The sequence below is a fragment of the Roseovarius sp. ZX-A-9 genome, assembly GCF_028369135.1.
GTDB lineage: Bacteria > Pseudomonadota > Alphaproteobacteria > Rhodobacterales > Rhodobacteraceae > Roseovarius.
Genome location: NZ_JAPWHW010000003.1, coordinates 1 through 55843 on the forward strand (window position 1 = coordinate 1; position 55843 = coordinate 55843).

The following is a 55843-nucleotide window of genomic DNA, read 5'->3' on the forward strand; positions in this document are numbered from 1 at the left end:
GCCAGCACGCGCCATAAATGGCGTGGCGCGCGCTGGCTCTCTCTTCGCACAAGAGCCGGGATCAGCATAAGACAAGCATATGACCGTTTGAACAGAGAGACATGACGCAAGCGGCAAGCTTCGATCAGGACACTTTCATCAAGGCGTCGATGCGACACCTCGCGACGCTTGATCACGCACGTCCGGGCCCCGATCAACCCGCAGGGTCCTTTCCCGACGACTGGTTCGATCTGCCGCAATCCGCGCTCGCCGATCTGGGCGCGATGACCTATCTTCTCAGCCTCAGCCGATACCACGCCACGATGGCTCTGCCTGCGGCGACCGCACATCTGGAGGTCGCGCTACGGCTCGGGCAATACCGAATCTTCCGCTCGCGCGGCTATCCGCGTGGCTTCGTGACCTGGGCCGGGCTTTCGGACGGGGCCGAGCGGCGTTTTGCGCTCCGCCACGAACCGTTGATGCCGCGCCACTGGAATAGCGGGCAGTCAAAATGGATGATCGATTTCGTCGCCCCCTTCGGGCACACCCGCGACATTCTAAAGGTTCTGGCCAATACACCGAACGAAACCCGCCTGCGCACCTTGTGGCACAACGCCAAGGGCACGCGCTATCGCATCATCGAATGGACCCGCCCGGCGGCTGACATGCCGATCACCGTGCGGTCCTACGGCGTGGGCCAGTTCGCCCGCCACCTGGACGAAGGCTGACCGATGGGAGCCCCGACAATAGGTGGTCAGACGACCGGCGCCGTGACCGAGAATTCAGGCATCGTGATCTCGGGCGATCTCGACGACGTCGGCTTCGGGACCGGCAACAACGACGATACATGGTCGATTTCCAGCGCCGCCGGCTACGGCACCGCCACCATCAACCCCACGACCGGCACCTGGAGCTATGACCTCGATGACAGCAATCCCGTGGTCCATGCGCTCGACCCCAGCGATACGCTCATCGATACCTTCACCGTGCGCATGCTTGATGCCGATGGCCGTTTCGACACCCAAGACATCACGATTACCATCACGGGCGCGGTCTGCTTCACCAACGGCACGTTGATCGACACCGCACAGGGGCCGCGCCCTGTCGAAAGCCTGCGCATCGGTGATCGCATCCGCACGCTGGATGATGGCCTGCAGCCGCTGCGCTGGATCGGGCGGCTGGATGTGGACGCCGATGCACAGCGCAGCAATGCCCGTCTGCGCCCCGCCCAAATCGCCGCCGGCGCGCTTGGGTCCGGCCTGCCGCGGCGCGACCTGCTCGTATCACGTCAGCACCGGATGCTGGTCTCCGGACCGGCGGCGGCCATGGCTTTTGACAGCGCAGAAGTTCTGATCCCCGCGATCAAGCTGGTGGGGTTGCGCGGCATCACCATTGATCGCACAGCGCGGCCGATCGCCTATTACCACCTGCTGCTTGATGCCCATCACATCGTCTTTGCCGAAGGCGCCCCGTCAGAAAGCCTGCTGCCCGCAGCGCAGGCGATGGAGATGCTGCCCGCCACGGCGCGCGCCGAGGTGGCCGCGATCCTCGCCAGCGATGACAGCGCAATGCGTTACGAACCCGCCCGGACAATCGCACGGGGCGGTGGCCGCTACCGGCGGTTCCGCGACCGCATGCAGCGCGAGGACCTGCCGCTGATCGCGCCCCAGACGGTGCCGGAACCCGCAGCCTGACCGCCCTGCCCCGCCCGACAAGCCATCATGTGAGCAACGCGCACGATGGTTAAAAACTGACATGAAATATGGCGCTGGCCGTGGATAACATCACGGTTTCAGGCAGGTCTACTGTCAGCGCCCCAGCGCCTTTTCCAGCTCTGGACGAAAGCGCTGCTCATAATCGCTGCCCACCAGCGGCCCGATGAATTTATAAAGCACCGTGCCGTCACCACCGATGATGAACGTCTCTGGCGGGGCCGTCACACCCCAATTGATCGCGGCGCGGCCCTTCGGATCAAATCCGATGCCGATAAACGGATCACCCGAATCGTCCAGGTAGCTGTTGGCCTGATCGGCATCGTCCTTGAAGTTGATCCCCGCCACGCGCACGCCCTCTTCGTTCAGTGCGTGCAGATTGGGATGTTCGGCGCGGCAGGGCGGGCACCAACTGGCCCAGAAATTGACCACCGTGACCTCACCATCGCGCAGCATGGCGTCGGTCAGCTCGGCGCGCCCCTCAAGGGCGGTGGTTGGCACCTCCGGCGCAGGCTTGCCGATAAAGACGGACGGCAACGCGTCCGGGTCGCCGCGCTGCATGCCGACGAAAAACAGCGCCGCAAGCCCGGCAAAGAGCAACGGCGGCGCGATCATCAATGGTGAAATCCTAGCCATCTTTGCGGCTCCGTTTCTCGACATCGCTCAGTTGCGCCTTGATCCGCCGTGCCCGCGCAATACTGAGCCACGCCAGCACCGCCAGCAACCCGATGGAAACGACATAAGAGCCGAGCACCGCAAAGGCGTATTTTCCCAGTTCCGGCATCATTCCATCCGCTCCCGCGCCAGCAGCGCGCGCATCCGCCGCGCACGGATCTCGCTCTGGGTCCGCAGCAGGACCAAGGCCACAAACAGCAGGATAAACCCCGCGATGCTCAACAGCAGCGGATGGTAAAACACGTCCGCCACGTTCTCTTCCTTGTCGAGGCTCAGCGAAGCCGGTTGATGCAGCCCCTGGTTCCAGAAATTCACCGCATAACGGCTGAGCACCGCAAAGACCGATCCCACGAGGCACAGCACGCTGGTCAGGTCCGCTGCGGTATCATCGTCCTCGATGGCCTCCCACAGCGCGATATATCCCAGATAGAACAGGAACAGGATCAGGAAGGACGTCAGGCGCGGGTCCCAGACCCACCACGTGCCCCAGATCGGCTGCCCCCAAAGCGCACCGGTCGCCAGCGCGATAACCGTCATCACCGCCCCCACCGGGGCGGCGGCCCGCGCCGCAAGTGCGCTGACATGGTGCCGCCGCACGATCCAGATCAGCGACGCGACCAGCATCATCAGCCAGGCGTTGATCGCCATCAGGGCCGCCGGGACGTGCAGGAAGATGATCTTGACGCTGGCCCCCTGCCGCGCCTCTTCGGGCGTGTACCAGAAGCCCCAGACAAGCCCCGTGACCAGCGTGATCAACGCCAGCCCCGTGACCCACGGTAGCAGCCGGTCAGAAGTTTCGATGAACTTCCTCGGATTGGCGTATTCCCAGAGCGAACGCATGGCCGGGTCTGGTCCTTCCTTGTGTCTCAGCGAAGATTTACCCTTAGTACCGCAGCCGAAGCGAAGGGCAAGAGCGCGATTGTGCCGCAGGTGATCCCTGCCAGCATTATCAACGGTGTGGCATATCCCAGCCCTTCAGCGCCGCGCCGCGCCGCCTCGGCCCCGAAGATCAGCACCGGCACGTAAAGCGGCAGCACCAGCAGGCTCAGCAACAGCCCGCCACGCTTGATCCCCACTGTCAGCGCCGCGCCGAACGTGCCGATCACGCTCAGCGCGGGCGTGCCCAGCAGTAACGACAAGGTGAGCGGCAGATAACCCGATGCGGGCAGGTTCAGCAGCACCCCCAGTACCGGCGCGGCCAATACCAGCGGCAGCCCGGTGGTCAGCCAATGCGCCAGCGCCTTGATGCTCACCAGCCCCTCCATCGGCAAGGGCGCAGTCGCCAGCAGATCCAGCGATCCGTCCTCCCAATCCAGCGCAAGAATTCGGTCCAGCGACAGCAGGCACGCCAGCAACGCCCCCAACCACAGGATGCCCGGCGCGATGCTGGCATGCAGCTCCGGGCGCGGGCCGACCCCGAAGGGCACCAGCGTCACGACGATCAGGAAAAACGCAAGCCCGAGGCCAAAGCCTCCCCCTGCGCGCACCCCGAGCCGCAGATCCCGCATCAGCAGCGCAATCACAGGAACGCCCCGTCAAAATCGGTCAGCGTCTGCGGCTTGGCGCGAAACGGTGTCACGTCCAGCACATCGGCCTCGTCCAGCCCGAGATGAATATGCGTGGCAATCAGCGCCGAACCACCTGCCACCAGATGATCGCGCACAACCCCGGCAAACAGTGCCGTCGCATGCATGTCCAGCGAAACGGTGGGTTCGTCCAGCAACCAGGTTTCGCGCCCCGTCACCAGCAGCCGTGCCAGCCCCAGCCGCCGCTTCTGCCCGGCCGACAACACGCCCGCCGGGCGATCTGCCAGCGGGCCCAGCTCGAACGCCGTCAGCGCGTGCGAAATGCTTCTGCGGCCAAACACCCGCGCCCAGAAAATCAGGTTCTCCGCCACGCTCAGCGTCGGTTTGATCCCGTCCGCGTGACCGGCATAGACGATCGTATCGCGATCCGCCTCGATCCGCCCGCTCACCGGCGCTTGCAGCCCTGCAACCGTGCGCAACAGCGTTGTCTTGCCCGCTCCGTTCGGCCCGCGCAGGATCAGCGCCTCACCCGCATCGAGTGCAAAGCTGACATCCTCCAGAACAGCAATGCCGCCGCGGGCAATGGTCAGATCGTGAACGCTGAGTGTCATGTGACGGGCTTAGTCCATATGTGGCCGTGGCAGAGGGTTCAGACCGGCAACAATGCGGCCGCCACACGCCGCCCTTCGGATAATAGCACATTGAATGTCCGGCAGGCAGCAGGCGAATTCATCGTTTCGACACCAAGCCCCGCCTCTTCCAGCACGGCCCGCAGGGCGGCCGGAATATGCGCGATCTCTGCCCCCGTCCCCAGAAACAGCACGTCGATCTCGTCCAGCAGATCCAGCAGCGGCTGGATGTCGTCCAACCCGCCCCAGCCGCGCGCGCCGGTTTGCGTCACGCAGACGGGACCGTGAAACACCTTGCCGCCCACCCGGAAGAATCCCGGCCCATAGCCGTCGATCGGCGTGGCCTGGGGGAATGAAATCTCGTGCATCTGCATAGCGCTCTCCCGTCACGTTTCAGCATATTGGCGCGCATCGCCGATACGGCGCGCCGTTTCAACTCCAGACCGGCATGCCGCTGACCACCGCCAGCCCGATCACCGTAAAGGCTGCATAACGATAGAGCCGCTCGCGCGTCGGATCAAACAGCGCCTGCCCGATCATCGTGGTAACGAAATAGGGTATCGCCAGCAGCCCCGCCAGCCAGACCAGCTGCCAGCCAGCAAAGCCGCGCAACAGCAGATTGGCAACGATAACCACATCCAGCGCCGCCAGAAACAGGATCGTGTTGGCCCGAACCGACTGCGCCGCCGCTCTGCCTGCAAGGTAAAACAGAATCACCGCCGGGCCGGTCAGCCCGGTCATCCCGCCAATGACACCCGCAACCGCCCCGATGCCCAACAGCCCCGGCAATCTGACCTTGCCCGAGAAGCGCCAGCCCGAAACCAGTGCGATCAGTGTCCCGCCTGCAATTCCTGTCACCACCCAGCGCACGGTCAGCGCATCGAGCCGGTCCATGATGAACAAACCCAGCGGCACCATCGGCAATGCCGCCAGCACCAACAAGCTGACTTCACGCCGGTCGGCCTGCCCCCAGGCGCGCGGCAGCAGGGCCGCGGTACTGGCGAGCCCGGTCAGCGTGATCACCGCCACCACATGGGCCGGCGGCAGGAACAGCCCGGCAACAGGAACAAAGATCAGCGCCGTGCCAAACCCGGTGAACCCGCGCACGATACCCGCCGCCGCAATCGTCGCAACCAGCCACCAGAACCCCGGCAGATCCAGCGCGGCGCTCAGTACGTCAGGCATCCACGTTGGCGAACTGGTTGCCGGTGTTGGCGTCCGGCTTGGACCAGTCGCGCTTGACGCCCAGCCACAGCAGGACCGTCGAAGCCACGAAGACCGAACTGTAGGTCCCCACGATCACGCCCCAGATCATCGCAAAGACAAAGCCCCGGATCACATCCCCGCCCAGAATGTAGAGCGCGACCAGTGCCAACAACGTGGTCACCGAGGTCATGATCGTCCGGCTCAGCGTCTCGTTGATCGACAGGTTCAGCACTTCGCTGAACTCCATCTTCTTGTATTTTCGCAGGTTCTCGCGCACCCGGTCGAACACGACCACCGTATCGTTCAGCGAATAGCCCACGATGGTCAGAAGCGCTGCGATGATCGTCAGGTCAAACTGGATCTGCACCTCGGAAAAGACCCCGATGGTCAGAACCACGTCATGGACAAGCGCAACCACGGCCCCCACGGCGAACTGCCATTCAAAGCGCAGCCAGATATAGATCAGCACCGCGCCGATCGCGAGGATGACGGCAATGGCCGCCGTGGTAATCAGTTCGCCCGACACTTTCGGCCCGACGCTCTCGACAGAGGTGAACTTGATATCGCTCACCGCGCCCTGCAATGCCGCTTCGACCTGCGCGATCACCTCTGGGCTGACCGCTTCCTGCTCATCCTGGGCCTGGATGCGGATCATGGCGACGTTCTCATCGTCACCGAAGGTGGGATCGAACACTTCGGTGATCGTCACATCCCCCAACCCCAGCGGCGTGATGGCGTCGCGGTACTGGCCGATATCAACCGATTGCGTGCTCTCGGTACGAATCGTCGTGCCACCTTTGAAGTCGATCCCGAAATTCAGACCCTGCGTGCCGAACGAACCGATAGCAGCGACGATCAGGACAGCCGACAGCCCCAGCGACAGCTTCCAACGGCGGAAGAAATCCCATTTGGTCTCATCCGGCACCAGCCGCAGCGCACGGCCCTGAAGCACGGTTTTCGGGCGCTTGCGGGCAAACCACATCACCGCGATCAGGCGGGTGACGTAAATCGCGGTAAAGACCGAGGTCAGAATACCCAGACCCAGCGTGATGGCAAAGCCGCGCACCGGGCCAGAACCCATGGCAAAGAGAATCAGCGCCGTGATGAACGTGGTGATGTTGGCATCCGTGATGGCGCTCAGCGCCTTCTCGTAGCCCAGCTCGATCGCCCGCGCCGGGCCCTTGGCGGTCCGCATCTCTTCGCGGATACGCTCGAACACCAGCACATTGGCATCGACGGCCATCCCGATGGTCAGCACGATCCCCGCGATGCCCGGCAATGTCAGCGTCGCACCGATCAGGCTGAGCAGGCCAAAGATCAGGCCGACGTTGATGATCAGGGCAATATTCGCGAAAATCCCGAAAATGCCGTAGCTGAGAAACATGTAAACCAGCACCAGCACAAAGGCGACGATACAGGCCAGTTCCCCGGCTTCGATACTGTCAGCGCCCAATTCCGGGCCGATCGTGCGCTCTTCGAGGAATTCCAGCCCCGCAGGCAATGCGCCCGCGCGCAGCAGAACCGCCAGGTTGGTGCTTTCCTCGACCGAGAAATTGCCGGTGATGATGCCCGATCCGCCGGGGATGTGGCTCTGGATCACTGGCGCGCTGATCACCTCGTCGTCCAGCACGATGGCAAACGGATTGCCGATATTCTCGGCGGTGTAATCGCCAAAGCTGCGCGCGCCCGTCGGGTTGAAGCGGAACGACACCGCAGGCCGCCCGTTCTGGTCGAAATCGGGCTGCGCATCCACCAGGTCCTCGCCGGTCACGACCGGTGCGGCCTCCAGGATGTAGTAAACGCCCTCATCGTCCAGCGACGGCAGCAATTCATTGCCCGGTCCGGGGCGTTCGTCCTTGTTCGAGGTCCGGCTGACCACCGGCTGAAAGGTCAGCTGCGCGGTGGTGCCGATGATTTCCTTCAGCTCTGCCGCGCTGCCGATGCCCGGCACCTGGATCAGGATTCGGTCCGACCCCTGCCGCTGGATCGTCGGCTCGCGCGTGCCAACCTCGTCGATACGCCGCCGGATGATCTCCAGCGCCTGCCGCACGGTGCGTTCGTCGGTGGCGCGTTTTTCCGCCTCGCTCAGGCGCACCACGATGCTGTCGCCGCGTGTCGTAACTTCGATATCGTTGGCCCCTGCCCCGGCCAGCGTCGCCACGGGGCGCGCCAAACTGCGCACCAGCGTTGCGGCCTCGGCGACCTGTTCGGGCCGCTCGTTGAGCCGCACCACCAGTTCGTCACCTTCTGTCGGTTGCAGGCGGATGGTGCCCACACGGTCACGCTCGTCGCGCAACAGGTCGCGCACTTGCGGCCACATGCCTTCGATCCGGGCGCGATAGACCTCTTCGACCTTCACTTCTGCCAGCAGATGCGCGCCGCCGCGCAGATCGAGCCCCAGATTCACCAGCCCAGATGGCATCCAGCTGGGCCAGAGCGCCAGATCGTCGGCCACCTCTGCCGGGTCCACGCCCGCCTCTACAGCAGCAAGGGCATCATTATGAGTCTCGACCCGCGAATAGAAACCATTGGGCAGGGCCAGCAGCAGGCCAAGGGCCACCAGCCCCCAGATGCAGAGACGTTTCCACAGGTCGATCTGGAGCATTGTGATGCCTTTTCAGCGTAACGGACAGGTTTGGGGGAGGAGGATCAGCCCTCGGCTGGCTCGGTCTTGGACAGAACCTGCGCGATGGTGGACTTGATCACCCGAATCTTCACCCCGGTAGCCACTTCGACCTCGATTTCGTCGTCATCCTTGACCTTGGCCACCTTGCCGATGATCCCGCCCTGGGTCACCACCTGATCGCCGCGCCGCAGGGCCTCAACCATGGCCTTGTGGAGCTTCAGTTTCTTCTGCTGAGGCCGGATCAGCAGGAGATACATGATCCCGAAGATCAGGATCAGAGGGACAAATTGCGCCAATGCGTTGCCGCCTTCCATAGGGTGTTCCTTCGTGTACGGCGGGGGCTTCCCGCAATTTTTGGGGAACCTATGGTCCAGCGGGCAGTTTTGCAAGACGCGAAAGGTGTGAGAACGCCCTCGCAGCCAAGCCGGCAGTTGCACATGCCCGACGCCGCACTCTCTCCCGGCACTGCCCGCATCGGCACAACACCGCACGACGCATGAATCACCCGTTCATTCAGGGCGCCAGCAGTCTCCGGGTTACCAAGGGTAGCTTCTGGTACGGACGGTGGGATTCGAACCCACACGGGGACAAGCCCCAACAGATTTTAAGTCTGGTATGTCTACCATTCCATCACGTCCGCATCTGGCGCGACAATAGCCAACGCAGGACGCGTGTAAACCCACGCGGTTACAGTTCCTGCTCCATCGCCTCCAGCACGGGCAGCAGGCTGCGCTCGCCCAGCCATGGGTTCATTTCCAGCGCGGCACGCAGCGCCAGCGCCGCTTCGCCAGTGCGCTGCAACCGCATCAACGTCAGCGCCAGACCGGTCCGCGCCGCCACATGCTGCGGCACAAGGGTGATCGCGCGTTCCAGATCGGGCAGCGCCTCTGCGTATTCCTCGCGCAGGAAATGCGCGAAAGCCCGCTGATTGTACCCTTCGGCATAGTCCGGGCAATAATCCACCAGCGCATGAAACGCCTTGAGCGCACCGGCAAAATCATAGGCTTCGCGCCGCTCCATCCCGGTATCCAGCAATTCCTGCGCATATTGGTCAGGTGCGACGGTCCAGTATTCCCACATCGCGTTCGAGATTTCGCGCCCCGCCTGTTGATCCGGTGCCGCCTGCGCCGCCGCGATCAACGCCTCCAGCGCCTGGCTATTGTCGGGCGCTTCGGGACAAGTATCGGCCAGCACCGGCAGCGCGGTGCCAACGCCCAGGATCAGACTGAGGAGCAAATGTCGCATACCCACAGATAATGGCGCGCCGCGCGCCCGCGTCAAATCACGATTGCCCGGCCCATATCCATCAGGCTGCTTTCCTTGACCGCCTGCATCGCCACATAGGTCGACGTGCCCGCCACAAACGGCAAGGTCGAGATATGTTCCGCGAGCACCCGGCGATAATCCGTCATGCTCTGGGTGCGCACCTTGAGAAGATAATCGAAATTGCCCGCGATCATATGCGCCTGCTCGATCTCGGGCGTGCGCGCCACCGCCGCATTGAACGCCGCCAGCGCCGCCTCGCGGGTATCGGTCAGCCGCACTTCGACGAAACTGACATAATCCAGCCCCAGCAGGATCGGGTCGATCAGCGCGCGATACCCGGTAATCACCCCCGCTTTTTCCAGCCGCCGCAACCGCGCCTGCGTGGGGGATTTCGACAGGCCGATCTCGCGCGCCAGATCGGTGATGCTGATCCGACCGTCCCCCGTCAGAACCCGCAGAATCTCGCGGTCGAACCGGTCCAGAGAAATCTGCTCACTTTGCATCGTTTAGGCTCCATTTTTCAGTCTATTTTCCTTCTAATCCAGATCTATCAGGAAAAACAACTTATGTATCTATGGTAACTAGGTTCAATTCACCTTGGAGTGTCCGAAATGCCAAACCATACTGACCTGCGCCGCGCCATTGATCTGGGCACCTATGCCGACGAGGCTGAAACGATTGAACGGCTGACCGCCACGGCCGCCCTCAGCAAGGAGGATCGCGCCCGCATCAGCGCCCGCGGGGCCAATCTGGTCCGCGATATTCGCGCCGCGTCCGATCCCGGCCTGATGGAAGTGTTTCTGGCCGAATACGGCCTGTCTACGGATGAAGGCATCGCGCTGATGTGTCTGGCCGAGGCGCTGCTGCGCGTGCCCGACGCCGAAACCATCGACGCGCTGATCGAGGACAAGATCGCCCCCAGCGACTGGGGCAAGCATATGGGCCGCTCCACCTCGTCGCTGGTCAACGCCTCGACATGGGCGCTGATGCTGACCGGCAAGGTCCTGAAAGAAGACAAGAAAGGCCCCGTTGCCCATCTGCGCGGCGCGGTCAAACGCCTGGGAGAGCCGGTCATCCGCACCGCCGTCGCCCGCGCGATGAAGGAAATGGGCCGCCAGTTCGTGCTGGGCGAGGACATCCAAGCCGCCATGAAACGCGCCGCCGGGATGGAAAAAAAGGGTTACACCTACTCCTACGACATGCTGGGCGAAGCCGCGCGCACCGACCGCGACGCGACCCGCTATCACCTCAGTTATTCGCGCGCGATTTCCGCCATCGCGCAGGCCTGCACCCATGACGAGATCGCCAAGAACCCCGGCATCTCGGTCAAGCTGTCGGCGCTGCACGCCCGCTACGAGGTCGCCCAGCGCGAACAGGTCATGGACGTGCTGGTGCCACGGCTGCGCTCGCTCGCCCTGCTGGCGAAATCAGCGGGCATGGGTCTCAATATCGACGCCGAAGAGGCCGACCGCCTTGCCCTGTCGCTCGACGTGATCGAAACCGTGCTGAGCGAACCCGCTCTGGCCGGCTGGGACGGGTTCGGCGTCGTCGTGCAGGCTTACGGCCAGCGCGCCGGCGCAGCGCTTGATTTTCTCTATGATTTGGCACAGCGGCACGACCGCAAGATCATGGTGCGGCTGGTCAAGGGCGCCTATTGGGACACCGAGATCAAGCAGGCCCAGGTCGAAGGTATCGACGGTTTCCCGGTCTTCACCAATAAGGCCGCGACCGATGTCAGCTATATCGCCAACGCGCGCAAGCTGCTGTCGATGACCGATCGGATCTATCCGCAATTCGCCACCCATAACGCCCACACCGTTGCCGCCATCCTCGACATGGCAAGCCACCTGCCCGACGCCAAGTCGAAATTCGAATTCCAGCGCCTGCACGGCATGGGCGAGGCGCTGCACAATATCGTGCTGCAGGCCGAAGGCACCCGCTGCCGCATCTACGCGCCCGTAGGCGCCCATCGCGACCTCTTGGCCTATCTGGTGCGCCGCCTGCTGGAAAACGGCGCCAACTCCAGCTTCGTCAACCAGATCGTCGACGAAGACGTGCCACCAGAAGAAGTCGCGCGCGATCCCTTTGAAGTGCTGGCCGAGGCCAAGACCACCCTGCCCACCGGGCCGGAACTGTTCCTGCCCGAGCGCATCAATTCCAAGGGCTTCGACCTCAAGCACCAGCCCACCCTCGACATGATCGAAGCGGCCCGCGCGCCCTTCGCCACACATCAGTGGAAGGCCGTGCCGCTTCTGGCGGGCAAGGCCAAGCCGAACAAGGCGCAGCCCGTGACCAACCCCGCCGATCCTGCCGACAGCCCCGGCACCGTCCGCACCGCCAGCGCCGCCGATATCGAAACCGCGCTGGCCAGTGCCCGGCCGTGGGATGCCAGCCCGGCAGAGCGCAAGGCCGTGCTGAACCGCATCTCCGACCTCTACGAGGAAAAGTTCGGCGAATTATTCGCGATCCTCGCCCGCGAGGCTGGCAAGAGCCAGATGGACGCCGTGGCCGAACTCCGCGAAGCGGTGGATTTCCTACGCTACTACGGGGCCAACGCCCCCACCACCCCGCCGGTGGGTGTCTTTACCTGCATCTCGCCTTGGAACTTCCCGCTGGCCATCTTCACCGGCCAGATCGCGGCGGCACTGGCCGCTGGCAACGCCGTGTTGTCGAAACCGGCCGAGCAGACGCCCATCATGGCGCATTTCGCGATCTCGCTGATGCACGAGGCCGGTGTGCCCAAGACCGCGCTGCAACTGCTGCCCGGCGGTGGCGATGTCGGCGCCGCGCTGACCTCGGATGCGCGTGTCGGTGGCGTGGCCTTTACCGGGTCAACCGCCACGGCGATGAAAATCCGCCGCGTCATGGCCGAGAACCTCGCCCCCGGCGCACCGCTGATCGCGGAAACCGGCGGCATGAACGCGATGATCGTCGACAGCACCGCACTGCCCGAACAGGCCGTGCAGGCCATCGTCGAGAGCGCCTTCCAGTCCGCTGGCCAACGCTGTTCGGCGCTGCGCTGCCTCTATGTGCAGGAAGATATCGCCGAAGACTTCATCAAGATGCTCAAGGGCGCGATGGATACCTTGGTGGTCGGTCTGCCCTGGGATCTCAGCACCGATTGCGGCCCCGTGATCGACGAGACCGCCCGCAAGGGGATCGCCGACCACATCCAGACCGCGCGCGCCGAAGGCCGCCTGATGCACGAGTTGAAAACCCCCAATTCCGGCACCTACATCGCGCCCACGCTGCTGCGCGTGAACAGCATTGCGGACATGAAGCGCGAGATTTTCGGCCCCGTGCTGCACCTCACCACGTTCGGCGCGACCGAACTGGACAAGGTGATCGACGCGATCAACGCCACCGGCTACGGGCTGACCTTCGGCCTGATGACCCGGATCGACGACCGCGTGCAATACGTGACCGAGCGGGTGCAGGCGGGCAACCTCTATGTCAACCGCAACCAGATCGGCGCCATCGTTGGCTCCCAGCCCTTCGGCGGCGAGGGCCTGTCGGGCACCGGGCCCAAGGCAGGCGGGCCAAACTACCTGACCCGCTTTACCGCGCGGCCCGCACCGCAGGCGACGGGCGAATGGTCACGCGCCATGCCCCAGCGCGACGTGCAACAGGCGCTGGACAAGACCAGCACCGCCCCGGAAACCCCGCGCGCCGCACTGGTGCTGCCCGGCCCCACGGGTGAATCGAACCGGCTGACCACGCATCACCGCGCACCGCTGCTGTGCATGGGGCCGGGCGCGGACACCGCCAAGGCACAGGCCAAGGCCGTTACCGATCTGGGCGGGGTCGCGACCATCGCAACCGGTCACGTGGAGCCTGCGACACTGACATCGCTCACGGGCCTGTCTGGTGCAATCTGGTGGGGCGACGCGGAAACCGCCCGCGCTTACGCCCTGGCGCTCAGCGAACGCAGCGGGCCGATCCTGCCGCTGATCACCGGCGCACCCGACACCGGCCACGCGCTGCACGAACGCCATGTCTGCGTCGATACGACTGCCGCAGGCGGCAACGCCGCCCTGCTGGGTGGGGCTGCCTGAGCACCTGCGGGCGCAGGCCAAGCAAGGCGATTTGCAATTGATTCGACTTGCGGTCGAGATGCAAAACGCCCACGACTCTGCACAGGGGGAGCACCTTGATCGCTCCCCCTTTGTCAGACGAACCGCAAAAGGCAGTGCCGCCCCATGTTCCCGATCCGCGACCATAACCCTTCGGGGCGCACGCCCTACGTGACTTACGCGCTGGTCGCGATCAACATTCTGGTTTTCATTTCCTACTGGCCGCTTTTCGATGATCCCCGCGCGCTCAACGCCTTTTTCCGGTCCTGGGCGATGCACCCGGTGGAAATCAGCAATGGCCGGGAATACCACAGCCTCGTCACCTCGATGTTCCTGCATGGCGGCTGGATGCATCTGGCGGGTAACATGCTGTTTCTGTACATTTTCGGCGACAATCTGGAGGACGAGATGGGCCATCTGGGCTATCTCGGATTCTATCTCGCCGCAGGCGTCGCCGCGTCCCTGTCCGAAGTGGTCATGGCCCCGCTGTCGGGCATCCCTACGGTCGGCGCGTCCGGGGCCATCGCCGGGGTGATGGGGGGCTATCTGCTGCTCTTTCCCAAGGCCAAGGTCGATATCCTGATCATCATCGTGTTCATCTTCCGGATCCTGCCGATCCCCGCGTGGATGGTGCTCAGCGCCTGGCTTACGATGCAGATTTTCGGCGGTTTCGGTGCCACGCCGGGCGAAGGTGGCGTGGCCTATTGGGCACATGCGGGCGGCTTTGTCGCCGGGATCATCCTGACCCTGCCGGTGTTTTTCCGCCTGGGCGGCCCGCGCTTCTGGGCACGGACCCACGGACAGCCGCCACATGCCGAGGCACGCTATCAACTGGTCCGCTCGCGCATCCCCAAAGTGAGACGTAGATGACTGACCCGATCAAGGCCACCTGCCATTGCGGTGGCGTCGAATTGCGTGTACGGCTTTCGGACGGGCTGAACACCGCGCGGCGCTGCGATTGCAGCTATTGCGCGCGGCGCGGTGCGGCGGCCGTCACGGCACCCCTAGACGGGGTCGAGGTGGTGAAAGGCGCAGACCTGCTCACCGAATACCGCTGGGGCACGCAGACCGCGCGGCATTTCTTCTGCTCAGTCTGCGGTATCTACACGCATCACCAGCGCCGCTCGAACCCTAATGAATACGGTGTGAACCTCGCCGCGCTTGCCGGGGTGAACCCGCGCGATCTGGGCGATATTCCCTGGACCGATGGCGTCAATCACCCTTCAGATCGCTAACACCTCAAGCCCTCGCTAGTCGGCCCAACCGGGCGCAAGCGCGCTCAGGCGTCCCGGATGACTTTTGCGAACTTGTCAAAGATCGGCCCGTTGGCGCAGATCAGCGCGCCACTTTCCAGCATGTCCTCGCCGGGTGTCAGCGGCTCGATCAGCCCACCCGCTTCGCGCACGATCACGATCCCCGCCGCGATGTCCCAAGGATTCAGGCGTCGCTCCCAGAACCCGTCATAGCGCCCGGCCGCCACATAGGCCATGTCGAGCGCCGCAGCCCCCCAGCGACGCACACCGGCACAGGCCGGCATCAGCCGCGCCAGATCCTGCAACGTCAGCGGCAGGTCACGCCGTCCGCCGAATGGCAGGCCGGTGGCAAAGATGCTCTCGATCATCTTGTCGCGTCCCGACACCCGCAGGCGGCTTTCGTTCATCCAGGCGCCCTCGCCCTTCTCGGCATAGAACAGCTCGTCCTTGGAGGCGTCATAGATCACCCCCGAGACGATCTGCCCCTTATGCTCCAGCGCGATGCTGACCGCCCAATGCGGCAGGCCGTGCAGGAAATTGGTCGTGCCGTCCAGCGGATCGACGATCCAGCGGCGCGTCGGGTCCTTGCCCGGCTCTTCGCCACCCTCTTCGGCGATCCAGCCATAGGTCGGGCGCGCGTTCATCAGTTCGGACTTGATGATCTGCTCGGCATTGATGTCGGCGCGGCTGACGAAATCGCCGGCGCCCTTCATGCTGACCTGCAGGTTTTCGACCTCGCGAAAATCCTTTGCCAAAGCGCGGCCCGCCTTGCGGGCGGCCTTCATCATCACATTCAGATTTGCACTTACTGCCATGACGCGACTCCGCTTGGTTAAGAGCGCGGCTATAGAACGGCCCGCCGTCCCGCGCAAGGAGAACCCGATATTTCGCGGCCTTCTCGCCCGCCACCCGGATCAGGGCCGGCGTTGCAACCGCACTGGTATCTCGCGCGCCAGCCGCAGCAGATGCGCCATGTAGGGCTTTTGCGCGTCGTCGTCCCGGATCGCCGCATAAAGCCGTTTGGTCAGCCCGCCCCTCGTGACCGGCAGCGTCACATAGTCGCCATGGGTACGCTGCTCGCGCACCACCCAATCAGGCAGCACCGCAACACCGCGATTCGAAGCCACCAGCAACAGGATCACCGCCGTCAGTTCCACCTGCCGGATCGCCGCAGGCTCCACCTTGGCCGGGGTCAGCAATTCGGTGAACACGTCCAGCCGCGAGCGATCCACCGGGTAGGTGATCAAGGTCTCGCCGCGAAAATCCTCGGCCTCCACGAAAGCCTTTTGCGCCAGCGGATGCGCCGAGGAGGCCAGAAAGACCGGCTCGTAATCAAACAGCGGCTTGAAACTGATCCCCGGCAGGGTTTCGGGATCGGACGATACCACCAGGTCGACCTCTTCCTTTTGCAGCGCGGGCAGCGCGTCAAAGGCCAGCCCCGGCCGAATATCCACATCCACATCGCCCCAATTCCGACGAAACTGCTCCAGCACCGGAAACAGCCATTCAAAGCAGGCATGGCACTCGATGGCGATATGCATCCGCCCCGCGCTGCCGTCGCGCACTCCGCTGAACTCGGCTTCCAGCGCCTCGATCTCGGGCAGGACTTTCTCGGCCAGGCGCAACAAGCGATGCCCCGCCGCCGACAGTTTCATCGGCTTCGAGCGCCGCACGAAGAGCTGCACCCCCGCCTGATCCTCCAACCCCTTGATCTGATGGCTCAGCGCCGACTGGGTCATGTGCAGCAACTCTGCCGCACGCGCCAACCCGCCCGCCTGATGGATCGCCCGGATCGTGCGCAGATGGCGGAACTCGATATGCATTACTCGGTCATCCTCATAATCTTTGTGAATATTATGAATTTGCCTCTAGTACACTTTGAGCGGACAAGGAGACAAGCCTTCACCATAGGATTTGCCCCATGACCGCCCCATCCGTCTCTTTTGAATTCTTTCCACCCAAGTCGCTCGAGGCATCGTTCCGCCTGTGGGACACGGTTCAGACCCTGGCACCGCTGGCCCCGCGTTTCGTGTCGGTCACCTACGGCGCGGGGGGCACCACCCGCGCGCTGACCCGCGACGCCGTGGGCACACTGCACCAGTCGTCCGGCCTCAACGTTGCCGCGCACCTGACCTGCGTCGATGCCACAAAGGCCGAGACGATGGCGATTGCCGATGACTTCGCCGCCGCCGGCGTGCGAGAGATCGTGGCCCTGCGCGGCGACCCGCCCAAGGGTGCCGCCAATTTCGAGCCCCACCCCGAAGGTTTCGCCGACAGCTGCGCGCTGATCGAGGCACTGGCCAGCCGTGGCGATTTCAAGATCCGCGTCGGCGCCTATCCCGAACCGCACCCCGAAGCGACCAGCGATCAGGCCGACGTTGACTGGCTCAAGCGCAAGTTCGACGCCGGCGCAGACGAGGCCATCACGCAGTTCTTCTTCGAGGCAGACACGTTCCTGCGCTTCCGCGACCGCTGCGCCAAGGCGGGTATCACCAAACCCATCCTGCCCGGCATCCTGCCGATCGAGAACTGGCAATCCACCCGCCGCTTCGCCACCGCCTGCGGCGCCAGCATCCCCGGTTGGCTCGACAGCGCCTTCAGCACCGCCGAGCGTGACGACCGCTGCGAATTGCTGGCCACGGCCGTCGCGACAGAGCTGTGCAGCAAGCTGATCGACGAAGGCGTCGAGCACCTGCATTTCTACACGCTCAACCGTCCCGAACTGACGCGCGACATCTGCCACGCCCTCGGCGTCACCCCACGGGTGGACCTGCGCCACGTTGCATGATTTCGGCCCGGAATAGCGCCACCCGAGAGCTTTCGGGGGCTGGCTCCCGGCCCGCCCCTGTGCCAAAAACGCCGGATGACCAGTACGCCCCATATTGCCCATTCGCTTGACGAACTGCCCGATTTCGACGCCCTGCTGTCGCGCTCTGGCCTTGAATTCATGCAAGACATCCTTGCCGGAACGCTCTCTGGCCCACCCATCGGCGCAACGCTCGGCTTTGCCCTCAGCAGCGTGGAAAAAGGGCGCGTCAGCTTCGAGGGCGCTGCGCAATTTGCCGCCACGAACCCGATGCGCGGCGTGCATGGCGGCTGGTACGGGGCGCTTCTGGACAGTTGCATGAGCTGCGCGGTGATGACCTGCGTGCCGCGCGGCCATTTCTACACGACGCTGGAATACAAGGTGAACCTGACCCGCGCCCTGCCGTTGGACACGCCTGTGATCGCCGAAGGCGTGGTCAGCCACGCGGGCCGCTCCACCGCCGTTGCCAGCGGAGAAATACGCGGCCGCGACGATGGCCGCCTCTATGCCACCGGCTCGACCACCTGCATGATCATGCAAGCCACCTGACCGCCTGCCCCACTCAGTGCGATGGCACCGCTGCGGCCAGCGACCGGTCGCGTGCGGCGACGCTCTCGTGCACCTGCTCGGACGGGTCCGCGCCCACAACCCTCCGCTTGCGCAAGACGAACAGCTTCCCCCAGCCGCGCCATGTGCCGACCGAAGGCGCGTCCGGATCCCAGGGAAACCGCGCCTGCCAGCCCTCCGGCAGGTCCAGCCCGGCCTTCTCTGCCTGCTCCAGCATCCAGACCAGCGGGATGTTCGACAAGCCGCGCGCGGCTTCGAACCCGCCCAATTGCCCGCCGATATCGCCATGCGCGCCGCGAAACCACATCTGCGTCACCTGCGCATGTGGCGCATTGCGGCTGTCCCACAGCACTGGCTCGAAGGCGCTCCGCGTCTCATCCAGAGCCAGCGCGTGATATCCGCGCAGCACCGACGCGCCCAGCGCGGTCGAGTGAAAGTCATGATGCCGCTCGGTCAGCCGCCACAGCAGCGGCAGGCGCAGGCCCAGCGCCTTGACCGTATCCCAGACCCCCACCATCGCGATCGGTGTCGCCTCGTGGCAATAGGCCCGCCGGAATGCGGCCACCGTTTCGTCGGACGCGGTGCGCTCGTAATGACGGTACGCCGTCCGGATGTTGCGTTCGGTCGCATGTTCGGCCCGCAGCAGCCCCACCATGTCGATCGCCCCCGCCAGCGAACGCACCGCATAAGCACCGCGCGAATATCCCAGCAGGATGATCCGGTCGCCGGGCCGATAGCGGCTGGCCAGATAGCCATAGGCGCGCCGGATCTGTCGGTTGATGCCGCGTCCCAGCATCACCCCCGGCGTCGACCGCCAATCCTGCCATTGCAGCCCCGCCTCGTAATAGACCGACAGGCCCGGCCCGCTGCGCTCCATGATCAGCTTGTAAGCCAACCCGGCATTGCTCTCGCAGCCGGGCTCCAGCGTCGACATGGTCCCGTCAAGGATCAGCACATGCGTAACCTCGCCACGCGCCCGCGCCTGCACGCTCTGGCCGCGGCGCAGCCCCGGCAGGAAAACCCCGGCGATGGTTCTGGCCCAGCGGCGCCAGCTCATGTCATTGCCTTTCGTCTCTATCCGTCATCCCGTCGCGGCGAAGCAGTTCGCAACCGGCCACACACAGCACTCGACCTCTATGCACCTAAAATGTAAAGTTTTTACTGAGCATCGCAACGTCGCTACACGCTATCGTCATCTCCGGTCAGAACGGGCGGGGCCATCGCCGCGCTGCGCGCCTGCAGCCAGCCGCGAAACGCCCGCCCCTCGGGCCGCAGCGCCGCGCTGTCCGGGCAGATCAGGTGATAGGCCTCGCGCCCCGGCACGCAAACGCCCTCCAGACACGGCACCAGCCCGGCCTCGGCCTGCGCCACATCGCTGGCCGGGCTACGCGCCAGCGCGATCCCCACACCCTGCCGCGCCAGGGCCATCGCCATCAGCGTATTGTCCACCATGACGGGGCGCGCGCCGCTCGGCGGCACGGCCAGCGCTTCCAGCACATAGGGCCAACCGGCCCGATGCGTGCCCACCTCGATCAGCGGATACTCCGTGAGGTCCGCCGCCCGGCCGATCGCCTGCGCGATATCGGCGCGCGCCACCGGGTAGAGCACTTCGCCCATCAATCGCTCTGCATCGCCGCCAAACGGTGTCGGATCGCCAAAGACGATCTGCATGTCGCTGTAGCTGTGTTGATATTCCGCCGTCTGGTTGGCCGTGCTCAGCACCAGCGCCACATCGCCATGCGCCGCCGCAAATTCACCATAGCCGGGCGCAAGAATCCCATGGGCAAAGATCAGCGTGGACTGAACATAAAGCGGCCGGGTCTGCGCCGCGCCAAAGATCCCCTCGGTCGCGCCTGCAAGCGCTTGCAGCGCGTGCTGAACCCCCGGCATATAGGCCCGCCCCCGATCCGTCAGGGTCACGCCATGGGCCTGCCGCGTGAACAGCGCCGCCCCCAGTCGATCCTCCAGCGCGCGCACCTGCTGACTCACTGCGGCGGCGGACATGTTCAGCTCTGCCGCCGCGCGCGCAAAGCTCTCTTGCCGCGCCGCCGCCTCGAAGACGCGCAGCCAATTGAGCGGAGGAAGCGAGATTACCATGCACCCGAGGCTAAGAAAAGCTTAGCCTCAGTGTCCAGCGATATCGTGCTTTGCCCCCGAAAATCTGCGCTATCTTGCGAAAAATACCTCGATTGGCGGATTTCCCATGCTCGACACCAAAGCCCCCACCGAAACCACGCTGACTCAGGCTCAGATCGAACAATACTGGCGTGATGGCTATCTCTACCCGCTGCCCGCGCTGGACGCGGCAGAGGCCGCCGCCGCAAGGGCCGAGCTGGAGATGCTTGAGCGTGACTGGCTGGCCGCCGATCTGCCGCAACCGCTGAACACCTATAAACGCGTGAACGCCCATTGCGTGACCCGGCTCGCGGCGCGGCTGGCGCAGCATCCGCGCATCCTTGATCAGGTCGAAGGCATCCTCGGCCCGAACCTGATGATCTGGTCCGCCGAGTTCTTCATCAAGGAACCACGCAGCGCCCATACCGTCGGCATGCATCAGGACCTGACCTATTGGGGCATGGGCGAAACCTCGGATCAGGTCACGGCATGGATCGCGCTGTCGCCCGCGACGGTCCAGAGCGGCTGCATGGATTTCGTCGCCGGCAGCCACCGCAACCCGATCCTGCCGCATACCGACACGTTTTCTGACACCAACCTGCTGAGCCGGGGCCAGGAGGTGGCCGTCGACGTCCCCGAGGCGGACAAGACCCATATCGAACTGGCACCGGGCCAGATGTCGCTGCATCACGGGCTGACAATCCACGGCTCCGGTCCGAACAGGTCGGACGACCGCCGCATCGGCTTTGCCATCCGCTATCTCAATCCCGATGCCAGACAACAGGTGGCGGATCGCGATTATGCGATGCTGGCGCGCGGCGTCGACATGTCCGGCGGCTTCATCCACTTCATGCCACCCACGCGCGACTTTTCCCCGGCCGCGCTGGCGCTTTACGAGCAAATTCGCGCAGATCAGGCCAAGGCGCTTGCAAAGGGGGCTGAAAATGCCGTTCCTATGTACAACCAAACTTAAGGAGCCACGAGATATGGAGCATGTCAAATTCACCCAGATGAAAGACGGCACCAAGGAAGACTATGAATTCCTGACCGCGCACGAGATTGACCACACCAAACACACCGCGCACCGGCTGCTCAAGGCTCTGGTCGAACTGGATAAAGGGTTCTCGGGATACCAGATCACGCGACTGGGCCATTCGGTGCAATCCGCCACGCGCGCCTGGCGCGACGGCGCGGATACCGATTGGGTGGTGGCCGCACTCCTGCACGACATTGGCGACATTTACGCGCCCTACAATCACGATGAATACGCCGCCACGATCCTCAAACCCTTCGTGCGCGAGCAATGCACATGGGTTGTGGCCACCCATGGCGATTTCCAGATGCTCTATTACGGGCATCACCTCGAAGGGTTCGACCAAAACAAACGCGAGCGCCACCGCGGGCACGCTTATTTCGACGATTGCGCTGAATTTTGCGAGCGCTGGGATCAGGCCAGCTTTGACCCGAACTATGAAAGCCTGCCGCTGGAGTTTTTCGCCCCCATGGTCGAAGAGGTCTTTGCGCGCCCGGCCTATGACCCGGATGTGATCCGCCCCGGCACACGCGTACCGCTGACCGGCACGCCCCGGTCCTGAGGACGCCCTCGGGCGGCGCGCAGCCCTTAGCGCCGCCCCAGGAACCCGACACGCCTGAAGATCCAGACCAGCCCAAGGCCGATCACCACCAGACCTGCGGTCACGATCCAGAAGGCGCGCTCGTCATCGGCCCCCGGCATTCCGCCCACGTTGATGCCCAGCAGGCCGGTAAACAGGCCCAGCGGCAGAAAGATCGCTGCCACCACCGACAAGAGCAGCATCTGCCGGTTCATCTGCTCGGCGCGGCTGTCCATCATGTGTTCATGCACCACCTGCGCGCGGTCGCGGATCGCGTCCAGCTCCTCGGCCAGCCGCGTCACCCGCTCGGTCGCCTCGCGCAGGCTGCTGCGCTCGGCCCGGCCGACCCAGGGCAGATCCTCGATCTCCAGCGTGCTGAGCGCGTCGCGTTGCGGAAACATGTAGCGGCGCAACACGATCGACACGCGCCGGATATCGGTCAATGCCCTGCGCAACGGCATGCCATGGCCTTCCGACACGTCTTCTTCCAGATCATCGATCCGTTCGTTCAGCTCCGCCACCACCGGTTCGGCCCTGTCGGCCAGCCGCAGGGCAAGCCGCGCGATCATGTCCGCAGGGCCAAGCGGCGCCTTGCCTGCCTCGCTGCGTTCGCGCAGATCACCCAGCGCCTGCACCTCGCGGCGCGTCACCGTAACGATCTGCCTTGCCCCGGCCCAGATGCGCAGGCTGACCATATCCTCGGGCTGCGCGCCGGGGTTGAGGTTCACCCCGCGCAGGTTCAATAGCACCGTCTCGTCCAGAACAGTGCAGCGCGGTCGCGTCTCCTCGGCCATCAACGCCGCCTCGACCGCGGCACTGCCGCCCAATGCCGTCAGCCAATCCGATGGGGCGCCCGCTGCCTGCATCACATGCACCCAGAGAAATCCCCCCTCGGGCGGCGCGGGCATCGGGCCGTCCGGGTCGAGGGCCACTGCCCCGCCCGCACCGTCCAGCATCAATGCATATCTCTCGGTCATCGGCCCGCCCCTTGCTACCTCTGCGCCAGTAAAGCACCGCCCGCAAAATGCACAACACTTCTCTGACACGCCACATCGGCCCCGTACCGCGCATGACGCACCCCTCCGAATTTCCCCAGCGCATCTTCCCCTCGCCCCGCGCATTGGGTAAGCCACCACTCAACCACGCAAAGCAGCGGAGATACCCGATGGGACTGGACAAGACATTCGACGCCGCCGAGGCCGAACAGCGCATCTATGACGCATGGGAAAGCTCGGGCAGTTTCGCCGCCGGGGCCAATGCCGCCGAAGGGGCCGAGCCGTTCAGCATCATGATCCCGCCGCCCAACGTCACCGGCGTGCTGCATATGGGCCACGCGTTCAACAACACGTTGCAGGACATCCTGATCCGTTGGAAGCGGATGCAGGGCTATGACACGCTCTGGCAGCCCGGCACCGATCACGCAGGCATCGCCACGCAGATGGTCGTGGAACGGATGCTGGCCGAAAACCAACTGCCCAGCCGTACCGAGATGGGCCGCGAGGCATTCCTGGAAAAGGTCTGGGAGTGGAAAGAGAAATCCGGCGGCACCATCGTCGGGCAGCTCAAGCGCCTTGGCGCCTCCTGTGACTGGTCGCGCACCGCCTTTACCATGGCCGGCGCGCAGGGCGACACGCGCGTGGGCCACGAGGGCAGCGCCAATTTCCATGACGCGGTCATCAAGGTCTTTGTTGATATGTACAACAAGGGCCTCATCTATCGCGGCAAGCGGCTGGTCAACTGGGACCCGCATTTCGAGACCGCGATTTCCGATCTGGAAGTCGAGAATATCGAAGTCGCCGGCCACATGTGGCACTTCAAATACCCGCTCGCCGGTGGCGAGACCTATGAATATGTCGAGAAGGACGAAGACGGCAACGTCACCCTGCGCGAGACCCGCGATTACATCTCGATTGCCACCACCCGGCCCGAAACCATGCTGGGCGATGGCGCGGTCGCGGTGCATCCATCGGACGAACGCTATGCGCCCATCGTGGGCAAGCTGTGCGAGATTCCGGTGGGCCCGAAAGAGCACCGCCGCATGATCCCGATCATCACCGACGAATATCCCGACCCCACCTTTGGCTCGGGCGCGGTCAAGATCACCGGCGCGCATGATTTCAACGACTACGAGGTGGCCAAGCGCGGGAATATCCCGATGTACAACCTCATGGACACCAAAGGCGCGATGCGCGCCGATGGCAAACCCTACGCCGAAGAGGCCGCCGTCGCGCAGGCCATCGCCAATGGCGAACAGGAATTCGACGAGGCGATGATCGCCGCCATGAACCTTGTGCCCGAAGAATATCGCGGTCTGGACCGGTTCGAAGCGCGCAAGCGGGTCGTGGCCGACATCACCGCCGAGGCTCTCGCCGTGATGGTCCCCAATCCCGCATGGGAATCCGCCGATGAAGACGCCAGAGAGGGGCTGAGCCCCACGATCCCGTTGGTGGAAAACAAACCGATCATGCAGCCCTTCGGCGACCGCTCCAAGGTGGTAATCGAGCCGATGCTGACCGACCAATGGTTCGTCGACACCGCCCAGATCGTCGGCCCCGCGCTCGACGCCGTGCGCAATGGCGACGTGCGGATCATGCCCGAGTCGGACCGCAAGGTGTATTTCCACTGGCTGGAGAATATCGAGCCGTGGTGCATCTCGCGCCAGTTGTGGTGGGGGCATCAGATTCCGGTCTGGTATGGCCTCGATCTGGAACGCGGCGAATTCAAGGATGACGAGGCGGACGGCGCGCTCGATATGGTCGAGATGCAACGCCTGCTGTGGGATCAATCGCTGGCACCCGGCACCGACCGCTACCATGCCGCGCCTGATTTTGACGGGCTAAAGGACAAGTTTGATGACGTTCTGGCAGGATTGCCGACGCCGCTGAACCATGCGCGCCTTGTCGAGGTGGCAACGCGCGAAGAGGCCATGCACCGTCTGGCTGAAAGTCTGGCGGACTATGTCGCCACCCAAGACCCCACGCATTTGCTGTATCCGGTCTGGCGCGACCCCGACGTGCTCGACACGTGGTTCTCCTCCGGCCTCTGGCCCATCGGCACGCTGGGCTGGACCGGCGATGCCGAGAAGGATGCGCAGAACGAGGCGCTGCAAAAATACTTCCCCACTTCGACCCTGATCACCGGGTTCGACATCATCTTCTTCTGGGTCGCCCGGATGATGATGATGCAATACGCCGTAGTGGGCCAAAAGCCGTTCTCGGATGTCTACGTCCACGCCCTCGTCCGTGACGAGAAGGGCAAGAAGATGTCCAAGTCGCTCGGCAACGTGCTCGACCCGATCGAGCTGATCGACGAATACGGCGCGGATGCGGTGCGCTTCACCCTCACGGCCATGGCCGCCATGGGCCGCGACCTGAAGCTCAGCACCCAGCGCATCGCCGGCTATCGCAACTTCGGCACCAAGCTCTGGAACGCCGCGCGCTTCGCCGAGATGAACTGCGCCACCACCGCCAATGCACCGACGGATTACCGACGTCTTACCGACGCAAAACAGACGGTCAATAAATGGATCATCGGTGAAACCGCGCAGGTCCGCGCCGCCGTTGACGACGCGCTGGAACAATACCGGTTCAACGACGCCGCCAACGCGCTTTATGCCTTTGTCTGGGGCAAGGTCTGCGACTGGTATGTCGAATTCTCCAAGCCGCTGCTGATGGATGGGACAGACGAGATAAAGCAGGAGACACAAGAGGTTATGGCTTGGGTCATCGACCAATGCGTGATCATGCTGCACCCCATCATGCCCTTCGTCACCGAAGAGCTGTGGGGCACGCTGGGCGAGCGTGACAAAATGCTGATACATACCCCTTGGCCCACCTACCAACCCGCTGATATGGTTGACGAAAATGCCGACCGGGAAATGAACTGGGTGATCTCGCTGATCGAATCCGTCCGCTCTGCCCGTGCCCAGATGCACGTGCCTGCCGGGCTGAAAATCCCGATGGTCGTGACCACGCTTGATGAGGCCGGTCAGGCCGCGTGGGACCGCAACGAGGCGATGATCAAACGGCTGGCGCGGGTCGACAGCCTGACGCATGTCGACACCTTCCCCAAAGGCTGCCTGACCGTCGCCGTCGAGGGTGGCAGCTTTGGCCTGCCTCTCGCGGATATCATTGATATCGGTGAAGAAAAGGCGCGTCTGGAAAAAACGCTGACGAAGCTGGACAAGGAACTTGGGGGCCTGCGCGGGCGCCTCAAGAACCCCAAATTCGTGGCATCCGCGCCGGATGAGGTGGTCGAGGAAACCAAGCAGAACCTGGCCCTGCGCGAAGAGGAAGCGGCGCAACTGCGCGCCGCGTTGGAGCGCCTCAACGAGATCGGATAACTCGCAGGGTGGGTTTCAAACCCACCCTACCCAGCCTCACGCGCTGGAACCGAACTTTGGTGCCCGCCCCGCCATGTTGGCGCTGATCACCTCCATCTGGTCCGGCTTGCCGATAAGGTCGGTTTGCGCCCGGCTCTCTGCCAACAGCACGTCGCCCTCGGGCGCGCCGGATTCAGCGTATTCTATCAATGCCTTGGCCGCTCGGATCGCCGATGGGCTCTTGCCCGCGATCTCGGATGCCAGCGCCTCTGCCACCGCCAGCGGATCATCCGCAATCTCGGTGACAAGCCCCCATTCCGCCGCCTGTTCCGCCGATACCGGCGTGGCCGAATAGGTCATCCGCCGGATCACATCGCTGCGCGTCAGATGCGGCAATAGCGCCATGCCGCCCATATCCGGCACGAGGCCCCATTTCATCTCCATGATCGCCAGTTTTGCGTCCCGGGCGGCAATGCGAATATCTGCCCCCAGCGCCAGTTGAAACCCCGCGCCATAGACCGCGCCCTGCAACGCAGCGATCACCGGCACGGGAAGTTTACGCCAAATTAATGCAACTTCCTGAAAAAGGTTGGCGTTGCCGTGGGTGCGCGGCATCACCAAAGCCTCGGGATCACCCGCCGCCAGTTGCGCAAAACTCATCACGTCGAGGCCCGCACAGAACGCCGCGCCCTCGCCCGACAGCACCACAGCGCGGATGTCGGCCTGCATCAGCGCCTGACCTGCGGCGACGATGGCTTCGGCCATGGCCGGATCGACCGCGTTGCGTTTTTCCGGTCGGGTCAGGCGGACATGTGCGATGTGGTTGTCGATGCGTGTGGTGACACGAGGCATGAGCGGGCTCCTATCATTTTGCGACAGGGGAGCGCAGCACAGATGCCCGCGCAAGCAAAACCTTACGGCACCCAGCGATCCACCGCGCGCATCATGCCCAGCGATTTGTCATAGATCAGCGTCAGGATCCGCCGGCCGCCGGTGCGCGTGGCAATCGCCGGTAACGTCCGGGCCGCGCCTGCCGCCAACGTGGCCGCGATAAAGCCTCGACGGGATAGATTGGTCATGAACTGCCTGCCTGTTGTTGCGAATGATTCTCATATAGTGGCGGTCAGAGCCGCATTCAAGGATTGCACCCCACCCACCCCTATCGTTATCTGGCGCCATGACTTATCCGCGATACACCGATCTGATCCAGTCCCTGCCCGCCTCCGTGCCCTTCGTCGGCCCCGAAGAACTGGAGCGCGCACGCGGCGCCCCCTTCGCCGCCCGGCTGGGCGCCAACGAGAACGTATTCGGCCCCTCGCCCCGCGCCATCGACGCCATGCGCGATGCGCTGGAAGGCATCTGGAAATACGGCGATTCGACGAGTTTCGACCTCAAGCAGGCACTGGCCGCGCATCTGAATGCCGCGCCGGAAAACATTGTGATCGGCGAAGGCATCGATGGATTGCTGGGCTATCTGGTCCGCCTGTTGATCGGACCCGGCGATGCGGTCGTCACCTCCGACGGGGCCTATCCGACCTTCAATTACCACGTCGAAGGCTACGGCGGTGTGCTGCACAAGCTACCCTACCGCGACGATCACGAAGACCCCGAGGCCCTGTTCGCCAAGGCGGCAGAGGTGAACGCCAAGCTGATCTATCTGGCCAATCCCGATAACCCGATGGGCACCTGGCACAAGGGTGAAACCATCCTGCGCGCGCTGGAGAAACTGCCCGAGGGCAGCCTGCTCCTGCTGGACGAGGCCTATGTTGAATTCGCGCCGCATGACACGGCCCCGCAGATCGCGCCGGACGATCCGCGTGTCATCCGCATGCGCACCTTCTCCAAGGCCTACGGCATGGCTGGCGCGCGTATCGGCTATGCCTTCGGCGCGCCGGCTCTGATCCGCAACTTTGACAAGATACGCAACCATTTCGGCCTGAACCGTGCCGCGCAGGCCGGGGCCCTGGCCGCGTTCCAAGACACCGACTGGCTGGCGCATATCATCGGACAGGTCGATGCTGCGCGCAGCCAGCTTGCCGAGATCGCTAGGGAAAACGGATTGGCCTCGCTGCCTTCGGCCACAAACTTCGTCGCCATAGACTGCGGCGCGGATGGCGATTTTGCCCGTAAGGTGCTGGCGTCCCTGACAGCGCAGGGCCTGTTCGTCCGCATGCCCTTTGTCGCGCCGCAAGACCGCTGCATCCGCGTCAGCTGCAGCACCGACGCGGAACTGGAGATCTTCCGCACGGCCCTGCCAAAGGCGCTGGAACAGGCGGTGCGCGGCTGAGTGCGCGGAGCCGCGCCGATCCAAAAATTTGACCTGACAAATCGGCGCGGCGCGGTATCATCCTGTGTATGCGACGCGGAAACATGCCCTCTGCTCCGGATTACACCAACGCCGCCCTGGCGATGGGGCTGGTCAATCTGATCTGGATCTTTTTCGTTCTGTGGGTGTCCTTCGGCCTGCCATTCGTCCTGTTGGCGGGCTACGGGCTGAACCTGCTGATCGACCAGATCAGGCGGCGCGGCTGACCCCGCGCGGCCCTCGCATCAGGGTCAGGCAGCTCCGTCAGCCGCTATCACCTGAGCCGCCGCGCTGACGCCACCGGCCTGATGCGGCACATCCAGCGCCGCCAGCCCGGCCTCGATCGAACCCAGAACGCCCAGCACCATATGCGCGTTGACATGCCCCATATGGCCGATGCGGAAATAGCCGTGCCAGGCCGGATCGGCGGCGTCGGCCATCCCCAGACCGATGCCGAGGGTGACACCGGTATTGCCCTCCACCCAGCGGCGCAGATCGGTTGCGCGTGGTGCGGGCAGCGACAGAGATGTGACCGCGCGGCTGCGATGTGCCGGATCGGCCACGTTGAGGCGCAGCGCACCGGCCTCGCCCCAGACATCCGCAGCAGCCCAGATGGCGCGCGCCAGCGTATCGTGGCGCGCCCAGACGGCCTCGACCCCTTCGGCGTGGATCATGTCGAGCGCTGCGCGCAGCCCGTAGAGGTGATGCGTGGGGGCGGTGCCACAAAAATACTGATAGTAGACTTCCGGATCGGCGCGGCGCGTCCAGTCCCAATAGGGGCTGACCCGCTCCAGACCTGCGCGCACTTCCGCCGCGCGCTCGTTGAAGAAGACGAAGCCCAGGCCGGGCGGTGTCATCAGCCCCTTCTGGCTGGCGGTAACGGCGACATCGACGCCCCATGCATCCATCTCGAACCGGTCGCAGCCAAAGCTGGCAATGCAATCGGCCAACAACAATGCCGGATGCCCTGCCGCGTCAAGCGCCGCCCGCAAGGCTTTCACATCATTGCAAATACCGCTGGACGTATCGACATGGGTGACCAGCACCGCCTTGATCCGACGGTCGATGTCACCGCGCAGCGCCGCCTCGACGCGAAGGGCATCTATCGGGCTCTGCTTGCCGAAATCCATCACCTCGACCACCGCCCCCATGCGGCCTGCCATCTCGGCCCAGCCATGCCCGAAGAGGCCCGAGGCCAGCACCAGAACCGTGTCGCCGGGTGCCACGGTGTTGGCCAGCGCCGCCTCCCATGCGCCGTGCCCGTTGGCGATGTAGATCGCAACCTGTTGACGGGTGCACGCAACGCGGCAGAGATCGGGAAGCAGGCTGGCGGTCATCTCGATCAACTCGCCCTCGTAGATGTTGGGCGCAGCCCTGTGCATGGCGCGCTGTACCGCGTCCGGCACCACCGATGGTCCGGGAATGGCAAGGTAGGGGTGTCCGCTGGCAAGACTCATGACGCGCTCCGAGAGGTTGATCTATCGGACACTAGAGCGGCAGCAGGCAGCGTCAATGCCCCAGCCTGCGCTTGTCTTGTCTACGCCCTGCCCCTACATGAAGGCATCGCGCGGTCGGCAGGCCCGGCGCATCCTCGACGGCAAGGCGGACATGACCTTATTCAAGCGGATCACCGATTGGGAACGCAATCTGCGCCAGTCCTACAACACCGACCTTTCGACCCCTGAAAACCGCCGCCGGGCCGAGATTTACAACCTGTGGTTCGATCACGCGGTCCTGCGGATGTTCTGGACCAATTTCCACCCTGTCGCGCCCGGTGTCTACCGGTCGAACCAACCAACGCACCGGCGGTTCGAGAAACTCAAGGCTATGGGCATCCGCACCATCCTGAACCTGCGCGGCGCGGCAGGTGCGGCGCATTTCCTAGTCGAAGAGGAAAGCTGCGCACGCCTTGGCCTTACGCTGGTCAACGTTACGCTGCATGCGCGCTATGCAGCACCACGCCAAGACATTCAGGCGGTGATCGACGCATTTCGCAGTATCGAAAAACCCTTTGTCATGCATTGTAAATCAGGGGCTGACCGCGCCGGTTTTGCCTCGGCGATCTATCTTCTGGTGATCGAGGGCAAAACCGTGGAAGAGGCGCGCCGGATGCTCAGCTTCCGGTTTCTTCACATCAAAAGCTCGCGCACCGGCGTGCTGGGATATATTCTGGACCTCTACGAGGCGCGCAACGCCCAAGAGCCGATCAGCTTTGAAGACTGGGTGGCGACGGAGTACCAGAACGAAGAGGTCCAGCGGGACTTTGAAGCGAAGTTCAAACCGCGCTTCTAAGGCGCCTTAAGCCTTCGCCCCTCGCCGTCCGATCCGCTCGGCCATGTCGAGCATGCGGCACGAAAACCCCCATTCATTGTCGTACCAGCCGAACACCCGCAGCAGCCCGCTCGCGCTGACCGAGGTTTCGCGACCGCTGAGGATGATCGACTCGGGCCTGCCGCGCAGATCGGTCGAGACCAAAGGCTGTTCGGTCCAGCCAAAGACACCGCCCGGCGTCGCGGCTGCCTTGAGCAGCGTATTCACGCCCTTTTCACTCGTCGGTGTCCGGGTCTGCACGACCAGGTCGATGCACGACACGCTGGCGGTCGGCACACGGATCGCCCGCGCCTCGATCCGGCCGCTCAGATGCGGCAGGACCAGATCGGTCTGGTGTTGCGCGCTGGTGGTGGTGGGCACCATCGACAGGGCGGCGGCCCGGCTGCGCTCGGGGTTTCCACGCGGTTTGTCCACTGTTGGCTGACTGCCAGTGTAGCAATGCACGGTGGTCATATGCCCGCCGAGGACGCCGTATTCTTCATCCAGCAGCTTCAGCAACGGCGCCAGCGCATTGGTCGTGCACGACGCGTTCGAGACAATGCGCGCATCCCCCAACGCATCCTCGTTTGCGCCCAGAACCAGCGTCACGTCGGCCTCGTCAGCCGGGCCCGAAACCAGAACCGCACCAGCGCCCGCCTGCAGCCCGCGCTCGGCCACCGGGCGTCGGCCTGCCATGCCAGTGCATTCCAGCACCAGGTCGGCACCGCTCAGATCAAGGGTGCGCAGATCGGCTTCGGCATGAAACGGGATGGCACGGCCATCGACGATCAGCGCCTTTTCCCCCGTTTCGACCTGTCCAGGCCAAGGGCCATATACGCTGTCATATTGAAAGAGATAGGCGCAGGTTTCCAGCGGTTCGATCTCGTTGATCAGAACCAGCTCGAACCCCTCGCGCCCTTGCAGGAGGATACGCAACAGCGCGCGGCCAATACGGCCGAAACCATTGATGGCGATACGGATCGGGCGTTCTGGCATTGCATCCTCCGGCACTGGTTTGCCATATCGCCAAAGCGTTTTGCCTTTGAGATGAGGCATCAGGTAAAGGCGAAAGGCGCGTAACGTTCAGATGTCGCGCGCGTTTCGCGAAACCCCGTGGTTCAGGCTTTTCGTAAAACGCTTTAGCGCAGGCGAACCCGCCCTGCCAACCGGCAAATTGTACCGCATACATTGCGCCGCGCCGCTCTTGCGCCATTGCGGGCATCTTCGCGAACGTCAGATGGCGCGCAGCCAGTCGTCCCACTGCGGATCATCAAACATCACGCGCGCGCGGCCATATTTCCACAACCCGTATTTCTGATAGTCGAAATCCCACTGTGAGAGTTTCCGCTGCTGCACCGCCCAAGACCCCCATTTCATATCCGCAACGGCCCGCGCGACAGTAACGCGCGCCACTGGATCGGGGCGGACATGGCTGTAATACCGCTCGATCATTTCCAGAGAGGTGGCGGGATCGGTGAACACCTCTGCAAGAAAAACACCGATTTCATAGGCGCGTTCATTGGTCGATGCGAACGCGAAATCAGTCAGCTTCATGTCCTGAATGGTCGCGCCAGATATCCGCCTCAACACCGCGCCACGCCGGAGAGGCCATCACCGTCAGCGGATTGATCATCGCATCGGGCGCCGCCTTCAGGACCGTTTCCGCCCGCGCACGGGCCTGCGATTGGCGATCTGTCATTGCGTCCTCCTTCAATGTCGCGGTGTGGTCGGCCAATGGGCCTTGGTCTGGCCGAACAGATCCAGCTGCGCCTCGAGCCGGGCTGCGAGATCAAGCAGACGGTAGTCATCAAGCCGATGCCCAACCAGTTGCACCCCTACGGTCAGGCCGCGCGCATCGAACCCACCTCAGATCGTGACCGCCGGGTGGCCCGACTGGTTGAAAGGCGCGGCAAACGTGGTGTGGCGCAGCGGTATGGCGGGGTATGACCCACGCCGTTCAGCGGCAAAGTTGACGAGCGGCATCACTGGCGTGAGCAGGAAATCGACCCCTTCCATCAACGCCCGGCAAAAGGCGACACCGCGTTCGATCCCGCAGGCAATCTCGAGGGTGCGTGCAGCGTTCCAGTCGCCCGCCTCGATCTGCTGGAAGGTCAGCTGCATTACCTCGAGTGGTGTGATCCAGCGGTTTGCGAAACCGTCCTGCAACTCTTGCAGTGTCATCATTGAAAGTGCGTCGATATTCATGAATTTCCTTTCAATGCGCTGCATTCCGGCACCGCAGCCTTTTCCACATCGCCATCCGCCAGCAGGGCCAGCAAGGCGTGCATCATCGCATCCAGCCCGGCGATCATGTCGGCATCACTGGTGAATTCTTCGGGCGCGTGACTGATGCCGCCCTTCGAGGGCACGAAAATCAGCGATGCAGGACAGACCGACTGCAATTGCACCGCATCATGCCCGGCGATCGTGTGCAGCCGCATCTGCGGTATTTTCGCGTTGTCCAGCACCGCTTCGATCCGGGCAATCGCGCCCGCGTCAAAGGGGAGGGCCGCGCGGATCTCGCTATGCTCGATCCCAACGGTGCAGCCGGTTTGCTCTGCGGCATCATCCAGCGCCTCGTCGAGACCGGCAGTCATGGCGTCGAGCGCCGCCTCGTCGCCGCTGCGCAGATCCACCCAGAGACGGACCGACGCGGCGACGGTATTGGGCGAGTTTGGCTGAGCCTCAATCTGCGCAACCGAACTGTGTCAAGCCGTAGACGCATCGCGCGCCAGCGCGTGCACCTCGGTGATGGTCAGCGACAATGCGGGAAGTATGGCCCGCCCAATCAGCGCAGCAATGAGCCAGCGCGGTACGGCGGCTTTCTGCAAGATGTCCGCTAGGCCAACAATCGTGCATTAACCCCGGTCAGTTCAGGGGCTGAACCTTGACGCTGCCCGTCAGGCAGCCCCGGACAGGTCACGTTGCGGCGGGGCGAATGGCGCGTCGTTCCCAAGGCTCGGAACGCGCGCCTCGGTTTCGGCGACCAGATCAAGATCGATCCGGGCGGAAATCACGCCGGGACCGGCACCGCCATCGGCCAACACCCTGCCCCACGGATCGACAATCAGTGAATGGCCGTAGGTCTCTCCACCGCCCGGCACCGGCCCGACCATCCCCGCCGAAACCACGAATCGCGTCGTCTCGATCGCGCGGGCGCGGTTCAGCACATGCCAATGCGCCGCGCCGGTCAGTGCGGTAAAGGCCGCGGGACAACACAGTATCTCGGCCCCGCCCTGCGCCAGCGCACGAAAAAGATGCGCAAACCGCAGATCGTAACAGATCGTGTGCCCGATCCGTGCCAGCCCTGTGTCGTGAATAACTGCGCAGTCGCCCGGGGTGACGGTCGCGCTTTCGCGGTAGACCTCGTTGGCCGAAAGCGTGACGTCAAACATGTGAATCTTGTCGTAGCGCCCGGTGATCCGGCCCTGCGGGTCCAGCATCAGACCGCGATTGATGATCCGGCCGTCCGCTCCTGCCACCGCAATCGACCCCAGATTGATCCAGACGCCATGCTCGGCGGCAAAGCCCAGCATCGCCTTCAGGAACGGGTGCGCGGCCTCATCGGCCACGGGCGGGGCGACGGCGGGGCCATCCGTGGCCAGACCGCCGCAATATTCAGGCAGGAACAGAATCTGCGCCCCACCGGCGACGGCTTGTCGCGCCAGCGGCAGCGCCTCATCCAGCGCCGACTGGAATGTCGGACGTGCACGGGTTTGCAGACAGGCGATCGTCAAGGCACGGGTCATCGGTAGGCTCCTATGGTATGATGCGCACCCTAGCGCAGGCTGAAACGCGGTGCAAAGCGCTCAGCGGTAGGCCGAGGGCGGCTGCCCATATTGCGCGGCATAGCAGCGCGAGAAATGCGCCGAATTGGCAAAACCTGTGGCGAGGGCGATTTCAGTCAGAGGCAAGGCCGAATTGCGCAACAGGCTCTGGGCGCGCTCCAGCCGCAGCGCCCGGTAATACTGCATCACCGGCTGACCCAGCTGCGCCTGAAACAGCCGCCCCAATTGCCGCCGCGACACACCGGCAATCAGCGCCAGCTGCGCCAAGTCTAGCGGCTCGGCGATATGGCTTTCCATAGCGGCCACGGCATCCAGCACCGCGGCGCTGTGGCTGCCGATCCTCTCGACCAGCCCGGCACGCTGCGGGCCGATAGGTGGGCGGACCTCGGTATGCATGAACCAATCACTGACCCGGCGGGCGAAGCCGTCGCCATGCTGACGCGCGATGAGTGCATGCATCATGTCGAGTGGTGCAGTCCCGCCCGCACAGGTCATCCGGTCGCGGTCGATCACATAGAGCGTGCGCTCGATTCGCAAATCAGGCGACAGCTCAGCCAAAGCCGGTGCATATTCCCAATGCAGCGTCATCCGCCGCCCGGCCATCAGACCGGCCCGCGCCAACAGGACCGGCCCACCCGACACGCCGCCCATCACCGTCCCGGTCCGCGCCATACGCGCCAGCCAGTGCAACAGCGCCCGGTTGGCAACTTCGGTCAGGTCGCCACCCGCAATGACAAAGAGCATATCAAGTTTCAGATCATCACCGACCTGCGCCTGCGGCTGCACCGTCGCCGCGCCGGAGCTGGGCACCGGTTCCGGGCCTATGGCCACCGGGACAATGTCATAGAGTTGCCGCCCCGCCAGCAGGTTCGCCGCGCGCAGCGGCTCTGCCGTCGCGGCATAAGACATGAGGGCGAAATCGGGAATCGGCAACAGGCCGACACGAGTCACGCCCCTTTTGTACGATACGTCCATAACAGACACCTAATTGTCTCTTACAGGAAAGTCTAGCACCGGCAAAATCCGCATTCTCGGGCGCAACAGACCCAGCAGGACCATCCCCATGCGTTACTCCGCACTTCGCATCCTCAAAGAAGGCCTTACCGGCAACAAAGGCTGGAAACCCGTTTGGCGAGACCCGGAGCCGAAGAGCGAATATGACGTTGTCATTATTGGCGGCGGCGGGCACGGACTGGCGACCGCTTATTACTTGGCAAAGGAATACGGCATCACCAATGTCGCCGTGTTGGAAAAGGGCTGGATCGGCAGCGGCAATGTCGGCCGCAACACCACGATCATCCGCTCCAATTACCTGCTGCCGGGCAACGAGCCGTTCTATGAGCTCTCGCTGAAACTGTGGGAGGGGCTGGAGCAGGATTTCAACTACAATGCGATGATCTCGCAACGCTCGATCCTGAACCTGCTCCATTCGGACGGCCAGCGCGATGCCTTCATCCGGCGCGGCAACGCGATGTTCCTCGCCGGCGCGGATGCCGAATACGCAGATGCCGACCAGTTGCGCGCAGAATTGCCGTTTCTCGATTTTGACAACGCGCGTTTCCCGATCAAAGGCGGCCTTTACCAGCGGCGCGGCGGCACGGTGCGCCACGATGCGGTCGCCTGGGGCTTTGCCCGCGGTGCAGACAGTCGGGGCGTCGATATCATCCAGAATTGCGAAGTCACCGGCTTTGACATCGAAGGCGGCGTCTGCCGCGGTGTCGAGACCTCGCGCGGTCCGATCCGGGCACGCAAGGTGGCGATGTGCGTCGCAGGCTCTTCGAGCCGTGTCGCAGCACAGGCGGGCATGCGTCTGCCGATCGAATCCCATGTGCTTCAGGCCTTTGTCACCGAAGGTCTGAAACCGGTACTGCCCGGTGTCATCACCTTTGGCGCGGGCCATTTCTACGTCAGCCAGTCCGACAAGGGCGGGCTGGTCTTTGGCGGCGACCTTGATGGCTACAACTCCTACGCCCAGCGCGGCAACCTGCCAGTGGTCGAGGACGTGGCCGAAGGCGGCATGGCAATCATGCCGATGATCGGACGCGCCCGCCTCTTGCGCAGTTGGGGCGGGGTCATGGACATGTCGATGGATGGCTCGCCCTTTATCGATCGCACCCACATTGCAGGCCTCTATTTCAACGGCGGCTGGTGCTATGGCGGGTTCAAGGCGACCCCGGCCTCGGGCTGGTGCTATGCTCACCTCTTGGCCCGCGATGCGCCCCATCCGGTGGCCACCGAAATGCGCCTGGACCGGTTCGCGCGCGGTCACATGATCGACGAAAAAGGGATGGGCAATCAGCCCAACCTGCATTGAGCGTGCCCATGCTTCTTCTTTGTCCAAATACTCGAATCCAACGCCCCCGACCGGAGACCAGAGGATGATCATCAACCACCCGTTACTCGGGCCCCGCGATGCGGCCGAGTTCGTCTATCTCGGCGATGCCGCCCTCATTGATCGGCCCGACTGGCAGGCCAAGGACGCCGCCGAGCAATTCCACGCCTATGGCTATTTGCGCGACAACCCCGCAGGCACCCATCAGGAACTGTGGTATCACGAACAGGGCGATCGCAGCTGGCTGGTGGTGACCCGCGATACGCTGACCCATGAAATCACCGATGTTCAGATCGCCCGTGACGTGGCTCGCAGCCGGGGGCGCAGCGCATGACCCAGATCAATCGTCTCGGCGGAGGCCTTGTCAATCAAGGCCAGACGCTCAGCTTCACCTTCAACGGCAAACAGATGCAGGGCCACCCCGGCGATACGCTGGCCTCGGCACTGCTGGCCAACGGGCAGCTTCTGGTTGGCCGGTCTTTCAAATATCACCGCCCGCGCGGCATTTTCACCGCCGGGTCAGAGGAGCCGAATGCACTGGTGCATTTGCGTTCCGGTGCACATCAGGAACCGAACACCCGCGCGACGGTGGCAGAGCTGTTTGACGGTCTTACCGCCACCAGCCAGAACCATCGCGGATCCCTCGAATTTGACCTGATGGCCACAACCGATCTGCTGGCACCGTTCCTCAGTGCCGGGTTCTACTACAAGACATTCATGTGGCCGCGCGCGTTCTGGGAAAAACTCTACGAGCCAGCCATTCGCATGTCAGCGGGCCTTGGTCGCCTGTCGATGCAGGAAGATCCCGACACCTATGACAAGGGATATCTGCACTGTGACCTGCTGGTAATCGGCGCAGGCCCGGCTGGTCTCGGCGCGGCACTCGCCGCGGCCCGGAGTGGCGCGCGCGTCATCCTCGCCGACGAGGATTTCGCCCCCGGCGGGCGGCTCAATGCCGAAACGCTGGAAATCGACGGCATGGCCGGACGCGACTGGGCAGCAGCGACCATCGCGGAACTGGCGGCAATGGACAATGTGCGGCTGATGACCCGGACCACCGTCTACGGCGCCTATGACCACGGCACCTATGGCGCGCTGGAACGCTGCACCGATCACCTCGCCAATTCCGGCGGCAAACCGCGCCAGATCCTCTGGCGGATCTATTCCAAACGCGCCGTTCTGGCAGCGGGCGCGACTGAGCGACCCATCGCCTTTGGCAACAACGACCGCCCCGGCATCATGCTGGCTGGCGCTGTGCGGACCTATGTGAACCGGTACGGCGTGACCCCCGGCCAGCGGATGGCAGTGTTCACCAACAATGACGACGGCTGGCGCACCGCCGCCGACCTCGCGGCCAAGGGCGTGGAAGTCTGCGCCATCATAGACACCCGCGACGCCCCTGCCGTCTGCGACGTGCCCGGTGCGCGCCATATCCGCAACGCGGGCGTGGTCAACACGGTCGGGCGCAAGGCTTTGCGCGCAATCACCCTTACCGATGGGCAGGTCATCCCCTGCGACGGCCTCGCCGTTTCGGGTGGCTGGAACCCCAATGTCCACCTCACCTGCCATCAGCGTGGCCGTCCCGAATGGAATGAATCCATCTCTGCCTTCGTACCCGCCGGCGACCTGCCCCCAGGAATGGCCGTGGCCGGGGCCGCCAATGGCGCGCTGACCCTCGGCGCGGCGCTTGAACAGGGGCGCAATGTCGCCAATGCCCAGATCGAGGATCTCGGCTTCACCCCGTCGCGCGACACGCCCCCCCGGGCCGAGGACGAACCGCATACCGGCGCGCCGGTCTGGCACATCGCCGCCAGCACGAAACGCGCTTGGCTCGACCTGCAAAACGATGTGACGGTCAAGGACGTCAAGCAATCCTACCGCGAGGGCTTCCGCTCGGTCGAGCACATGAAGCGCTACACCACGCTTGGCATGGCCACCGATCAGGGCAAGACCGCGAATATTCCGGCCCTGGCGATCATGGCGGAATGCACCGGCAAAACGATCCCCGAAACCGGCACGACCATGTTCCGCCCGCCCTACACGCCCGTCCCTCTGGGCGCGCTGGCAGGCCGGGCACGCGGACGCGAATTCCGCCCTTATCGACTGACCCCCAGCCACGAATGGGCCAAGGCCAATGGCGCCACCTTCGTTGAAGTCGGCAACTGGCTGCGTGCGCAATGGTTTGTCCGGCCCGGCGAAAAGGGCTGGCGTGACAGCGTCGACCGCGAAGCTTTGCAAACCCGCCAGACGGTCGGCATCTGTGATGTGACCACGCTGGGCAAGATCGACGTGCAGGGCCGCGACGCGGCGGCCTTCCTGAACAAGATCTACGCCAACGGCTTTGCCAAGCTGGCCGTGGGCCGTGTGCGCTATGGCATCATGCTGCGCGAGGACGGCATCTGCTACGACGACGGCACCACTGCACGGATGAGCGAAAACCATTACGTCATGACCACTACCACCGCCAACGCGGTTCTGGTCTACCGCCGGATGGAATTCGCGCGCCAGTGTCTGTGGCCCGACATGGATGTTCACCTGATCTCGACCACCGATGGCTGGGCGCAGTTTGCGGTCGCCGGGCCCAATTCCCGCAAGTTGCTGCAAAAGGTCGTGGACCCTGACCATGACTTGTCCAACGAGGGCTTTCCCTTCATGGCCTGTGGCGAGGTCACGGTCTGTGGCGGTACGCCCGCACGGCTCTTCCGCATCTCGTTCTCGGGCGAAATGGCCTTTGAGATCGCAGTGCCCGCACGCTACGGCAACGCGATGATGGGCGTGCTGATGGAGGCGGGACGTGAATTCAACGCTGTGCCCTACGGCACCGAGGCGCTCGGTGTCATGCGGATCGAGAAGGGGCACGCCGCGGGCAACGAACTGGACGGGCGCACCACGGCCTACAACCTGGGTCTCGGGCGCATGGTCAGCTCTGCTAAGGACTGCATCGGCAACACGCTGTCGAGACGACCGGAGATGAACTTGCCCGACGCGGTCAAGCTGGTGGGCTTCCGCCCCGTAGATCGGACGAAGAAACTCATCGCAGGCGCGCATTTCATTTCCGAAGGTAAGGAAGCGACAATGGCGAATGACGAGGGCTGGATTTCGTCAGTCGCCTATTCCCCTACCCTCGGCCATTCCATTGGCCTGGGCTTCATCAAATCGGGCGATACGCGGATCGGTGAAGTGGTCCGTGCCGTCAGCCCCGTACACAAGACCGAAATGCGGGTCGAAATCGTCTCGCCCCATTTCATTGACCCGGAAGGAGAGCGTCTGCGTGGCTGATTTTACCCTCACCGCCACCCCGCCGTTGGCAGGCTACAACCGCAGCTTTGGCTCGGTTTCGCTGAAGGCGCCCGCAAATCTTGCCATCGTCTCAATCGCGTTGCCGCTGGGCGGCGAGGCAGAGGCCGAAAAGGCGATCAAGTCCGCCTTCGGGATAGACCTGCCCGAAATCGGCCTTTTCAATGCCGCGCAGGGCGAAACGAGCATGCTCATGCGTCTTGGTAGCGATCTGGCATTTGTCCTTTTCCCTTGTGAGACCCCGGATGCCGAACCGCGCGTCGCGAAAAAGCTCAAGGGCGCGGCCTATACCACGGACCAGACCGATGTCTGGTGCGCGCTGGAGATCAGCGGAACCGGCAGCCTGGCCGCGCTGGAACGCATCTGCATGCTTGACCTGCATCCCGACGCGTTCAAGGTAAATGCGGTCGCCCGCACAGTGATGGAACATATGGGCGCGATCATCGCCCGAACCGGAGAAGACACCTATCTGCTGCTGTCGGCCAGTTCCTCGGCCAAATCTTTCCTGCACGCCATCGAACTCTCGATTGAAAACACCGCCTGACCGCGCCAAGATCCCGCGCGAAAGCGAGGCTTGATGGCAATCGGATGGATAAAAGACGCGCGCCCCGGCACCCCCTATTGGTGGGAGGTGCTGGGTGAGCCCGCGCCGGAGGATCCCCTACCCGCTCAGTGCGATCTGCTGGTCATCGGTGCCGGCTACACCGGCCTGTCTGCGGCCATCGCGGCCCATGATTGCGGCGCGCAAGTCGCGGTTGTCGATGCTGGCATCCCCGGCCGCGGCGCCTCGACCCGCAACGGGGGCATGTTCGGCGCGCATCCCCGCCTTGGCTGGGAAGAATTGCGCGGCCGCTTTGGGGCCGATACCGCCGACCGCATCTTTGCCGAAGCGCATACAGCGCTCGGCTTCGTCCGCGCGCTGATCGCTGACGAGGCGATTGACTGCGACCTGCAACCGACCGGGCGCATTCAACTGGCCTGGAGTGCCGCGCATTTTGCGGGACAAAAGCGCCTCGCCGAAACGCTGCGTGCCAAGAGCGCCGTAGACGTGCAGCTCGTCGAGCGCGCCGCCCTCTCCATCGAGATCGCGACCGAACAGTATTTCGGCGGCATCGTCTTTCCCGAGCATTGCGGATTGCACCCGGCCAAGTACCACGCCGGGCTGCTCGCCGCCGTCCGGCGGCGAGGCATTCCTGTCACCGGGAATGCAGGCGTTCAGATGTTGGAGCGCCATGCGACCGGCCATAGCGCGACAACGCCCAAAGGTCAGATCAAGGCAGACAAGATCGTGCTCGCCACCAACGGCTACACCACCAAACCATTCCACTGGCAGGCGCGCCGCGTCTTTGCACTGCCCAGCTACCTCATCGCGACCGAAGCACTGCCGGCCGATCTGATCGACGCTCTTGCGCCTGGGCGGCGGATGATGGTCGAAACCCGTGCGCGCCACAGCTATTTCCGCATCTCACCTGACGGCACGCGCGTCCTTTTCGGTGGGCGCGCCGCGATGGTGGGGGTGGACATGAAAACCGCCGCTGCCCGCCTGCACGCCACCATGTGCGAAATCTGGCCCGCGCTGAAACAGACCCGGCTCAGCCACGTCTGGTCCGGCAATACCGGCTACAGCTTTACCCATATGCCGCATGTGGGCTGTCATGACGGTGTGCATTACGCGATGGGGTTTTCCGGCTCGGGCACCGTCATGGCTCCCTATCTGGGCGCCAAGGTGGCGTGGCAGGCATTGGGCGATCCGCGCGGGGCAACCGCCTATTCGGATACCGCGTTTACGACCCACTGGCTGCATCCGGGTGGCCGCCCGCACTTCCTGCAGGCCGCGAATCTTTGGTACCGCAGTTACGTGGACTGGTCCGAGAACCGGCAGGGCCGCAAGGGCGCGCGCTGATGTGAGAAGTGCTGGAGCGGGTAGCGGGAATCGAACCCGCACCTTAAGCTTGGAAGGCTCTTATGATACCATTTCACCATACCCGCTCGGGCTGGCCTCTAGGTATTCGTGCTACGAAAAAGGGTCAAGCCCCAACCGCCCTGCAAGCGGTCAATACCGCCGCTTCAGCGCCTCCGGATCAGCGCCACAGAGATAGCATATCAGCAATGACAGGTTCCGTGCTCCGCGTCGCAGCCACCCATCGCGCGCATAACGCTCTGCACCGGTATGCACGAATCCCGGCATCCGCGTCAGCCGTCGCCCCAGACGGCGCGCCATCGCCACATCTTCCATCAGCGGGATATCCGCATATCCCCCGGCAGCGTCATAGTCTGCGCGCGAGATCAACAATCCCTGATCCCCGTAAGGCAGAGAAAAGAGCCGCGACCGCAGATTGGCCCAGCCCGCCACCAGCCACGCCGCCCCCCCGCCCCGGTCGAATCGCAGCCCGAAATACCCCGGCCGCCCGCGCGCGATCTGCGCCTGAACCGTGGCCGACCAGCCTTCTGGCAATATCGTGTCGGCATGCAGAAACAGCAGCCATGCTCCGCCCGCGGCCGCCGCACCGCGCCGCAATTGCCCACCGCGCGATGCAGGCCCCGCAACCACGATCGCACCAACCTCCTCCGCGATAAAAACACTGGCATCCACCGATCCGCCATCTGTCACGATCAGCTCGCGGATCAGCCCCGCCTCGACGCCCTCCATCAACGATGCAAGGGCAGCAGGCAGCACCGCCGCCGCATTAAACGTGGGGATCACCACCGATAGCTCTGCGCGCATCATCGCCCCCTGTTGTCGCCGTCACCGGATCCTAAAACGTTTCGCGAAATTCAGTGATTCAGGTTCTTCGCGAAACGCCTTATATGACACAGAGACAGCAAAAGGGGAGAGCCGATGACGCGCATCATCCATCAGATCACGGGCCAGGACGCAGCCTCATTTCTGCAAGGGCTGATCACCAACGACATCGCAAAACTAGAACACGGGCTGGTCTATGCGGCGATGCTGACGCCCCAGGGCAAGTATCTGGCCGATTTCTTTTTGTCACGGCACGGTGATGCCATCCTGCTCGACATCGATGCGGGCCTCTCCCCCGGCTTCATCCAGCGGCTGAACATGTACCGGCTGCGTGCCGATGTGCAGATCACGCAGAGCGATCTGAAGGTCGCGCGCGGCACCGGCCCCGCACCGGAGGGCGCGTTGGACGATCCACGCCACCCGGCACTTGGCTGGCGACTCTACGGTGAAACGGCCGGCGGTGACGGCACCGACTGGGACGCGCTGCGCGTCGCCCATTGCGTGCCGCAATCCGGGATCGAACTGACCCCCGATACCTTCATTCTCGAGGCCGGGTTCGGGCGGCTGAACGGCGTCGATTTCCGCAAGGGCTGTTATGTCGGCCAAGAGGTCACCGCCCGGATGAAACACAAGACCGAACTGCGCAAGGGGCTGGCCACGGTCGAAATCAGTGGCACCGCCCCCGTCGGAACCACCATCACGGCAGATGGCAAACCGGCCGGCACGCTCTTTACCCAATCGGGCGGGCGCGCCATCGCCTATCTGCGCTTTGATCGTGCGCAGGGCGCGATGCAGGCAGGCGATGCGACGATCACCTATACCGCGTCATGAAAAAGGGGCCGCACCAGCAGCCCCTTCATTTTGCCAAAAATACTCAAATCACGCGCGTTCGGAATATTCCATCGTCTCGGTGTTCACCACGATCGCCTCGTCCGGCCCGACAAAGGGCGGCACCATCACCTTGACGCCATTGTCCAGAACGGCTGGCTTGAAACTGTTCGCAGCAGTCTGGCCTTTCACCACCGGCTCGGTTTCAACCACAGTGCAGGTCACTTTCTGCGGCAGCGTCGCGTTCAGCGCCTCTGATTCGTAAAACTCGACCGCGATGGTCATGCCGTCCTGCAGGAACGGACGCCGGTCGCCGAGGATTTCGGCGGGCAGCTCGATCTGCTCATAGGTTTCGGCATCCATGAAAACCAGCATGCCCTCGCTCTCGTAGAGGAATTGCTGATCTTTTTGCTCCAGCCGCACGCGCTCGACCTTGTCGGCGCTGCGGAACCGCTCATTAAGCTTGGACCCGTTACGCAGGTTGCGCATCTCTACCTGGGCAAAGGCACCGCCCTTTCCAGGCTTCACGTGGTCAACCTTTACAGCTGACCACAGGCCGCCGTTATGCTCCAGTACATTGCCGGGGCGAATTTCGTTTCCGTTGATCTTGGGCATTGTAGCGAAACCTTGTTCAAAACTTGATTAAATTCGGCATATCCCTATATATAGGGTTCGGTTGCGGGGCAAGCTAACCAAATATCGTGCTGCAAGTGCAGAAGCCATGCACAGAGCGCATGGACGTTATGCATCTCCGCTCTATCCGAATCGTACGAAACAGGTCATAACCGGCGCTACGCCGAAAATACAAGAGCAATAAATCTAAGGACGAATCATGAAAGATTTCGTTGACGGTGCCGCCTTCAACAACGAGCAAGGCAATCGGGCGCGCAAACTTTTCGCGGCTGTTGTACTGGCCGCTCTCGATGATGCCATTTCCGACGACAAAAAGTACGGAAATGGTCCTGATCAAATCGCTCGCTGGGCGCGTTCGCGCGATGGCCGCGAAGTTCTGTCCTGTGCCGGCATCGACCCCAATGAGCGGGTCGTGATGGGCCTGATGGATTTCGTGTCCAAAGGCGTGCGGACTTCTGTCGCCCTTTCGCGCGAAGAAAGCGAACGCCGCAGCGCCGCTGCCGCGGCACAGGCCGAAGCCGCCTGATCCAATTCCCCGAAAGGGATAATTGAAGCCCTGCCATTCTGGCGGGGCTTTTGTTGTTTTCAGGGGTGTGCGGGTGACGCTGGGTAAGCCTGATCGATGGCGATCGACGTCAGGTTCGCGGTAAAACCGCGGTTAACGACTGGCTCTATCCACCATCCGCTGCGAAGACGAAAACCCAGATGAATACCGGCAGTATCTGGATCGTCGCCGCCAGCGCGATGAACGCGCGCGAACGCAGGCTGTCGAACCTGCGAAACAGCACGATCAGCAACAGCACACAAGCCGCCATCTCCAGCGGGCCGATGATGGCCCCGTAATGGCCGCGATCCCAGTAGCTGATCGGGCTTTGGAATACCCAGTCGCTCAGTGGCCAGAAATGCGGGCGCCCATCGTCATGGTGCAGCGGAAAATCGAATGCCAGGTGCAAGAGCGCCGAGGCGGTAAAAACCATACCCACCGCGCTGCCGCGCCACCAACAGATCGCCAGCAGCGCCCCCCAGACAAGGAACGAATTGTCGACCCTGAACACGTTCTGCCAACTGTCCGAGAAATAGAGCGTGCCAAAGACATGGCCGGGATCAAGGCCCTGTACGTAGAGCGCCCAGATGGACATGACATAGAGCGACAGGTCCGGGGCCAGTGCCCCCGCCGGCGCGGCCCATGTACGTCGCGGTGCGCCGGGCTTCGCAAAGGCGGCAGCGGCAAAAATCAGATGGGCTGGCGTGTTCATGGCTTCCCTCGGTCCGGGGCAGTTTGTACACCCGGCTAAGGGCGCAACATAGGACACCCCATGGCACTGGCAATCATGATTCAGGGCGCGGGCTCGAATGTCGGTAAGTCGATGCTGGTTGCAGGGCTGGCCCGTGCCTGCGTGCGGCGCGGGTTGAACGTGGCACCGTTCAAACCACAGAACATGTCGAACAATGCCGCCGTCACAGAGGATGGCGGCGAGATCGGCCGCGCTCAGGCGCTACAGGCGCTGGCATGCCGACGCACCCCGCATTCCGACATGAATCCCGTTCTGCTGAAACCCGAGAGCGACACCGGCGCGCAGATCATCGTGCAGGGCCAACGTTTCGCCACCCTTCGCGCCCGCGATTACGGCACCGCGAAACCCTCGCTGCTGCCCCCTGTGCTCGACAGCTTTCACCGTCTCTGCGCAAGTGCCGATCTGGTGCTGGTCGAAGGCGCTGGCAGCCCGGCAGAAATCAACCTGCGCGCAGGCGACATCGCCAACATGGGCTTTGCCGAGGCCGCTGGCGTCCCGGTGATCCTGGTGGGCGATATCGACCGGGGCGGGGTGATCGCGCAGATCGTCGGCACCCAGGCCGTTCTGACCCCATCGGATGCGGCGCGAATCAAAGGCTTTGCCATCAACAAGTTTCGCGGTGATCCCAGTCTTTTCGACGCCGGGCTGGATGAAATCGCCGGGCGCACCAGGTGGCCGTCACTGGGCGTTGTCCCGTGGTTTGCTGACGCCTGGCGGCTCCCGGCAGAGGATGTCATCGACATCGCGTCAAGCCCGCACGGTGGCCCGCTCAAGATCGCAGTACCGCGTCTGGGGCGAATCGCGAATTTCGACGACCTCGACCCGCTCAGCGCCGAACCCCAGGTCAGTGTCGAGATCATCGAACCGGGCCGCCCCCTGCCCGGCGACGCTGGCCTCGTGCTGATACCCGGTAGCAAGTCTACCACCGCCGATCTGGCTGTATTTCGCGCCAATGGTTGGGATATCGACCTGATGGCGCATGTGCGGCGCGGCGGGCATGTACTGGGTATCTGCGGTGGCTACCAGATGCTGGGGCGCGAGATTGCCGACCCCGAGGGAATCGAGGGCACACCGGGCTGCGTGACCGGGCTGGGCCTGCTCGACGTGACCACAGTGATGCGTCCCGAAAAGCGGCTGTCGCGCACGCGGGCCAGCTATCTGCCGACGGGCGCGATGGTCGAAGGGTACGAGATTCATATCGGCCAGACGGACGGCCCCGACTGCACCCATGCCTGGCTGGAGGTCGACGGCCAACACCATGGCGCGTCCAGCGCGGATGGGCGCGTGCGCGGCTGCTACCTGCACGGGCTATTTGCGTCCGATGCGTTTCGCGCGGCCTATCTCTCTGGTTTCGGTGCAGCTTCGACGCTCGCCTATGACGTCAGCGTGGAAGAGACGCTCGATGCGCTGGCGGCGCATCTGGAAACACATATGGATATCGACCTGCTCCTGCAGCTTGCAGGGACTCCCCGCGCGCCCTGATCCGGAAACGCGCGCTTCATCGCGCGCCTATTCCAGCTCCTGGCTGGCCAGCGCACGGTGAATCTCGCGCCGGACAAGCTTGCGGACGTTGCGCGTGATCCGCTCGCCCAGCCCGCCCTGTAGTTCCTGGCGGACAATCTCTGTCACCAAGTCGCGCAGGGCATCTTCGTCCAGAATCGCATCGGCGTCGTCATCGAGGCCCAGAAGATTTGCGGTTTCGTCTTCCAGCCGGTCCTCGCTATGCGTCGCTTCTGGCATTGGCGCTTCGTTGTCGCCAAAGGGTTCGGCCTGCGCCGTCTCGTCACTGGCAAGCGTATCCTTTGCAGAATCTGTTGCAGTCGCGGCGGGCTTTTCGGCACCTGTCGACGCTTCATCCGGTGCATCGGCAGATTCCGCATCTTCGGCCTGCGGCGCCTCTGTCGCGGCAGGACTGTCGTCATCCTCGGCATCACTTTCGGTGTTGCCATCGGCATCGCCGCCAGTGTCGCTCGGCACGTAGTCTTCCCACGGCAACGGCTCACCCTCTCCGCCAGCGTAATCGTCATCCGACGCGCCGTCAGGTTCCCATTGCTCTGACCGCCCGGCCACGGCCTGCTCCATCTCGGCGACGCGTTCTTTCAGCGCGGTGACGGTATCAGTTATGACATCGCGAGCGTCTTCAGAGTCAGAATCGGCTTCCTCGTCCACGTCCCAGTTATCGCTCTGGTCTTCGTCGTCCTCTTCAAACGCCGCGTGATCCGCCTCGTCATCCTCGTCATCTGCACCAGCGTGAAATTCCTCCCGCGCATCGTCGGTGTCTTCGATCTCGGAGTCAGGCGTAGAATCATCCCGCGTCTCGGCCGCAGGCCCATCTACAACGGTGCGTTGCGGCGCAGGGCCGCTCAGCGCGGCGTCCGGCAAAGGTGGGTCTTCATGCAGCGTCTCGTCCACCCGAAAGGACGGCGTCAAAACCAGCTTGGGTGCACCAAGCGCATCAGCGCCACTTTCCGGCTGCTCTGCGTTCCGGCTCGCCTCGCTCTTGGGGTCGGCATCTGCTCCCCGCGATTCGTTCGATACCAGCCGCCGGATAGACGACAGAACATCCTCGATTTCCACATTGGTCACGGGGTTTGACATTTTTTATACCACTCTTGCCTCAGTACAGCTTACCGGGCGGACGGGTTTGGCACAACAGATAGGACGGGTTTTACTCTTTTCCGAGTGCGCGCAGCACACGGTCCAGTTTCTGGCCCTGCTTGCTGCTTGGAACCGGTGCCGTTTTCACAAGGTTGTAATAGGCGGTCGGGTCGTAGGTCTGCACTGCCAGATTGAGATCCCGCGCGGTCAACTGCCCCATCGAGGAAAGAACGGCGTAGGCCGCGATATAGACATCAGCCTGTGCCGAAATCTGGTTGGCCTGCGCATTCAGCAATTCCTGTTCGGCGTTCAGCACATCAAGCGTGGTACGCGCGCCCAGCTTGGCCTCTTCGCGCACCCCGTTGAAAGCAACGCGTGCCGCGCGCACCTCGTCATTGCTGGATGTAGCAACGGCTCGCGCCGCGCGCAGAACCGCATAGGCGTTACCAACATTCTGGCGAACGGCATGGGTCACGACATGCAAAAGTCCACGCTGTGCATCGCGCAATGCCATCGCCCGCCGCTTGGCCGCACTCAACCCGCCGCCCTGATAGATCGGGCCCGTGGCCTGTACGCCGATGCTGCCCTGACGGGAAAAGCTGCTGCCGCCCAGTTGCTCGCGCACACCCAGACTACCGTTGAGCGTCACACGGGGTTTCATTGCGGCTTCGGCGGCAAGGATGGTCAGATCGGCGGCGGCCACGTCATGCTGAACCTTCAGAATGTCAGGATGATGGCGCACGGCCACGGCCTTGGCCGATTCGACAGAACGGCTGATTTCAGGCAGGCGCGGCGGTTGCAGCAGATGGCTGGGCTTGTGCCCCACCGCGGCGATGTATTCCTCGATCGCCTGCTCCAGATCACCCTGCGCAGTGGCAAGTCCGCTTCGCGCCGAGGACAGACGTGCCTCGGCCTGAGCGACATCAGTGCGGGTGACTTCGCCGACTTCAAATCGATCGCGCGCCGCGCGCAGCGATTGGTCGATGACGCGCACGTTGCTCTGGCGCAGCGCCACGAACCGGGTGTTGCGCTGCACGTTCATATAGGCCTGAACCGCGCGGAACAGCACTTCCTGTTCTATCCCGATCAGAGTCTGACGCGTGGCCAGGACAGCCTCTTTGGCAACACTGGTCTGCAACTGTGTGCGCCCGAAATCATACAGCAGAAGTTCGGCCGTGATCCCGGCATTGGCGTTGGTGACCCCCGAGGAGGTCGACCCCGGCCCCGGCACGGCGGATGCGCGCGAAAAACTGCGCGTGATGTCCGCGGACCAATTGATGATAGGGCGCAGCGCCGCGACGGTTGCGGCCACGTCCTCGTCCGCCGCACGCAACAAGGCGCGGTTTTGATCCAGAAGCCCGCTGTGATTATAAGCGCTCACCAGTGCATCGGCCAAGGATTCGGCCATCAAGGCCTGCGGCGCTGCGACCGGAATCGCCAGCCCCGCCACAAGGATCACCGAGCGCAGCCGCTTCAGCGCGAGGGATGACCAAGCGCCCGGCTGGCGCCACGAAACAGTGCTATTACTCATTCCTGTCATCCTCTGGCCCCGCTTAACTTCACTCGCATTCACCCTCAGAGCGTGAAGGCCGCATGTTTTTCAAACCCTGGCAGCACCGGCGCACCGGCATTGAATGCAAACCGCCAATTCATGCGCCCATCAATCTTGTAACCAATGCGCATCACTCCCAACGCGCCTTCCATGAAGAGGCAGGCGATGCGCCCGCCATCCTTCAACTGATCAATCAGCGTCTCGGGCAGGTGTTCCACCGCACCCTGAATGACAATCACGTCGTAAGGGCCATGCTCTGCCGCGCCATCGCGCAGCGGGCCTTCATGCACCACCACATTGTCTGCGCCATGTTCCATCAGGGCCGCCGGGGCCTCAGAGGCGAGCTCGGGATCTTCTTCCAGCGCAATCACGACCTGCGCCATGCGCGCCATGACCGCGGCGGAATATCCCAGCGCGCTGCCCACATCGAGCACCAATTCATCATTCTGAATATCGAGCGCGTCCAGCATCTTGGCCAGGGTACGCGGCTCCAGGATCACGCGCCCGCCACCCAGATCGACATTCTCGCCGATATAGGCCGCCTCGCGCAACCGACGTGGCACAAAGGTTTCGCGCGGCACGCTCAGCATGGCGTCGATGATCGGGAACTTGGTCACGTCTGACGGGCGAACCTGGGTGTCCACCATCATCGTGCGCCGGGCGGCATAATCGGTCATTGTCTAAACTCTTCAGTTCGGGCGTATGCAATTCGCCTCAAGTTTTGCCACAGAAGCCCGAAAACGGCAACGGCGTCCATCACTTAAACCGCAAAGAGTGATGTAAAATCCCGCCATATCCTCAAAACCTCGTATCGGCAGCTATTCTCCTGCCCGCAACATCTCTGGTGCTGCATGGCGCTCTTCGTCCCAGAGCAGATCGACGATCACCGCATCCGGCTTGTATCCGGTCGGGGCCTCGACAATCAGCTGCCGCAAGGCCACGATATCCTGCGAGTGGCAAGCCGCGAGCAACTCATCGAGCAAATCGTCCAGAGCCTCGGGGGCGAGCGTGGCTTCCTTGGCGGTCATGATGCGCGGATGACGTGTCTTGCCGGCCTGCTCGCCGATCAGCAACTCTTCGTAGAGCTTTTCGCCCGGACGCAGCCCGGTAAATGAAATCGCGATATCTCCGGCCGAGTGATCCCCCGGTTCTTCACCTTCCGCCAGACGGTAGGACGTCAATCCGCTGAGCCGCACAATACGCTCGGCCAGATCGACGATCTTGATCGGGCTGCCCATGTCGAGCACGAACACATCGCCGCCCTTGCCCATGGCCCCCGCCTGAATGACCAGCTGCGCTGCCTCGGGGATCGTCATGAAGTAACGGGTGATATCAGGGTGGGTAACTGTAATCGGGCCCCCTTCAGCGATCTGCTTGCGAAAGCGCGGAATGACAGATCCGGACGACCCCAGCACATTCCCGAACCGCACCATCGTGAAGATCGTGCGCGACTGCCGTTCGGCCGCAGCCTGACAGACCAGTTCCGCCAGACGCTTTGAAGCGCCCATGATGTTGGTCGGACGCACGGCCTTGTCAGTGGAGACGAGAATGAAAGCCTCGACACCAGCTTCGATGGCGGCATCTGTGACCGTCTTGGTGCCGAAAACATTGTTGCGCAAACCTTCGACCACGTTGTGCTCGACCAGCGGCACATGCTTGTAGGCGGCGGCGTGATAGATCGTCTGTACCCCGTAGCGATGCAGCGCTGCCGAGAAACGCCCCGGGTTCTGAACCGAACCGATCAACGGTATAATCGGCACATCCAGCCCTTCGCTCTCGACGATTTCGCGCAGTTCCATATCCAGCGTATAGAGGGCAAGCTCGGACAGTTCCCACAGCAACAGCATGCTGGGAGCCTGACGGATGACCTGGCGGCACAGCTCGCTGCCGATGGACCCGCCCGCGCCGGTGACCATCACGACCTTGCCGCAGATGTTGCTCGCCATCAGCGCAGGCATCGCCGGAACCGGATCGCGGCCCAGCAAATCCTCGATCGCGACGTCGCGCAACTCGTTCACCTGGGCGCGACCGGACACGATATCATCCATGCCCGGTATCGTCTGCACGCGCACGGGCAGCGGTTCGAGCCGCTCCACGATTGCCTTGCGTTGCGTCCGTGATGCGCTGGGAACCGCCAGCAGGATGATCTCAGGCGCGCGGCGCTTGACCAGCTCGGCAACTTCGTCCGGACTGCGGACACGCACGCCGCATATGTCCCTGCCCTGCAATTCCTTCGCATCGTCGATGAAGTCGGTTACGCGGTACTGCCCGCCCTGATCGAGCGAGCTGAGCAATTGCCGTCCGGCGCTGCCCGCACCATAGATCAAAACCGCATTACGGCTGGAGCTCGCAGGCCGTTGCAGCAGGCCGCGCATCGCCGCCCGCATCCCGCCCAAAAGGCAAAAGATCAGCAATCCATAAATGGCAGGCACGGACCGAGGCACCCCAAGTCCGAACATCTGAGACACGACAAACAGCGTCAGCGCCGAGATTGCCACCCCGATCAGAATCGCGCGTGCGGATTGCAACGCGAGGAAACGGATCACGGCGCGGTAAAACCCGAGCCATGTGAACACGACGATGGAAAAGGGAAGAACGATGAGGATCGCAATCCATACACCTAGATCCGTCATGAACCCGGTGCCTTCCAGCCGCAGCACCATCGCCAACAGAAAACCGGCCAACATGATGATGGAGTCCGCGCCGATCTGGACCGCGCGCTTCTGCGTACGGGTCAGTTTCAGCAGGTGATTCAAACTCACATTCAGCATTAGCCAATCCAATTTAAACTCGCCGCGCACGCATAAATAGTTGCACCTCTAACCGATCAAACGGATCGGCAGGAGCCAGTACTGGCCACCAAAGCACAACTCACCAGGTCACAATAAAACCATCAGCGCATGACGCAGATATCTCCAGAAGTAAAAGAATCTTTTTAACGCGGTACTAATAGGCATTTTCATAAGTCCATCAACCCGCGCTTATGCAGCTGCAGCAAACCCGCGCTTTCCCGCTTACACAAGGGAAAGAGGACTACCCTGATCATGCCGGAACCGCGATCTCGACCGTGGCCCCAGCGCGTTCGCAAAGGGCGGCCAGTTCTTGGGGCAGCGCAGCATCGCTGATGACGCACCCGACATCGGCCAGGTTCGCAATCCTCACAGGTGCTGTGCGGCGAAATTTCGACCGATCCACCACCAGTATCACTTGGCGGGCACGGCGCAGCAGCGCCCGACCAACGTGCACCTCGTCCAGATCGTAGTCCAGCAAGTCGCCGACTTCATCCACAGCCGAACAAGCCAGTACCGCATAATCGAACCGGAAACTTTCGATGCTCTGCACCGTCAAGGGGCCCACAAGCCCGTTATCGGTCGCCCGTAGCGATCCGCCGGTGATGATCACCTCGCCGGACGAACCGGCGCGAAATATCTCGGCCACGTGCAGATTGTTGGTCACCACCATGAGCCCACGATGTGCGCTGAGCCCCCGCGCAACCGCCTCGGACGTGGTTCCGATATCCAGAAACACCGATGCGCCGTCAGGAATCCGCGCCGCTGCAGCCCGGCCGATCGCCTGCTTTCCGGTCGCGTTCAACCGCCTACGCGCCTCGTATTCCAGATTGCTTACACCTGCGGCGAGAACCGCGCCACCATGTACCCGCTGCAAGGCGCCGGTACGTGTCAGGCTCGTCAAATCCCGTCGGATGGTCTGCGAAGTGACGCCGAACCGCTCTGCGAGCTCGTCGACTGTCACACGGCCTTCGCGACGGGCGATCTCCAGAATATCAGGATGGCGAAAGGTCGTGGTCATGACTGGGGCAGCGCATTCATTTCTTTCCGACTTTTCGCTTATAGGCTCTCAAGTCAAAAATCTCCAGCTAAACCTGCAATACTACAATGAAACACCACACCAAAACGAACACAAATGAACATTTTCGCGTTGACTCGCACCCCGCCACCGTGTTCTGCCTGAGCCGCCCATAAAAGGAAATGCCATGCCCGGCTCTTCGCCTTCTTCTCCCGTCGATCTGTTCGTAATCGGCGGCGGCATCAACGGCTGCGGCATTGCGCGGGATGCGGCCGGGCGCGGGCTCAGCGTGACGCTGGCCGAGATGAACGACCTGGCTTCGGCAACCTCTTCAGCCTCGACCAAGCTCTTTCACGGTGGCCTGCGCTATCTGGAGTTTTTCGAATTCCGCCTCGTGCGCGAGGCATTGCAGGAACGCGAAACACTGCTGCGCGCCATGCCACATATCAGTTGGCCGATGCGCTTCGTGCTGCCCTACCACCGCGACATGCGGTTCGAGGTCGGCACGCCCACGTCGCGCCTTCTGGGCCTGTTCATGCCGTGGATGCGCGGACGCCGGCCGGCGTGGCTGATCCGGTTTGGTCTCTTTTTCTATGACACATTGGGCGGGCGGAAAATCCTGCCCGGCACAAGCTCACTTGACCTCCGCCACGATCCGGCGGGCGCACCACTCAAGGCCAAATACAAACGCGCGTTCGAGTATTCCGATTGCTGGATCGAGGATTCGCGCCTTGTAGTGCTGAACGCCCGCGACGCTGAAGCAAGGGGTGCCACCATCCTCACGCGGACCAAAGTCACCAAAGCCGAGCGGCGCGGCGATCTGTGGCATATCGAGATGCGCGATACCGAAACCGGTGAAACCAGAAACGCAACCGCCCGCGCCCTCGTCAATGCCGCTGGTCCTTGGGTCGAGCATGTCATTCGCACCGATATCGGGCTGCAGCCGCGTGAAGGCGTGCGGCTGGTGCGGGGCAGCCATATCGTGACCAAGCGTCTGTTTGACCATGATCGCTGCTACTTCTTTCAGGGCACAGACGGTCGCATCATCTTTGCGATTCCCTACGAGGGCGAATTCACCCTGATCGGCACCACCGATGCCGACCATCCGGACCCGGAAACACCGGCCAAATGCAGCCCTGAGGAGGCCACCTATCTGTGCCGCTTTGCCTCGGAATATTTCGAACGGCCCGTGACGCAAGCCGATATCGTCTGGACCTATTCCGGCGTGCGCCCGCTCTATGACGATGGCGCATCATCGGCCACCGCAGCGACCCGCGATTATGTTCTCAAGCTGGAGACGTCCGGCCCTGCCCCGCTGCTCAACATCTTTGGCGGCAAGATCACCACCTATCGGCGATTGGCCGAAGGGGCTCTGGCCGAACTTGCGCCCTATTTTCCGCAGGCAGGCGCGAAATGGACCGCCGGGGAACCCCTGCCCGGTGGCGACTTCCCCGTGGATGGCGTGCAGGCGCTGACGGCGGCACTGGCAACGGATTACCCGTTCCTGACGCCCGACTGGGCTGCGCGCCTCATTCGTGCTTACGGCACCGAAGCACGCGACATGCTTGGCGATGCAAAAACTGCCGCCGACCTCGGCACCGATTTCGGCGCGACCCTGACAGCGCGAGAGTTGGACTGGATGATGCGCCGCGAATACGCCCGTACCGCCGAGGACATGGTCTGGCGCCGCACCCGGCTGGGCCTGCGGCTGAGCGCAGAGCAGATCGCCGCAATTGATGATTGGATCGCGAGCCACCCGGTTTGAGCGTCTGCGATTTCCCATCATGACGACCTGCTATCGCAAACGTTGCGGAGTCTCAGCCCCTCGCCCTAAACTCTGATTCTGTGCATTTGTTCGGAGCCCGCCCATGACCCATATCCTCGCCATTGATCAGGGCACCACCTCCAGCCGCGCGATTGTCTTTGATGCGGCGATGCAGCCCATCGCCACCGCGCAGCAGGAATTCACCCAGCATTTCCCCGCCTCT

57 protein-coding genes and 2 tRNA genes (1 of these 59 cut by a window edge) are annotated in these 55843 nt (G+C 63.3%); 23 read left to right on the forward strand and 36 right to left on the reverse strand.

Going from position 1 to position 55843, the window contains the following annotated elements; translation table 11 throughout:
- Nucleotides 1-101: 101 nt before the first annotated feature.
- Together O3306_RS03715 and O3306_RS03720 are read left to right on the forward strand one after the other, a co-directional pair.
- Nucleotides 102-707 carry a toxin-activating lysine-acyltransferase gene (locus O3306_RS03715; protein WP_272003497.1) on the forward strand — a complete coding sequence of 202 codons (606 nt, stop codon included), beginning with the start codon at nucleotides 102-104 and terminating at the stop codon, nucleotides 705-707.
- Nucleotides 708-710: 3 nt separating this feature from the next.
- A complete protein-coding gene (locus O3306_RS03720; RefSeq protein WP_272003499.1) occupies nucleotides 711-1673 on the forward strand; it encodes a Hint domain-containing protein in 963 nt (320 codons plus the stop codon).
- Nucleotides 1674-1787: 114 nt separating this feature from the next.
- Here the strand turns inward: O3306_RS03720 and O3306_RS03725 are convergent, their stop codons facing one another.
- The 12 genes from O3306_RS03725 to O3306_RS03780 all read right to left on the reverse strand — a co-directional run bounded on the left by O3306_RS03725 (nucleotide 1788) and on the right by O3306_RS03780 (nucleotide 10122).
- Nucleotides 1788-2327, reverse strand: coding sequence for a DsbE family thiol:disulfide interchange protein (locus O3306_RS03725; RefSeq protein ID WP_272003501.1), 540 nt, complete (start codon nucleotides 2325-2327; stop codon nucleotides 1788-1790).
- Nucleotides 2320-2478, reverse strand: coding sequence for a heme exporter protein CcmD (ccmD, locus tag O3306_RS03730; RefSeq protein WP_272003503.1), 159 nt, complete (start codon nucleotides 2476-2478; stop codon nucleotides 2320-2322). The genes O3306_RS03725 and ccmD overlap by 8 nt, the downstream gene beginning before the upstream one ends.
- Complete coding sequence (locus O3306_RS03735) at nucleotides 2475-3206, reverse strand: heme ABC transporter permease (RefSeq protein ID WP_272003504.1); 732 nt, start codon at nucleotides 3204-3206, stop codon at nucleotides 2475-2477. The genes ccmD and O3306_RS03735 overlap by 4 nt, the downstream gene beginning before the upstream one ends.
- Before the next feature lie 26 nt (nucleotides 3207-3232).
- Nucleotides 3233-3889, reverse strand: a complete 657-nt coding sequence (gene ccmB, locus O3306_RS03740) for a heme exporter protein CcmB (protein WP_272003506.1) — start codon at nucleotides 3887-3889, stop codon at nucleotides 3233-3235.
- Nucleotides 3886-4503 (reverse strand): heme ABC exporter ATP-binding protein CcmA, encoded by a 618-nt coding sequence (ccmA, locus tag O3306_RS03745; protein ID WP_272003508.1) that lies wholly within the window; start codon nucleotides 4501-4503, stop codon nucleotides 3886-3888. The genes ccmB and ccmA overlap by 4 nt, the downstream gene beginning before the upstream one ends.
- 38 nt (nucleotides 4504-4541) lie before the next feature.
- Nucleotides 4542-4895 (reverse strand): Mth938-like domain-containing protein, encoded by a 354-nt coding sequence (locus O3306_RS03750; protein ID WP_272003511.1) that lies wholly within the window; start codon nucleotides 4893-4895, stop codon nucleotides 4542-4544.
- Between the two features lie 58 nt (nucleotides 4896-4953).
- The gene (locus tag O3306_RS03755) at nucleotides 4954-5706 is read right to left on the reverse strand and encodes a sulfite exporter TauE/SafE family protein (RefSeq protein ID WP_272003513.1); all 753 of its coding nucleotides are present in this window, start codon (nucleotides 5704-5706) and stop codon (nucleotides 4954-4956) included.
- Entirely contained in the window at nucleotides 5699-8332 is a 2634-nt protein-coding gene (secD, locus tag O3306_RS03760; protein ID WP_272003516.1) for a protein translocase subunit SecD, read from the reverse strand. Before secD ends, O3306_RS03755 begins: the two co-directional genes overlap by 8 nt.
- Nucleotides 8333-8376: 44 nt before the next feature.
- Entirely contained in the window at nucleotides 8377-8667 is a 291-nt protein-coding gene (yajC, locus tag O3306_RS03765; protein ID WP_272003518.1) for a preprotein translocase subunit YajC, read from the reverse strand.
- Between the two features lie 239 nt (nucleotides 8668-8906).
- Nucleotides 8907-8993: transfer RNA gene (locus O3306_RS03770), tRNA-Leu, on the reverse strand.
- Nucleotides 8994-9040: 47 nt separating this feature from the next.
- Nucleotides 9041-9598, reverse strand: a complete 558-nt coding sequence (locus O3306_RS03775; RefSeq protein ID WP_272003520.1) for a tetratricopeptide repeat protein — start codon at nucleotides 9596-9598, stop codon at nucleotides 9041-9043.
- Nucleotides 9599-9630: 32 nt separating this feature from the next.
- Nucleotides 9631-10122: an Lrp/AsnC family transcriptional regulator gene (locus tag O3306_RS03780; protein WP_272003522.1), complete on the reverse strand. Its 492-nt coding sequence runs from the start codon at nucleotides 10120-10122 to the stop codon at nucleotides 9631-9633.
- A gap of 108 nt (nucleotides 10123-10230) precedes the next feature.
- Between O3306_RS03780 and putA the strand changes: the two genes are divergently transcribed.
- The 3 genes from putA to O3306_RS03795 all read left to right on the forward strand — a co-directional run bounded on the left by putA (nucleotide 10231) and on the right by O3306_RS03795 (nucleotide 14927).
- Nucleotides 10231-13674 carry a bifunctional proline dehydrogenase/L-glutamate gamma-semialdehyde dehydrogenase PutA gene (putA, locus tag O3306_RS03785; RefSeq protein ID WP_272003525.1) on the forward strand — a complete coding sequence of 1148 codons (3444 nt, stop codon included), beginning with the start codon at nucleotides 10231-10233 and terminating at the stop codon, nucleotides 13672-13674.
- Between the two features lie 144 nt (nucleotides 13675-13818).
- Nucleotides 13819-14562: a rhomboid family intramembrane serine protease gene (locus O3306_RS03790; RefSeq protein WP_272003527.1), complete on the forward strand. Its 744-nt coding sequence runs from the start codon at nucleotides 13819-13821 to the stop codon at nucleotides 14560-14562.
- Nucleotides 14559-14927, forward strand: coding sequence for a GFA family protein (locus O3306_RS03795; RefSeq protein ID WP_272003530.1), 369 nt, complete (start codon nucleotides 14559-14561; stop codon nucleotides 14925-14927). Before O3306_RS03790 ends, O3306_RS03795 begins: the two co-directional genes overlap by 4 nt.
- Before the next feature lie 44 nt (nucleotides 14928-14971).
- Here O3306_RS03795 and O3306_RS03800 read toward each other — a convergent pair whose 3' ends face one another.
- Nucleotides 14972-15760: an inositol monophosphatase family protein gene (locus O3306_RS03800; RefSeq protein WP_272003532.1), complete on the reverse strand. Its 789-nt coding sequence runs from the start codon at nucleotides 15758-15760 to the stop codon at nucleotides 14972-14974.
- A gap of 99 nt (nucleotides 15761-15859) precedes the next feature.
- A complete protein-coding gene (locus O3306_RS03805) occupies nucleotides 15860-16768 on the reverse strand; it encodes a LysR family transcriptional regulator (protein ID WP_272003535.1) in 909 nt (302 codons plus the stop codon).
- 98 nt (nucleotides 16769-16866) lie between these two features.
- Here O3306_RS03805 and metF point away from each other — a divergent pair, with 98 nt between their 5' ends.
- Together metF and O3306_RS03815 are read left to right on the forward strand one after the other, a co-directional pair.
- Entirely contained in the window at nucleotides 16867-17733 is an 867-nt protein-coding gene (gene metF / locus O3306_RS03810; protein ID WP_272003538.1) for a methylenetetrahydrofolate reductase [NAD(P)H], read from the forward strand.
- A 75-nt stretch (nucleotides 17734-17808) separates the two neighbouring features.
- A complete protein-coding gene (locus tag O3306_RS03815; protein ID WP_272003541.1) occupies nucleotides 17809-18300 on the forward strand; it encodes a PaaI family thioesterase in 492 nt (163 codons plus the stop codon).
- A 13-nt stretch (nucleotides 18301-18313) separates the two neighbouring features.
- Here O3306_RS03815 and O3306_RS03820 read toward each other — a convergent pair whose 3' ends face one another.
- A complete protein-coding gene (locus O3306_RS03820; RefSeq protein WP_272003544.1) occupies nucleotides 18314-19375 on the reverse strand; it encodes a DUF2235 domain-containing protein in 1062 nt (353 codons plus the stop codon).
- 122 nt (nucleotides 19376-19497) lie between these two features.
- Nucleotides 19498-20415 carry a LysR family transcriptional regulator gene (locus tag O3306_RS03825; RefSeq protein ID WP_272003546.1) on the reverse strand — a complete coding sequence of 306 codons (918 nt, stop codon included), beginning with the start codon at nucleotides 20413-20415 and terminating at the stop codon, nucleotides 19498-19500.
- 106 nt (nucleotides 20416-20521) lie between these two features.
- On the opposite strand from O3306_RS03825, the gene O3306_RS03830 reads away from it, so the two are divergent.
- Both O3306_RS03830 and O3306_RS03835 read left to right on the forward strand, forming a co-directional pair.
- Nucleotides 20522-21406, forward strand: coding sequence for a phytanoyl-CoA dioxygenase family protein (locus O3306_RS03830; protein WP_272003549.1), 885 nt, complete (start codon nucleotides 20522-20524; stop codon nucleotides 21404-21406).
- 13 nt (nucleotides 21407-21419) lie between these two features.
- Nucleotides 21420-22028, forward strand: coding sequence for an HD domain-containing protein (locus tag O3306_RS03835; RefSeq protein ID WP_272003551.1), 609 nt, complete (start codon nucleotides 21420-21422; stop codon nucleotides 22026-22028).
- Between the two features lie 26 nt (nucleotides 22029-22054).
- Here O3306_RS03835 and O3306_RS03840 read toward each other — a convergent pair whose 3' ends face one another.
- Nucleotides 22055-23023, reverse strand: coding sequence for a zinc transporter ZntB (locus O3306_RS03840; RefSeq protein ID WP_272003554.1), 969 nt, complete (start codon nucleotides 23021-23023; stop codon nucleotides 22055-22057).
- A gap of 188 nt (nucleotides 23024-23211) precedes the next feature.
- On the opposite strand from O3306_RS03840, the gene O3306_RS03845 reads away from it, so the two are divergent.
- The gene (locus O3306_RS03845) at nucleotides 23212-26388 is read left to right on the forward strand and encodes a valine--tRNA ligase (protein ID WP_272003557.1); all 3177 of its coding nucleotides are present in this window, start codon (nucleotides 23212-23214) and stop codon (nucleotides 26386-26388) included.
- A 36-nt stretch (nucleotides 26389-26424) separates the two neighbouring features.
- On the opposite strand, the gene O3306_RS03850 is transcribed toward O3306_RS03845, so the two are convergent.
- Entirely contained in the window at nucleotides 26425-27219 is a 795-nt protein-coding gene (locus O3306_RS03850) for a crotonase/enoyl-CoA hydratase family protein (RefSeq protein WP_272003560.1), read from the reverse strand.
- Nucleotides 27220-27281: 62 nt separating this feature from the next.
- Nucleotides 27282-27446 carry a Tat pathway signal protein gene (locus O3306_RS03855; RefSeq protein ID WP_272003563.1) on the reverse strand — a complete coding sequence of 55 codons (165 nt, stop codon included), beginning with the start codon at nucleotides 27444-27446 and terminating at the stop codon, nucleotides 27282-27284.
- A gap of 98 nt (nucleotides 27447-27544) precedes the next feature.
- On the opposite strand from O3306_RS03855, the gene O3306_RS03860 reads away from it, so the two are divergent.
- On the forward strand, nucleotides 27545-28654 hold the full coding sequence (locus O3306_RS03860) for a pyridoxal phosphate-dependent aminotransferase (protein ID WP_272003565.1): 1110 nt from the start codon (nucleotides 27545-27547) through the stop codon (nucleotides 28652-28654).
- A gap of 68 nt (nucleotides 28655-28722) precedes the next feature.
- A complete protein-coding gene (locus tag O3306_RS03865; protein WP_272003567.1) occupies nucleotides 28723-28899 on the forward strand; it encodes a hypothetical protein in 177 nt (58 codons plus the stop codon).
- Between the two features lie 24 nt (nucleotides 28900-28923).
- Here O3306_RS03865 and O3306_RS03870 read toward each other — a convergent pair whose 3' ends face one another.
- Nucleotides 28924-30129 carry a pyridoxal-phosphate-dependent aminotransferase family protein gene (locus O3306_RS03870; RefSeq protein ID WP_272003570.1) on the reverse strand — a complete coding sequence of 402 codons (1206 nt, stop codon included), beginning with the start codon at nucleotides 30127-30129 and terminating at the stop codon, nucleotides 28924-28926.
- A gap of 151 nt (nucleotides 30130-30280) precedes the next feature.
- On the opposite strand from O3306_RS03870, the gene O3306_RS03875 reads away from it, so the two are divergent.
- Complete coding sequence (locus O3306_RS03875) at nucleotides 30281-30964, forward strand: tyrosine-protein phosphatase (protein WP_272004158.1); 684 nt, start codon at nucleotides 30281-30283, stop codon at nucleotides 30962-30964.
- Between the two features lie 6 nt (nucleotides 30965-30970).
- Here the strand turns inward: O3306_RS03875 and O3306_RS03880 are convergent, their stop codons facing one another.
- The 7 genes from O3306_RS03880 to O3306_RS03910 all read right to left on the reverse strand — a co-directional run bounded on the left by O3306_RS03880 (nucleotide 30971) and on the right by O3306_RS03910 (nucleotide 35721).
- The gene (locus O3306_RS03880; protein ID WP_272003573.1) at nucleotides 30971-31978 is read right to left on the reverse strand and encodes a type I glyceraldehyde-3-phosphate dehydrogenase; all 1008 of its coding nucleotides are present in this window, start codon (nucleotides 31976-31978) and stop codon (nucleotides 30971-30973) included.
- Between the two features lie 237 nt (nucleotides 31979-32215).
- Nucleotides 32216-32536 carry a hypothetical protein gene (locus O3306_RS03885; protein WP_272003575.1) on the reverse strand — a complete coding sequence of 107 codons (321 nt, stop codon included), beginning with the start codon at nucleotides 32534-32536 and terminating at the stop codon, nucleotides 32216-32218.
- Nucleotides 32523-32681 (reverse strand): hypothetical protein, encoded by a 159-nt coding sequence (locus O3306_RS03890; protein WP_272003578.1) that lies wholly within the window; start codon nucleotides 32679-32681, stop codon nucleotides 32523-32525. Before O3306_RS03890 ends, O3306_RS03885 begins: the two co-directional genes overlap by 14 nt.
- 167 nt (nucleotides 32682-32848) lie before the next feature.
- Nucleotides 32849-33187, reverse strand: coding sequence for a hypothetical protein (locus O3306_RS03895; protein WP_272003580.1), 339 nt, complete (start codon nucleotides 33185-33187; stop codon nucleotides 32849-32851).
- Entirely contained in the window at nucleotides 33184-33618 is a 435-nt protein-coding gene (locus O3306_RS03900) for a M20/M25/M40 family metallo-hydrolase (RefSeq protein WP_272003582.1), read from the reverse strand. The genes O3306_RS03895 and O3306_RS03900 overlap by 4 nt, the downstream gene beginning before the upstream one ends.
- Nucleotides 33619-33882: 264 nt before the next feature.
- On the reverse strand, nucleotides 33883-34731 hold the full coding sequence (locus O3306_RS03905; protein WP_272003585.1) for a carbon-nitrogen hydrolase family protein: 849 nt from the start codon (nucleotides 34729-34731) through the stop codon (nucleotides 33883-33885).
- A gap of 60 nt (nucleotides 34732-34791) precedes the next feature.
- Nucleotides 34792-35721, reverse strand: a complete 930-nt coding sequence (locus O3306_RS03910) for a GlxA family transcriptional regulator (protein WP_272003587.1) — start codon at nucleotides 35719-35721, stop codon at nucleotides 34792-34794.
- 112 nt (nucleotides 35722-35833) lie between these two features.
- On the opposite strand from O3306_RS03910, the gene O3306_RS03915 reads away from it, so the two are divergent.
- From O3306_RS03915 to O3306_RS03935, 5 genes are all read left to right on the forward strand, one after another.
- Complete coding sequence (locus tag O3306_RS03915) at nucleotides 35834-37084, forward strand: sarcosine oxidase subunit beta family protein (RefSeq protein WP_272003590.1); 1251 nt, start codon at nucleotides 35834-35836, stop codon at nucleotides 37082-37084.
- A 64-nt stretch (nucleotides 37085-37148) separates the two neighbouring features.
- On the forward strand, nucleotides 37149-37436 hold the full coding sequence (locus tag O3306_RS03920) for a sarcosine oxidase subunit delta (RefSeq protein ID WP_272003592.1): 288 nt from the start codon (nucleotides 37149-37151) through the stop codon (nucleotides 37434-37436).
- Entirely contained in the window at nucleotides 37433-40381 is a 2949-nt protein-coding gene (locus O3306_RS03925; protein ID WP_272003595.1) for a sarcosine oxidase subunit alpha family protein, read from the forward strand. The genes O3306_RS03920 and O3306_RS03925 overlap by 4 nt, the downstream gene beginning before the upstream one ends.
- Nucleotides 40374-40943, forward strand: a complete 570-nt coding sequence (locus O3306_RS03930; RefSeq protein WP_272003598.1) for a sarcosine oxidase subunit gamma — start codon at nucleotides 40374-40376, stop codon at nucleotides 40941-40943. Before O3306_RS03925 ends, O3306_RS03930 begins: the two co-directional genes overlap by 8 nt.
- A gap of 33 nt (nucleotides 40944-40976) precedes the next feature.
- Nucleotides 40977-42302 carry an NAD(P)/FAD-dependent oxidoreductase gene (locus O3306_RS03935; protein WP_272003600.1) on the forward strand — a complete coding sequence of 442 codons (1326 nt, stop codon included), beginning with the start codon at nucleotides 40977-40979 and terminating at the stop codon, nucleotides 42300-42302.
- Between the two features lie 12 nt (nucleotides 42303-42314).
- Here the strand turns inward: O3306_RS03935 and O3306_RS03940 are convergent.
- Both O3306_RS03940 and O3306_RS03945 read right to left on the reverse strand, forming a co-directional pair.
- A tRNA-Gly gene (locus O3306_RS03940) sits at nucleotides 42315-42388 on the reverse strand.
- A gap of 64 nt (nucleotides 42389-42452) precedes the next feature.
- Nucleotides 42453-43124 carry a TIGR04283 family arsenosugar biosynthesis glycosyltransferase gene (locus O3306_RS03945; RefSeq protein WP_272003602.1) on the reverse strand — a complete coding sequence of 224 codons (672 nt, stop codon included), beginning with the start codon at nucleotides 43122-43124 and terminating at the stop codon, nucleotides 42453-42455.
- Nucleotides 43125-43238: 114 nt separating this feature from the next.
- Here O3306_RS03945 and ygfZ point away from each other — a divergent pair, with 114 nt between their 5' ends.
- Nucleotides 43239-43973 carry a CAF17-like 4Fe-4S cluster assembly/insertion protein YgfZ gene (gene ygfZ / locus O3306_RS03950; protein WP_272003605.1) on the forward strand — a complete coding sequence of 245 codons (735 nt, stop codon included), beginning with the start codon at nucleotides 43239-43241 and terminating at the stop codon, nucleotides 43971-43973.
- A gap of 48 nt (nucleotides 43974-44021) precedes the next feature.
- Here the strand turns inward: ygfZ and efp are convergent, their stop codons facing one another.
- Entirely contained in the window at nucleotides 44022-44585 is a 564-nt protein-coding gene (gene efp, locus O3306_RS03955) for an elongation factor P (protein ID WP_272003608.1), read from the reverse strand.
- Between the two features lie 217 nt (nucleotides 44586-44802).
- On the opposite strand from efp, the gene O3306_RS03960 reads away from it, so the two are divergent.
- Nucleotides 44803-45129 (forward strand): DUF6280 family protein, encoded by a 327-nt coding sequence (locus O3306_RS03960; RefSeq protein ID WP_272003611.1) that lies wholly within the window; start codon nucleotides 44803-44805, stop codon nucleotides 45127-45129.
- A 145-nt stretch (nucleotides 45130-45274) separates the two neighbouring features.
- Here O3306_RS03960 and O3306_RS03965 read toward each other — a convergent pair whose 3' ends face one another.
- Nucleotides 45275-45859: a cobalamin biosynthesis protein CobQ gene (locus O3306_RS03965; protein ID WP_272003613.1), complete on the reverse strand. Its 585-nt coding sequence runs from the start codon at nucleotides 45857-45859 to the stop codon at nucleotides 45275-45277.
- Nucleotides 45860-45919: 60 nt separating this feature from the next.
- On the opposite strand from O3306_RS03965, the gene O3306_RS03970 reads away from it, so the two are divergent.
- Nucleotides 45920-47380 (forward strand): cobyric acid synthase, encoded by a 1461-nt coding sequence (locus O3306_RS03970; protein ID WP_272003615.1) that lies wholly within the window; start codon nucleotides 45920-45922, stop codon nucleotides 47378-47380.
- A gap of 27 nt (nucleotides 47381-47407) precedes the next feature.
- Here the strand turns inward: O3306_RS03970 and O3306_RS03975 are convergent, their stop codons facing one another.
- From O3306_RS03975 to O3306_RS03995, 5 genes are all read right to left on the reverse strand, one after another.
- Nucleotides 47408-48484: a hypothetical protein gene (locus O3306_RS03975; RefSeq protein WP_272003618.1), complete on the reverse strand. Its 1077-nt coding sequence runs from the start codon at nucleotides 48482-48484 to the stop codon at nucleotides 47408-47410.
- Between the two features lie 82 nt (nucleotides 48485-48566).
- On the reverse strand, nucleotides 48567-50027 hold the full coding sequence (locus O3306_RS03980) for a TolC family outer membrane protein (RefSeq protein ID WP_272003620.1): 1461 nt from the start codon (nucleotides 50025-50027) through the stop codon (nucleotides 48567-48569).
- A 44-nt stretch (nucleotides 50028-50071) separates the two neighbouring features.
- A complete protein-coding gene (locus O3306_RS03985; protein ID WP_272003623.1) occupies nucleotides 50072-50725 on the reverse strand; it encodes a protein-L-isoaspartate O-methyltransferase family protein in 654 nt (217 codons plus the stop codon).
- Between the two features lie 141 nt (nucleotides 50726-50866).
- Nucleotides 50867-52735, reverse strand: a complete 1869-nt coding sequence (locus O3306_RS03990; RefSeq protein WP_442969971.1) for a polysaccharide biosynthesis protein — start codon at nucleotides 52733-52735, stop codon at nucleotides 50867-50869.
- 355 nt (nucleotides 52736-53090) lie between these two features.
- The gene (locus tag O3306_RS03995; RefSeq protein WP_272003629.1) at nucleotides 53091-53858 is read right to left on the reverse strand and encodes a DeoR/GlpR family DNA-binding transcription regulator; all 768 of its coding nucleotides are present in this window, start codon (nucleotides 53856-53858) and stop codon (nucleotides 53091-53093) included.
- A gap of 184 nt (nucleotides 53859-54042) precedes the next feature.
- Between O3306_RS03995 and glpD the strand changes: the two genes are divergently transcribed.
- Together glpD and glpK are read left to right on the forward strand one after the other, a co-directional pair.
- A complete protein-coding gene (gene glpD, locus O3306_RS04000) occupies nucleotides 54043-55620 on the forward strand; it encodes a glycerol-3-phosphate dehydrogenase (protein WP_272003632.1) in 1578 nt (525 codons plus the stop codon).
- 103 nt (nucleotides 55621-55723) lie between these two features.
- Nucleotides 55724-55843 carry the 5' portion of a glycerol kinase GlpK gene (glpK, locus tag O3306_RS04005; protein ID WP_272003635.1) on the forward strand. The gene runs 1374 nt beyond the window's last position, so 120 of the gene's 1494 nt are visible here — the first part of the coding sequence; it begins with the start codon at nucleotides 55724-55726; its stop codon lies beyond the right edge, outside the window.

Excerpts from the sequence above, each read along its gene's own strand:
- O3306_RS03715 (WP_272003497.1), top strand. The coding sequence starts at position 102 with ATGACGCAAGCGGCAAGCTTCGATCAGGACACTTTCATCAAGGCGTCG.
- O3306_RS03720 (WP_272003499.1), top strand. The coding sequence starts at position 711 with ATGGGAGCCCCGACAATAGGTGGTCAGACGACCGGCGCCGTGACCGAG.
- O3306_RS03725 (WP_272003501.1), bottom strand. The coding sequence starts at position 2,327 with ATGGCTAGGATTTCACCATTGATGATCGCGCCGCCGTTGCTCTTTGCC.
- ccmD (WP_272003503.1), bottom strand. The coding sequence starts at position 2,478 with ATGATGCCGGAACTGGGAAAATACGCCTTTGCGGTGCTCGGCTCTTAT.
- O3306_RS03735 (WP_272003504.1), bottom strand. The coding sequence starts at position 3,206 with ATGCGTTCGCTCTGGGAATACGCCAATCCGAGGAAGTTCATCGAAACT.
- ccmA (WP_272003508.1), bottom strand. The coding sequence starts at position 4,503 with ATGACACTCAGCGTTCACGATCTGACCATTGCCCGCGGCGGCATTGCT.
- O3306_RS03750 (WP_272003511.1), bottom strand. The coding sequence starts at position 4,895 with ATGCAGATGCACGAGATTTCATTCCCCCAGGCCACGCCGATCGACGGC.
- O3306_RS03755 (WP_272003513.1), bottom strand. The coding sequence starts at position 5,706 with ATGCCTGACGTACTGAGCGCCGCGCTGGATCTGCCGGGGTTCTGGTGG.
- secD (WP_272003516.1), bottom strand. The coding sequence starts at position 8,332 with ATGCTCCAGATCGACCTGTGGAAACGTCTCTGCATCTGGGGGCTGGTG.
- yajC (WP_272003518.1), bottom strand. The coding sequence starts at position 8,667 with ATGGAAGGCGGCAACGCATTGGCGCAATTTGTCCCTCTGATCCTGATC.
- O3306_RS03775 (WP_272003520.1), bottom strand. The coding sequence starts at position 9,598 with ATGCGACATTTGCTCCTCAGTCTGATCCTGGGCGTTGGCACCGCGCTG.
- O3306_RS03780 (WP_272003522.1), bottom strand. The coding sequence starts at position 10,122 with ATGCAAAGTGAGCAGATTTCTCTGGACCGGTTCGACCGCGAGATTCTG.
- putA (WP_272003525.1), top strand. The coding sequence starts at position 10,231 with ATGCCAAACCATACTGACCTGCGCCGCGCCATTGATCTGGGCACCTAT.
- O3306_RS03790 (WP_272003527.1), top strand. The coding sequence starts at position 13,819 with ATGTTCCCGATCCGCGACCATAACCCTTCGGGGCGCACGCCCTACGTG.
- O3306_RS03795 (WP_272003530.1), top strand. The coding sequence starts at position 14,559 with ATGACTGACCCGATCAAGGCCACCTGCCATTGCGGTGGCGTCGAATTG.
- O3306_RS03800 (WP_272003532.1), bottom strand. The coding sequence starts at position 15,760 with ATGGCAGTAAGTGCAAATCTGAATGTGATGATGAAGGCCGCCCGCAAG.
- O3306_RS03805 (WP_272003535.1), bottom strand. The coding sequence starts at position 16,768 with ATGCATATCGAGTTCCGCCATCTGCGCACGATCCGGGCGATCCATCAG.
- metF (WP_272003538.1), top strand. The coding sequence starts at position 16,867 with ATGACCGCCCCATCCGTCTCTTTTGAATTCTTTCCACCCAAGTCGCTC.
- O3306_RS03815 (WP_272003541.1), top strand. The coding sequence starts at position 17,809 with ATGACCAGTACGCCCCATATTGCCCATTCGCTTGACGAACTGCCCGAT.
- O3306_RS03820 (WP_272003544.1), bottom strand. The coding sequence starts at position 19,375 with ATGAGCTGGCGCCGCTGGGCCAGAACCATCGCCGGGGTTTTCCTGCCG.
- O3306_RS03825 (WP_272003546.1), bottom strand. The coding sequence starts at position 20,415 with ATGGTAATCTCGCTTCCTCCGCTCAATTGGCTGCGCGTCTTCGAGGCG.
- O3306_RS03830 (WP_272003549.1), top strand. The coding sequence starts at position 20,522 with ATGCTCGACACCAAAGCCCCCACCGAAACCACGCTGACTCAGGCTCAG.
- O3306_RS03835 (WP_272003551.1), top strand. The coding sequence starts at position 21,420 with ATGGAGCATGTCAAATTCACCCAGATGAAAGACGGCACCAAGGAAGAC.
- O3306_RS03840 (WP_272003554.1), bottom strand. The coding sequence starts at position 23,023 with ATGACCGAGAGATATGCATTGATGCTGGACGGTGCGGGCGGGGCAGTG.
- O3306_RS03845 (WP_272003557.1), top strand. The coding sequence starts at position 23,212 with ATGGGACTGGACAAGACATTCGACGCCGCCGAGGCCGAACAGCGCATC.
- O3306_RS03850 (WP_272003560.1), bottom strand. The coding sequence starts at position 27,219 with ATGCCTCGTGTCACCACACGCATCGACAACCACATCGCACATGTCCGC.
- O3306_RS03855 (WP_272003563.1), bottom strand. The coding sequence starts at position 27,446 with ATGACCAATCTATCCCGTCGAGGCTTTATCGCGGCCACGTTGGCGGCA.
- O3306_RS03860 (WP_272003565.1), top strand. The coding sequence starts at position 27,545 with ATGACTTATCCGCGATACACCGATCTGATCCAGTCCCTGCCCGCCTCC.
- O3306_RS03865 (WP_272003567.1), top strand. The coding sequence starts at position 28,723 with ATGCGACGCGGAAACATGCCCTCTGCTCCGGATTACACCAACGCCGCC.
- O3306_RS03870 (WP_272003570.1), bottom strand. The coding sequence starts at position 30,129 with ATGAGTCTTGCCAGCGGACACCCCTACCTTGCCATTCCCGGACCATCG.
- O3306_RS03875 (WP_272004158.1), top strand. The coding sequence starts at position 30,281 with ATGACCTTATTCAAGCGGATCACCGATTGGGAACGCAATCTGCGCCAG.
- O3306_RS03880 (WP_272003573.1), bottom strand. The coding sequence starts at position 31,978 with ATGCCAGAACGCCCGATCCGTATCGCCATCAATGGTTTCGGCCGTATT.
- O3306_RS03885 (WP_272003575.1), bottom strand. The coding sequence starts at position 32,536 with ATGAAGCTGACTGATTTCGCGTTCGCATCGACCAATGAACGCGCCTAT.
- O3306_RS03890 (WP_272003578.1), bottom strand. The coding sequence starts at position 32,681 with ATGACAGATCGCCAATCGCAGGCCCGTGCGCGGGCGGAAACGGTCCTG.
- O3306_RS03895 (WP_272003580.1), bottom strand. The coding sequence starts at position 33,187 with ATGAATATCGACGCACTTTCAATGATGACACTGCAAGAGTTGCAGGAC.
- O3306_RS03905 (WP_272003585.1), bottom strand. The coding sequence starts at position 34,731 with ATGACCCGTGCCTTGACGATCGCCTGTCTGCAAACCCGTGCACGTCCG.
- O3306_RS03915 (WP_272003590.1), top strand. The coding sequence starts at position 35,834 with ATGCGTTACTCCGCACTTCGCATCCTCAAAGAAGGCCTTACCGGCAAC.
- O3306_RS03920 (WP_272003592.1), top strand. The coding sequence starts at position 37,149 with ATGATCATCAACCACCCGTTACTCGGGCCCCGCGATGCGGCCGAGTTC.
- O3306_RS03925 (WP_272003595.1), top strand. The coding sequence starts at position 37,433 with ATGACCCAGATCAATCGTCTCGGCGGAGGCCTTGTCAATCAAGGCCAG.
- O3306_RS03935 (WP_272003600.1), top strand. The coding sequence starts at position 40,977 with ATGGCAATCGGATGGATAAAAGACGCGCGCCCCGGCACCCCCTATTGG.
- O3306_RS03945 (WP_272003602.1), bottom strand. The coding sequence starts at position 43,124 with ATGCGCGCAGAGCTATCGGTGGTGATCCCCACGTTTAATGCGGCGGCG.
- ygfZ (WP_272003605.1), top strand. The coding sequence starts at position 43,239 with ATGACGCGCATCATCCATCAGATCACGGGCCAGGACGCAGCCTCATTT.
- efp (WP_272003608.1), bottom strand. The coding sequence starts at position 44,585 with ATGCCCAAGATCAACGGAAACGAAATTCGCCCCGGCAATGTACTGGAG.
- O3306_RS03960 (WP_272003611.1), top strand. The coding sequence starts at position 44,803 with ATGAAAGATTTCGTTGACGGTGCCGCCTTCAACAACGAGCAAGGCAAT.
- O3306_RS03965 (WP_272003613.1), bottom strand. The coding sequence starts at position 45,859 with ATGAACACGCCAGCCCATCTGATTTTTGCCGCTGCCGCCTTTGCGAAG.
- O3306_RS03970 (WP_272003615.1), top strand. The coding sequence starts at position 45,920 with ATGGCACTGGCAATCATGATTCAGGGCGCGGGCTCGAATGTCGGTAAG.
- O3306_RS03980 (WP_272003620.1), bottom strand. The coding sequence starts at position 50,027 with ATGAGTAATAGCACTGTTTCGTGGCGCCAGCCGGGCGCTTGGTCATCC.
- O3306_RS03985 (WP_272003623.1), bottom strand. The coding sequence starts at position 50,725 with ATGACCGATTATGCCGCCCGGCGCACGATGATGGTGGACACCCAGGTT.
- O3306_RS03990 (WP_442969971.1), bottom strand. The coding sequence starts at position 52,735 with ATGTTGGCCGGTTTTCTGTTGGCGATGGTGCTGCGGCTGGAAGGCACC.
- O3306_RS03995 (WP_272003629.1), bottom strand. The coding sequence starts at position 53,858 with ATGACCACGACCTTTCGCCATCCTGATATTCTGGAGATCGCCCGTCGC.
- glpD (WP_272003632.1), top strand. The coding sequence starts at position 54,043 with ATGCCCGGCTCTTCGCCTTCTTCTCCCGTCGATCTGTTCGTAATCGGC.